The organism is Mycobacterium sp. 852014-50255_SCH5639931, assembly GCF_001665605.1.
GTDB classification, from domain to species: Bacteria; Actinomycetota; Actinomycetes; order Mycobacteriales; family Mycobacteriaceae; genus Mycobacterium; species Mycobacterium paraffinicum.
The window spans coordinates 111,141-165,916 of the sequence record NZ_LZSV01000034.1 but is presented as its reverse complement, the minus strand read 5'-3'; the positions used below and the strand labels follow the sequence as shown (position 1 = coordinate 165,916).

Here is a 54,776-nt window from a genome sequence, read left to right as displayed (position 1 = left end):
CACCGAGCAGTCCGTCAATGCCATGGGTTCTCGACCACCCGCACTAATCGATCGCGGATCGCACGCCCTGAAAGGGAAGTCAGCCGCTGTGCAGGTCTTCGGCCTCGGGCAAGAGGCCAGCGCCCGTGTTGATTCCACTGGCTAGAGGAGGTGGACCAAACCCCGGGACCACTTCGCTGCCGCGGTTAGATTGCCTTTGGTTAACCGTGGGCATCCCTGAGCAACGGTTGCCGACGGAAGGCAGGCATGACGAGCCCGACAGCAATTCGCGGCGGTTCATCGACGGACGCCGCGCCCAGCGGCGCGCTGGTCGACCCGCAGCGACGCAATTTCATCTTCGTGGCGATCCTGCTCGGCATGCTGATGGCCGCGCTGGACCAGACGATCGTGGCGACCGCGTTGCCAACCATCGTCGCCAATCTTGGTGGCGCAGGCCATCAATCGTGGGTGGTCACCAGCTACCTGCTCGCCTCGACCATCATCACCGCCCTCGTCGGCAAGTTCGGTGACCTCTTCGGCCGCAAGCGGGTGTTCCAGGCGGCCGTCGTGTTCTTCGTCGCCGGATCGGTGCTGTGTGGGCTTTCGAGCTCGATGGGCATGCTGGTCGCGTCGCGTGCGCTGCAGGGCATCGGCGGCGGCGGGCTCATGGTGACCGCCATGGCGCTGATCGGCGAGGTGATCCCACTGCGGGATCGCGGCCGCTACCAGGGTGCGATGGGTGCAGTATTCGGCGTCACCACCGTGATCGGTCCCTTGCTCGGCGGCTACTTCACCGACCACTTCACCTGGCGCTGGGCGTTCTGGATCAACGTGCCGATCTCGGTCGTGGTCTTCTTCGTGGCGGCTGCCGCCATCCCGGCGCTGTCCGACCGCACCAAACCGGTCATCGACTACGCCGGCATCCTGCTCGTCGGCCTGGGCGCCTCGGGGCTGACACTGGCCACCAGCTGGGGCGGGACCACCTACCCGTGGGGATCGCCCATGATCATCGGCCTGTTCGTCGGCTCGGTGATCGCGTTGTGCGTCTTCGCCTGGGTGGAAAGCCGCGCCGCCGCGCCGATCCTGCCGACCCGGCTGTTCGGAAGTCCGGTGTTCACGGTGTGCTGCGTCCTGTCCTTCGTGGTCGGCTTCGCGATGCTGGGCGCCCTGACGTTCCTGCCGACGTACATGCAGTTCGTCGACGGCGTCTCGGCCACCACGTCGGGCCTGCGCACGTTGCCGATGGTGATCGGGATGCTGACCACCTCGATGGGCAGTGGTGTCATCGTCGGCCGCACGGGCAGATACAAAGTCTTTCCCGTCGCCGGCACCGCCGTCATGGCGGTGGCGTTCTTTCTGATGTCGCGGATGGACCCGTCGACATCGGTTTTGGTTCAATCGCTGTTCCTTGTCATCCTCGGCGCCGGGATCGGCATGTGCATGCAGACCCTTGTCCTGATCGTGCAGAACACCGTGGGCTTCGACGACCTCGGCGTCGCGACCTCCGGCGTCACTTTCTTCCGCACGATCGGCAGCTCGTTCGGCGCAGCGATCTTCGGTTCACTGTTCACGAACTTCCTGCACAGCCGGATCGGCCCGGCGATGGTGGCCAGCCGCGCGCCAGCCGCGGCCGCCGCGTCGCCGGAGGCGTTGCACCGGTTGCCCCGCCAGGCGGCCGCTCCGATCGTCGCCGCATACGCCGAGTCGCTCACCCACGTGTTCCTCTGGGCGGTTCCGGTCGCGCTGGTGGGGTTCGTCCTGGCGTTGTTCCTGCGGGAGGTTCCGTTGCGGGAAATGCATGACAGCACAATCGATCTTGGCGATGCATTCGGCATGCCGAATACCGAGACACCGGATCAGATGCTGGAGGGCGCGGTCGAACGCATGCTGCGCGGCGTGCCCGGCATGCGATTGCGCAGCATCGCCATGCGACCCGACTGCCGACTCGAAGTGGCCGGATTGTGGGGTGTCCTGCGCATCAACCGCTACGGGGAGATGTATGGCACGGCCCGGCTCACCGACATCGCCGACTACCTACGGATACCGTTCGAGGTCTTGGAGCCCACGTTTTCGCGCCTGATCGCCACCGGATACGCCCGGGGCGACGGCGACCAGATGTGGCTGACCCCCGCGGGGGCCCAGCAGGTGGAATACGTGCACGCGCTGCTGGTGGGCTGGCTGGTCGACAAGCTCGCCCGGTCACCGGGATTCGACGGACGACCGGATCGTCGCGTGGTCGAAGCGGCGCTGAATCGAGTCGCGGGCCGCGTTCTCGCGCAACGGGACTGGAACGACGACAGTCCCACCACGAAGATCCCGGTGCCCGCACCCTGAAACGGGCGCTCCGGGCGTACCATCACGCCATGAGCCGAATCGGAACATTCGCCGACGACGACCTGGCCGGCTGGTTTGTGAAATCCCCGGACATCGGCGGCGCGCTCGGCGGTTTCAGCAACGCGGTCTACACCAAGAACCGGCTGCCGCTGCGCACCCGCGAACTGGCCCGCGCAGTGATCGCCCACCGCAACGAATGCGTCGTCTGCGTCAACACCCGCGACGAGGACGGGCCCGCCGCCGGAGTCGATGAAGAGTTGTATGACCACGCCCGGGAGTGGCGCACCTGGCCCGGCTATAGCGAGCAGGAGCGGCTGGCCGCCGAGTTCGCGGACCGATTCGCCAGCGATCACACCGCCCTGCGCGACGACGAGGACTTCTGGAGCCGTTGCTCCGAGCACTTCTCCGACGAGCTGCTGGCCGACTTGGCCCTGTCGTGCGCGCTATGGGTCGGCATGGGTCGAGTGTTGCGGACCCTCGATATCGGCCAAGCCTGCAAGCTGACCATTCCCAGCCGGGCATAGCCGCTCCCGCGGGCACAAACCGGGGCACCACGGTGTTGCTCCACGGGTGAAGATTCGCTTCGGCGTCGGCCTGGGTGCGGATACCGCCCCGGATCGGTTGGCCCCCATCGTGGATCGGCTCGAGTCCAGCGGGGTGGATTCGCTGTGGTTCTCGGAGCTGGTCTACTCCCCGGCGGTCGATCCGGTGGTCGGCATGGCCTACGCCCTCGCCCGGACGACCCGGTTGAAGGTCGGCACCTCGGTGGCTGTGCTTCCCGGGCGGCATCCGGTACTGGTCGCCAAACAACTGGCGTCGTTGGCGGCCGTCGCGCCGAAGCGGGTCCTTCCCGTCTTCGGTCTGCGGTCGGCGATTCCGGCCGAACGCGAGGTGTTCGTGGTCCCCGACGGAGAGCGGGCCGCGGTGTTCGATGAGTCGCTGCGGGTGCTGCGCTCGACGCTGGCCGAGGATTCGGCCAGCTACACCGGCCGATATTTCACGGTCAACGAGGCTTCCGTCATGCCGAGGCCGAACCCGCCGCTGGATATCTGGTTGGCCGGTTCGGCGCCGGGGGCCTTTCGGCGGGTCGGCGCGCTCGGCGACGGCTGGCTGGGCAGTTTCCTGACCCCCGAAGAGGCCCGGGCCGGCCGTGAGGCGATCGAATGCGCCGCGGCGCAAGCGGGCCGGCAGATAGACCCCGACCATTTCGGGATCTCATTGGCCGTGGCAGAGGGCGACCTGCCCCCAGAGCTGGCCGCGGCGGCCCGGAAGCGTCGTCCCGACGTTGACCCCGCCGAGCTGATCGCCACCGGATGGGATCGCCTGCACCGCCAACTCGACGCCTACATCGATGCGGGTTTGACGAAATTCGTCATCCGGCCGGCGGGCGGCACTTCCATCGACGGCTTCCTCGATCGGTTCGTCACCGAGCTGGTCGCCCGCCAGAACTGAATTCGTCAGCCAGGGCGGCTCAAGGCTGCACAATGACTGCCATGACCGGCACACCGCTTGCGGCCGCGGGGATCGCCCAACTGGAGGCCGAGGGCGTCGACACCGTCATCGGCACCGTCGTGAATCCCGCCGGGCTCACCCTGGCCAAGACGGTTCCGATCCGGCGGACCAACGCGTTCGCGGATCCAGGTCTCGGCGCCAGCCCCTCGTGGCACGCCTTCGCGATCGACCAGAGCGGCATCGCCTTCACGCCCGATGTCGGCGTCATCGGGGACCAGCGCCTGCGCATCGACGTGTCGGCCCTGCGCATCGTCGGCGACGGGCTGGCGTGGGCGCCCGCCGCGTTTTTCGAGCAAGACGGCACGCCCGTTCCCGCCTGCGCCCGCGGCACGCTGGGCCGGGTCGAAGCCGCGCTCACCGAAGCCGGGATCGAGGCGGTGATCGGGCACGAGGTGGAATTCCTCTTGGTCGCGCCCGACGGCGGCCGCCTCCCGTCGACGTTGTGGGCGCAGTACGGCGTCGCCGGCATCCTCGAGCACGAAGCGTTCGTCCGGGACGTCACCCGGTCGGCGGGGGCGGCGGGCATCGCGATCGAGCAGTTTCACCCCGAGTACGGCGCCAACCAGTTCGAACTCTCCCTGGCGCCACAATCCCCGGTGGCCGCCGCGGACCAACTGGTGCTGTTGCGGCTCGTCATCGGGCGGGTGGCCCGCCGCCACGGGGTTCGCATCAGCCTCTCACCCGCGCCCTTCGCGGGCGGCGTGGGATCCGGTGCCCACCAACATTTCTCGCTGACAGCGCCGGATGGCCCGCTGTTCTCCGACGGCGCCGGCGCCCACGGCATGACGCCAGCGGGGGAGAGCGCGGTGGCGGGGCTGGTCGGCGGACTGCCGGCGGCGCAGGGCGTGTTGTGCGGGTCGATCGTGTCCGGCTTGCGGATGCACCCCGGAAACTGGGCCGGCGCGTACGCGTGCTGGGGGACCGAGAACCGCGAGGCGGCGGTGCGGTTCATCACGGGCGGGCCCGGCAACCCGCGCGGCGGGAACGTCGAAGTCAAGATCGTCGACCCCTCCGCCAACCCGTACCTGGCGTCGGCGGCGATCCTGGGGCTGGCGCTCGATGGAATCAAGCGTCAGGCGGCGTTGCCACCGGAGATCACGATCGACCCGGCGACCCTGTCCGATTCCGACCGCGAGCGCGACGATGTCGTCAGCCTCGCCAGGGGGCAGGCCGAAGTGATTGCGGCACTGGATAATTCAGTGCTGCTGCGAGACATTCTCGGCGATCCGGCGGTCGACATGGTGGTCGCCGTACGCCGCCTGGAACACGAGCGGTACGGCGACCTCGACACCGAGGAACTGGCGGACAAATTCCGGATGGCCTGGACCCTGTGACGGGGCACGCGATGACGCCCGACGCCCTGGCGCTGCACATCGGTGAAGTGAGGCTGATCGATCAACACGTCCACGGTTGCTGGTTGACGGCGGGGGATCGGCAACGGTTCGAGAACGCGCTCAACGAGGCCAACACCGAACCCATCGTGGGTCCAGGGTTCGACTCACAACTCGGCTTCGCCGTGCGCGCGCACTGCGGTCCAATCCTAGGGCTGGCTAAACACGTTGACCCACAATCGTATTGGGAGCACCGTGGCCAGTTCAGCGAGGCCGAGTTGGCCCGCATGTTCCTGCCGGCCGCGGGTGTGAGCGACTGGCTGGTGGACACCGGGATTGACGCCGGCACCGCCGGCCCGGCCGGCATGGCCGAACTGTCCGGCGGCCGCGCGTACGAGGTAATTCGCCTCGAGCAGATCGCCGAACAGGCCGCGCAGGCGCCGGGCGACTATGCGGCGGCCTTCGAGGACATTTTGCGGCGGCGCGCGGCGACGGCGGTCGGCACGAAGTCGATCCTGGCCTACCGGGGCGGGTTCGACGGCGACCTGACCGAGCCGTCACCGTCGCAGGTCGCCGAGGCGGCCGCCCGGTGGCGCTACCGCGGCGGCACCCGGTTACAGGATCGGGTGCTGCTGCGTTTCGGGTTGCATCAGGCGCTGCGGCTGGGCAAACCCCTGCAATTCCATGTCGGCCTCGGCGACCGCGACTGCGATCTGCAGAAAACCAACCCGCTGCTGTTGCTCGACTTCCTGCGGCAGTCCGGGGACACCCCGATCGTCCTGCTGCACTGCTACCCGTACGAGCGCGAGGCGGGATATCTGGCACAGGCCTTCAACAACGTCTACCTCGACGGTGGGCTGAGCGTGAACCAGCTGGGCGCGCGGTCGGTGGCCTTCATCGCCCGGCTGCTGGAGCTGGCCCCCTTCCGCAAGATCCTCTACTCCTCGGACGGGTTCGGCCCCGCGGAACTGCACTTCCTCGGCGCGGCCCTGTGGCGCACCGGCATTCATCGCGTATTGCGGGACTTCGTGGTCAACGACGACTGGAGCGAGAACGACGCCATCCGGGTGGTCGACCTGATCGCTCACCACAACGCCGCAGGTCTCTACCGCGTTTGACCCCCGGTGAAGCCGGGGTATACGGCCGATCATGGCGACCGCGAAGGGCGTCTTGGAGTGGGCCCGCGACAAGGTCGTGTCGTGGGTACCCAAGGCCGACCTCGACCAGCGCGACCCGGACTACATCCGCGACCAGCTCCCGGGCACCTGGCTGCTCGCATCGTTCTATTTCCGGGCGGACGTGCGGGGCCTGGATCGCATTCCGGCCGAGGGGCCGGTGTTGCTGGTCGGCAATCACAGCGGCGGCAACGTGCCGCCCGACACGTTCGTCTTCACACTGGCCTTCTGCTCGTACTTCGGCGTCGAGCGGCCCTTCTACCAGTTGGCCCATAACCTCGTGGTGTCCGCACCGCCACTGGGCTGGCTGCGCAAATTCGGCACCGTTGCCGCCAACCCCGAAAACGCGCGTCTCGCACTGGATTCCGGCGCCGCGCTGCTGGTCTATCCCGGCGGCGACTACGAGGTGTTCCGGCCTTCGTGGGAACGCCACAAGGTCGACTTCGGCGGGCGCATGGGCTACGTCAAGCTCGCTCGCGAGGCCGGAGTGCCGATTGTGCCCGTCGCCAGCGTCGGCGGGCAGGAAAGCGCGTTGTTCCTCAACCGCGGGCAGTGGTTGGCCAAGCTGCTGATGGCGGACAAGTTGCTCCGGCTCAAAAGCATCCCGATATCGCTGGCGCTGCCCTGGGGTCTCAACGTCAGCGACCTGGCGGGCCATATCCCGTTGCCCACCAAGATCGTGATCGAGGTCCAACACCCGATCGAGGTCGATGGCGACGACCAGGCGGTGCACGACAAGGTGATGGCCAGCCTGCAGGGCGGCGTTGACCGGCTGGCCGCCGAGCGGCGATTCCCGGTGATCGGCTGATGCGCGTCGAACGCCGCTGCGTCATCAACGCCGACCGTTCCGCGGTCTGGAAGATCGTCAGCGACCCGGACTGCTACCCGTCGTTCATGACGAACCTGGAGCGCTGGGAGGCTTCGAACGACAAACCGGCCGGCGTCGGTGCGCGCTACACCGTCCACTGGAAGATCGGCTCCGTCCCGGTCGGGGGACTCATCGAAGTGGTCGAGTTCGACGACGACCGCGACCTGGCCTTCGTGGGCCTCACCGGCATCACCCTGCGCGGGCGGATCCGGCTGCGCGACGCGCGCGACGGCCGTACGAAGGTGACGTTCCGCCTGTCGTATCAGGCACCGGGCGGGCTGCTCGGGTACATCGCGGACCGGATCGCCGTGCGCCAGGTGGGACGCACGCTCGCCGGGACCCTGAAGCGCCTCAGGACGCTGGCCGAGTCGTAGCCAATATTTCCAATTTCCGGTGTGATCAACCGCCGCGCGGCTTACGCTCCAATCGACGAATCGGGCAACGTCACCAAACTTCGAACAAGAAAGGGGTTTGGGAGCATGTTGCTCCGAGCACCTCTCGTCGCCGCGGTCATCGCCGCCGCCGCCGGTGGTTTCGCCGCACCGGCCTACTCGTCGCCCGGGTGCTACACAGCCAGTTCCGGCGACTGCGTGCCGTATCCGCAGCAGGGCGGCTCGCAGCCGCAGGGCGCCACCGCGCAATGTGCGGATGGAAGCTGGTCTTTCAGCGAACACCCGCACGCCAGCGGCACCTGCCACGGCCACGGCGGCGTCCAACAGTACTTATAGCGGTTGGCGACGTCGGCGCTGAGCAAGGCGCTGTGATGGTCGACATACGAGGGGTGACCATCCAAGCGACGTAAGCGCCGATGCCGCCGAATCCGTTGCAGCCCAGAATGTTTCCCGACGCCTGAGCACAGTGCTCGGACCAAGGTTGTCGCGTCGAAGACCAAGGTGACTCATGCGGCACGACAGCTGCGCTCGCCAAGAATAGGTGTCGATGGCACCGCGGACCCAAACGTTACGCGCGGCCGGGTTAGTGTCTCGGGCACCGTAGCCTGATCAGAGGTTTCCGCGTTTTGCTCGCTACTGAGCGCCGCCGTATGGGCCTCGCCGCGGGCTAGAGCCACTATCGCGACAAGCACCACTGTCGCCGCCGACGCCAGGACGATCATGCCCACGCCATCGGCGTTGAGGGTCTCGCCGAGCACCACGATGCCCAGAACCGATGCCACCGCTGGCTTGGCCACGGTCACCGTCGGCATTGAGGCGGTCAGCGCACCAGCGCGAAACGATGACTGCTGAAAGATCATCCCTCCCAACGCCGCCAGTATCCAGACATAGAATTTCGGCGCGCACAGCAGCGCCCCGAAACCATGTCCGGCCGCCGCGACGACGGCTTTCGTTAGCACCGCGAACAGGGCCAGCGACGAACCGGCAACCACCGCCAGCAGTACAGCCGCACGCGGACCGGGCCAGATACGCGCACCCAGGACACAGAACACCAGTAGCGGACCCAACACCAGGGCCACCACAGCCCAGGTCGTCAGCGACCCCTGCGACTGCCCGGCCTTCGGGTCGCCAACCGTGACGACCACCGCCAATGCGACGGCGAGCACCGTCGCCCACATCCACTGCCGGCGGGTAACCCGCTGATGGGTCAGCCGCGCATAGACCGGCAGGGCGAATAGCAGCGCCGTCACCTGCAGCGCCGTCACCAACATCACCGACCCGACCCCCAGCGCGGCGGCTTGCAGGCTGTAGTTGGCAACGGCCCCCCCGCCGCCAAGCCACCACCGGGCGTCGCGCAACGACATGCGGAACAACTCCCAGTGGCCGACTGGTTCGTCGGTGACCTCATGCGCCGACTGTTGACGGCTCACCGCGCCGATCGCGGATGCCAGCGCGGCGCCCAGGGCGAGCACAACCGCGATATCCGACTTCAACATGGAACCTCCTCAAGATGCCGAGCTCACTTCGGGCTAGACCCCGAAGTAGACGCCGTACCTGCTCGTCGCGAGCGCTTTCAACAGCGACAGGACCAGCCCGGTCCCAGCCAAGGTGCCCAGAGTCACGGTCACGATGACGGCGACGCGGAAGCTCCTGGAGAGCGCCGACCGGAGAGGGTTCTGCTGGTCGACGGCGGTCGACGGGTGGATGTTACGGGCGGTCATGGCATTCTCCTCGTTGACTTCGTTTCGGTCATGTGCGTTGTCGTTGCCTGATTCATGACGAATTCATGAAGGAAATGGTGATGGACAAAGCACTGCTTCCGGAATGACCGGGAAGCCAGATTGGGGTGCCTCTAGGGATAGAGTTTCCTATCCATTTAGCAAGCATCGCGAGATCGAGTGCAACCGGCGTCGGTTGAGGCGCCCGCCCTGAAGTCGCCAGACGACCGCACCCGAAATCTCCGATTTCGGCGCCGCAGTTACCGTCTCGAGTACCGTCATCGCGCAGCATCGCGAGCGTGACCGCTCGGCGTTGGAGGGCCTCATTGGCCAGACGGACCCGGCGACCACCCAGCAAGCGGATCGGAGGAGATCTCGCCCTCCTCCGCCGTGACCGACATACTCGAACGCGGTTGCCCAACCTGCCACGACGACAACGTGGTTGGGTGCGCTGACGCGTTTCTCAGTCTGGATACCTAGCCCTGAACATTCCGCTTGGTCAGTTCTGGGGGAGTGCTTGTGCGCTCACACCAGGAGGGAAATGAGTTAACCCCGACAGGTAGGTACTGATAGTGCGAGGGGATCGGTTCTTCCAGCGGAGGTCCAACTGCCAGCAGGGGATTGACGCAGCGGGATCCAGCAAAGATTCCGTCACATGGCATATAACGCTGCGGGCAACGATTACGCGTCTAAATCCGGGACGAGGACGAGTCTGCTAGACCAAGCTAGTCGCGTCGAAGACCCAGCTGGTGTCGGCCGTCGCGAGGTTTTCGAAGTGGTTCGGGGGAGCGAAGCTGACCAGGCTGTTCATGTCCCAATAGTCCTTCCAGACGGTGACCTTGCCGCCCTCGACCTTGTGGACCGTCACGAATCTCAGCACGCCTCGCTCACCCGTGGTGAACGTCCATGTCTCGGAGTGCTCGTACATCACGTCGGCACCGTTGGACAGCAGCACGCCGTCGTGGTTCTCGTAGCCCGCCAGCGGCTCGAGACCCATCTTCAGCCGCTTGACGATGTCTTGCGGTCCGCGCGCCGACAGCGCCGGAACCGGCATGTCGACGTAGAGGCAGTCATCGGACAAGAACGTCTTGACCGCCTCCCAGTCCCGCCGCGAGAGCGCCTGCCATAGCCCGAGGACGACATCCTCGACCGAGATCATAGAAACGTCTGTCATAGCGCAAATAAACTCGGTTGCCGAACCGGTGTCAACAGCGCGGGGGTCCTCCCGGCACGCCGCGCTAGCCGTCGACGCGAGCCATCGCCCGTGCCGGCCCCAGCGCGACCGGCAGCGACGACCAGCCCCGCAGCACCCGCGTGTCGCGCCTGCTTCCCATGCCCGCCGCACGCACCTCGGGGAAGCGTTCGAAGAACGTACGCAACCCGACTTCGCCCTCGGCACGCGCCAGCGCGGCGCCCAGGCAGAAGTGCCGGCCCCCGGAGAACGCGAGATGCCTTCCCGCGTTAGGCCGTTCGATGTCGAAGCGGTGCGGCTCGTCGAAGACGGACGGGTCGCGGTTGGCGGCGGCCAGATAGACGAGCACCAAGTCGCCACGCTGGAGCCGCTTCCCGGCCAGCTCAACGTCGCCTTGCGCCATCCGCGCGGTCAGCTGTACCGGCGACTCCAGCCGCAGTATCTCCTCAACGGCGTTGGGCCACAGCTCCGGTCGTTCGCGTAGGGCGTCCAGGCGGTCGGGAGCGTCCAGGAGCATACGGATCCCGTTGCCCAGCAGGTTGACCGTGGTCTCGAACCCGGCCGCCAATACCAGCCCGGCGATCGCTTGTAGCTCGTTCTCGTCCAGATATGTTTCGGCGGAACCGCTTTCGGCTATCTGAATCAGCTGGCTCATCAGGTTGTCACTCGGGGTGCGCCGCAACTGACTGAGATGCTCGCCTAGCCAGGAGCTGAAGCCGGCGAGCCCTCGCTGCACGCTGCGGTATTGCCGCCAGGTCAATCCGATGTCCAGGCTCGGTGCGGCGAGCTCACCGAACTCCAGGACGCGCGGCCGGTCACGCTCTGGGACGCCGAGGATGTCGCTGATGATCGCGACCGGCAGTTGCGAGCAATACCGGCCCACGATGTCGACGACCTGCGAGGCACCGGACTCGGCGGCCAGCTGATCCAACAGGTCAGCGGCGGTCCGCTCCACGCGAGCGCGCAGTGCGGCGACCGCGCGGGGAGTGAAGACCGCGGACACCGTCTTGCGGTAGCGGGTGTGGTCTGGCGGCTCGACGGCGAGCAGCGACGGTGCGCGAAGCGGATGCAGCAGATCGTCGCGGCTGCGGCGTTCCAGCCAGCGCAGCGGCCCGGGCAGATTCGCCCCGAACACCAGCACGCGGAAGTCGTCGGAGCGCAGCAGCTCGTGCGCGAGCGCATGGTCGGCCGTCAGATAACTGACGCGACCCTTGAGCAGCGGCCCCGCGGCCCGAAGTTCGTCGTAGAACGGCACCGGATCGGCGGCCACCCCGGGGTCGGCGATCAGCCTGGCGTGCAGGTCACCGCGCCGGACCCCGAGCGTCGCGACGCCCCGGATGAAGCCGTGCATCGCCAACCAGTGCAATCGTTCCTTCACCGGCCCTCCATCGATCGATGTCACCGAGCCTATGCCCGGACCTCGGACACCGTCAGCACTCGGCGATGATCTTGAACTCCGTCGTCACGACTTTGTCGGGGTTGCTGCTGTTGATGCCGTAGGCGCTGCCGGTGATCGTGTAGGCGTCGTTGGTGACGTCGGCGCGCGCGTCGCCCACACCGCCTTCCCAGAAGCTGCCGGTGAATCCGTCGACGTTGCGGATCTTCACCCACTGGGGCATCACCCGGTAGCCACTGGTCAGCACCACGGCCTCGACGCCGCCGTCGCGGTCCTTGATGTCGATGGTGCGGTACTGCTGGTTCTGGCTGCACGCCGGAGGGCGGGTGGTGTGAGTGGCGCCGTCGATGGTCAGGCGGGCCGCTTTGCGGGGCGTGGTCTGGGCCTGCCCGCACCCCGCGACGCCGACACCGGCGATCAACACGAAAACCACCGCGATTAACCGGTTTCGCACCGGTTCACCTCCTTCACTGCCGCTTCGGCATCAGCGCGGGTAGGGATTTGACGATGCTGCGTCGCACGAGTTCCGGACTCAGGCCCTTGAAGAAGTCGATCAAGCGAATGCTCTTCGGCACGTACCAATGCAACCGCTTCGGGTTGTGGTAAGCCTGCCACGCGGCTTCCGCCACACTGCTCGCCGGCATCAGCCGGAACAACCCCTTCTTGGGCGCGGTGGCCCGAAGCTCGTCCGCAGTCCTCGGCGCGCCGCCGTCGTTGGAGTGATTCGTCGTCGTGGTCAGGATGGCCGTGTCGATCAGACCGGGCAGCACGTCGGCGACGCGGACCCCGTGCCGGTGCCATTCGACGCTGAGCGCCTCGGTCAAGCCTTTGACAGCGTGCTTGGTCGATGAATAGACGGCGAGCCGCGGCATGCCGTAGGTGCCCGAGGACGATGACGTCGAAAACATCAGGCTGCCAGGCGTTTTCTTGAGATACGGCAACGACGCGTAGGCGCCGGTCAGCACCGCTTTGTAGTTGATGTCAACGACTCGCATGGCGGCCTCGTAGGGCACGTCCTCGAACCATCCGCTTTCGCCGATGCCGGCGTTGTTCCACATCATGTCGAGCCCGCCGTCGCTGTTGCCGGCGCAGAAATCGGCGAGGGCACCCTCCAGGGCCGCCTTGTCGGTCACATCGACTTGGCGGGTCCACAACCGGTCGCCGCCGAGTTCTTCCTGCAGCGTCGCCAAGCCGTCACCGTTGCGGTCCACGGCGCCGACCCGCCACCCCTTGGCGTGGAACAGCTTTGCCCCCTCCCGGCCCATGCCGCTGCCCGCGCCGGTGATGAAGATCGATTTCACGGCGCGTCAGCCGGCCTCGACCACATCTTTGATGCGGTTCAGGGTTTTGGTCATGTCGCGCACGTTGCGTCGCTTACGCAGGAAACCCCCGAGCACCCAGTAGAGGCCGAGCCATGGGGCCGGGTTGAGCCGGAAAGACTCGGTCACGTCGGTGCCGCCCCCGCTGGGCGCCAACCGGTAGTGCCAGTTGTTGACCGCCCGATCGCCGAGCAGCACCGCGAACCCGAATTCGCGGCCGGGCTCACACGCGGTCACCTCACACGTCGTCCAATACACCGGCCCGATCTCGTTACGCCGCACATGACCACGGAATTTCGCGCCGAGGGCCGGGCCACTCGCGTCGCCCAGCCATTCGGCCTCGAACACTTCGGGGGAGAACCGGCCGATGTTGCGAACGTTTGCGATGAGATCCCAGATCTTGTCCGCAGACGCCGCCATATGAACAGTCGCCGAACCTTCCATGGCCTGATCCAAACACAGCTTGCCGTTCGGTCATAGACCGCGAGCACAGTTGACCGTCAGCGCGGCACCGCCGCCTGGATCAGCCCGTTGATGATCTCCTTGATGCCCTGCGCGGGGTGCGAGTACCAACCGATCGGCAGGCCCGAATTGGCGCCGCACTTCGGCCACGCCTCCACCCCCTGGTCGGCGAAAACCCGGTTGGCTACGGCGATTTGCTGCTCTCGGGACGCGGCCGCCGGGTTGCCGACGCCGCCGTACCGCTCCCAGGTACCCGGCTTGAATTGGAGTCCACCGTAATTGCCGTTTCCGGTGTTGGCGTGCCAGTTGCCACCGGACTCGCACTGGGCGATCGCGTCCCAGTTGGGCGTGGGTGCGGAGGTGGCTATACCGGTGGAAGAAGCTATCGACGCTGCAACGAACCCGCCGACCGCCAGGGACTTGACGAGGGGCTTGCAGAGAAGTTTCATGTCATGGATTTCGGGCGCTGTGGCCAAAGCGTTACCCATTCGAAAATGCCGCGAGATATGCCTTCTATCTGCGGAAACGGCAATATCGCGGAGCAAAAAGAAAGTGTTAGAAACCGATGAGGAAAAATTAAATTATTGCTGGCAATATGACTGAGTTGCTAACGCCAGCGCCCGTTGATACAGGGTGTCGAGGCCGCGGGCGCGGATGGCGCCGCTTGCGGCGAGCCCGAGTTGCGCGGGGCAGGCCGTCGAATGCAGCAGGTCCCAGTTGGCCACGACCTGGTTCAGCATCGTTTGATTGAGGTCGTCGATCGCCGATCGCGACGCCGACAGGTCCGTCGACTCGGCCGGGGCGGCATCAGGATTGAGTTTCCAATCCGCGAACCGGCCGTATTCGATGCCCTCCGTGGCGCGGATCTGGTCGCCGAATAGCCGGGTGACATAGTCGGGGTCGATCCGCCGGGCGGAGGCCTGGGCGGCCATTTTCGCGAGTTCTTGCTGGACGCGGCCGTGGTCTTCGACGGCCCCGTGCGTGGTCCACTTGAAGGCGGCCACCGGCTCGGCGATTTGTAACCGCTGCGCGGCGGCGTCGACCAATTCGGCGAGGGGGCTCGCATCGTCGGCTCTCGCCGGCGATGCGGCCAGGATCGCCAGCCCGACGACCATGCCGGCGCAGCGGGTAACCAGGGTCATGCACCGGCTCTGCATGACCATGATTCTGCGGCAGCGCCGGATACGAGCGCATTTCGGAGTTAGCCTGAGGTGCTGATGTCGTCGACCATGGACAGTCGCCGCCCGCGCCGCGTTGGCGGGAAGCGCGGGAAATCGTTGCGCTCGAGGCAGATTCGTGCGCTGATTGCCGTCGCGCTGGCGATTCCCCTGTTGCTCGGTGCGGCGCTCATCATGGTGGATCGGCTGCATTCGACGCCCGCCGACGCCCTCGACCATCCCGCCAGTCCGGTGAGCGACGATCAATCGAAGGCTCAGGTCGTCCAATCGGCCCAGCACATCGTCACCGCAACGGGTCTGCAGGCGTCCTCGGCGGGCTACTCGCTGATGTCCTGCAAAAACCGCGACGACCCCCCGTATCAGGGCTCGATCTACCTGACGTTCTCGTTGCCCGCCGCGGCACCGGCCGACACCTACATCACCCGAATCGCCGCGACGCTGGCCGGCGATGGCTGGGCCGAGGGCCTACCACCTAACAATCACGCGTTCGCGAAGACACTCACCAAGGGTGGCGTCACAGTGATCGTTTACCGCCACGACGACGAACCGCACCTCGGCGTCCTACGCGTCTACGGCCAGTGCCGCAACATGAACGATCACCGCAGGGACGCGACGGCTTGGACGGATGTCACCGACCAATTCGCCGCGCCGCGTTGATCCGCTGACACCCAAAGGGGCCATGACGCACTACTGCGCCCGACGGCGTCGTCGTCGGGCGCAGCAGCGACCTCGGGGCAGGTGAGGCTATCCGCCGCCGCCGGCAGTGGCACCCAGGGTGCCCTGCAGGTCCGGCTTCATGGCGTTGAGCTGGGCTCCCCAGTACTCCCAGCTGTGTGTTCCGTTGGCGTTGAAGTTGAACACGGCGTTGTGGCCGCCGGCCGCGTTGTACTGGTCCTGGAACTTCAGGTTGCTGCTGCGGACGAAGTTCTCCAGGAACTCGGCGGGCATGTTCGCCCCGCCCAACTCCGACGGGGTGCCGTTACCGCAGTAGATCCAGAGCCGGGTGTTGTTGCCCACCAGCTTGGGGATCTGCAGTGAAGGGTCGTTACGCTGCCACGCGGGGTCGCTCGACGGGCCCCACATGTCGTTCGCCTTGTAGCCGCCGGCGTCGCCCATCGCGAGGCCGATCAGGGAGGGCCCCATTCCCTGCGAGGGGTCCATCAAGGCGGACAACGAGCCGGCGTAGATGAACTGGTTCGGGTGGTAGGCGGCCAGGATCAGTGCTGAGGAGCCGGCCATGGAGATGCCGACCGCCGCGCTGCCCGTGGACTTGACGCTCTTATTGGAGGCCAGGTACTGCGGCAGCTCACTGGTCAGGAAGGTTTCCCACTTGTAGGTCGAGCAGCCGGCCTTGCCGCAGGCCGGGCTGTACCAGTCGCTGTAGAAGCTGGACTGGCCACCGACGGGCATGACGATCGACAGGCCTGACTGGTAGTACCACTCGAACGCCGGCGTGTTGATGTCCCAGCCGTTGTAGTCGTCCTGGGCGCGCAACCCGTCGAGCAGGTACACCGCGGGGGAGCCGTTGCCGCCGCTTTGGAACTGGATCTTGATGTTGCGGCCCATGCCCGCCGACGGCACCTGCAGGTATTCAACCGGCAGGCCCGGGCGCGAGAACGCTCCCGCGGTCGGTGCGCCGCCGGCAAGACCGATCAGCCCCGGGAGGGTGACAGCCGCGGCTGCACCGACTAAAAGCCGGCGCCCCCAGGCCCGGACCATCTCGCTCAGATCTGTCATACCTGCCCCTTGTCGTATGTGACCGTCGTCTCAGGCAGGAATTTACAGTGCGAATAGCCCGAATGTCGATCTGGACGCGGGGGTGTCTCAGTTTGGTATCGCAATTCCCCCGCCAATTGCGCTCGCGGGATAAGAGCGCCGCAACCTTCGCGCCGGTTGGCCGGCACCCGGCTTTGACGGATAGGCCGCCTAAAACGCCTGGCAGCGGGGCCTAGGGCGGGCTGGGCCAAAATGCGCAAAGCCACCATTTTCGATCCCGCCATGACGTCCGGCGGCGCCGCGACGCCGAACCACCGCCGAAAAGTCGATTCGGTACCCGTAAGACGTTTATGGCCGGGAGAGGAAGGCGTGGTTTCCCGCGGCCGACGGCCCTTCTCCCACCTGCGCGTCCCGCGGACGCATCGATCGGTTCCCGACGGGCCGATTCTCCGGCGAGGTCGAACCGGGGCAGCCGGACTTGCGCCGACCGCGTAGGCTCTCACGGAGCAAGCCGATGGAGACCACGTTATCTCGGTCCGTTCCGGCCCTCACGACCCACCTGACCAGGGGTTTCTGGTGTGCGTGGGCGCGCTGAGGGCGTCGGAGGTCCGGGATCGATTGGGGCATGAGTTTGGATACGGTACTTGGGCTATCAGTGACGCCGACCGCCGTTGGGTGGGTCCTCGCTGAAGGACACGGCGCAGAGGGCACCATCCTGGATCATCAGGAGCTGGCGCTGGACGCCGGTCGCGGCCCGCGCGCTGTGAGTACCGCGGAGCAAGTAGCGGACGAGATCGCACGGGTGGAAGCGCAGGCGGCCGCCAGCGACCATCGGCTGCGGGTCATCGGGGTGACGTGGAACGACGACGCGGCGGCCCACGCCGCGTTGCTGCTGGAAGCTCTGACCGACAGTGGCTTCGACAACGTCGTGCCGGTCCGGCAACTCGATGCCGTCGAGACCGTCGCGCAGGCCATCGCGCCGGTCATCGGCTACGAGCAGACCGCGGTCTGTCTCCTTGAACACGACTCGACGACCGTCGTCATGGTCGATACCCGCGAAGGGGAAACGCAGACTGCGACCAAGCAGGTGCGCGGCGGTTTCGACAGCCTGACTCGCTGGCTGACCGGCATGTTCGACCGCAATGGCTGGCAGCCGGCCGGGGTAGTGGTCATCGGCGCGCACAGCAACATCGACGGCTTATCCCGGCAGCTCGAAAAGACGCTGCCGGTGCCGGTATTCGTGCAAGGGATGGCGCAGGTGACCATCGCGCGGGGCGCGGCGCTGACCGCCGCCCGAAGCACCGAGTTCACCGACGACCAGCTGGTGGTGCACCCCACTGAATCCGCCGCCGCGCCGCCGGCGCCGCGAAAGCTGTCGTACGCCGGGGCGGTGACAACGCTGGGCGCCGGTGTGGTCACCTTTGTCTCCTCGATATCGCTTGCGGTGGGCATTCAGCTGGCCCCGGCCAGCAATCCCGTCCCTCGGCACACGGAGCCCGCACCGACGCCGCAGGTCGCCGAGGCCGTCGCACCGCCCCCGGTCGTCGCGCCGCTGACCCCGCAGGCGAAAGTCCAGGCCAGCGAACCGATCACGGAGGCCGCCGCGCCCGACGAGCAGCAGCCGGAACCCAATAACCGGCAGCCCTACCTGACGCGGATGCTCGAACACATTCCGGGCGACACCGGCGACGCGACGGGTGCCCCGGCCCCGCAGGCGCCCGCCCAGCCGCAACCCTGACTCGGCCGGGACAGGCGCTCAGGCGGTTTTCGCGTGAATCGCGGTGAAGGACACCGAAACGTCGTCGGCGACCTGGACCGAACCCATCAGCAATGAGTACGGCTTGATGCCGTAGTCGGTCTGCCGGACCGTTGATTCGGTGGACATACGCCACGCGTCCCCGAGATCCGCTGTGCGCAGGTCGATTACGTGGTCCCGTGACTTTCCCCGAACTTCGAGTTGGCCGGTGAGCCGGTACCCCTCACCGGTCTTGTCGATGGCCCGTGCGAGGAAGCGGATCTCGGGAAACCGGCCGGCCTCCAACGACTTCAAGGCGTTGGACCGCACCAAAACCTTCTCGGGACCTGACAACCCCTTCACCCCGCCCTCGCCGCGCAACACCTCGAGGGAATCCGTTTCGACCACAAGCTCCACGGTGGCGGGTTCCGAGCCGGCCCAGCCCACGGTGGCATGCCAGCGGGTCATGGCGATGGTGAGACGATGGCCCATTCGCGCCGCCCGCCCCCGAACGCCGGTGGCAAGAAGTAGCTCGCCGTCGGCTGCGTCCAAGCTCCACTCGTCGGTCATAGGCCGACTGTAATCACATCGTCAGCACTGTGCGGTAGTGCGCACGCCCTTGCTCCAACGCCGCGTATCCGTCGGCGGCTTGTGACAGCGGTAGTTCCTCGACCCACGCCCGCACGCCGGACAGCACGGCGAAATGCATCGTCTCTTCAACGTCTTTCGCCGTGCCGGAAGGATGACCGACGATGCTGACCCCCGGTGTGATCAGTTGGATGGGGCTGATCGGCAAGGGTTCGGGCGTGACGCCGATGGTGACGAGCTCGCCTTGTGGCGATATTCCGCCGACGGTCGCGGCCATCGCCGACGAGTTGCCCACGGTCGCCAGCACGGCTGCCGCTCCGCCCAGGGCCTTCAGCGCTTCTGCGGGATCGGCGGCGGTGGAGTCAATGTAGTGGTGGGCACCCAACTTCCGGGCGTCCTCCTCTTTGCCGCTGCCACGAGCGATGGCGATGGTCTCGAAACCCATCGCCCGGGCGAACTGCACCCCGAGGTGGCCGAGGCCGCCGACACCGAGGATGGCGACCCGGTCGCCGGGCACTGCCTTCGTATGACGCAACGCGTTGTAGGTGGTAACGCCGGCGCAGCCCATCGGGGCGGCTTCTGCGTCGGAAAGCCCTGCGGGTATGCGGGCGAGCGCACTCCCCGGGACAGTCACCGATTCCGCATAGCCGCCCGGATACTGGTAACTGGGGACCTTCCCGTTCTCGCAATGAATGAAGTGGCCTTTTCGGCACTCATCGCAGTGGTAGCAGCAACCGCCGAACCACCCGACCGCGACTCGATCGCCGACGGCGAAACCCTCCACACCTGCACCGAGCTCGGCGATCGTTCCGGCGATTTCGTGCCCGGGGGTCAACGGCCACGTCATGCCCGGGAAGCCACCAGAGACAAAGTGTGCGTCCGTACCGCAGACTCCACACGCGGTGACCGTTAGCCGCGCCTCATCACGGCCTGGTGGCTTGGTTTCGACATCGACCAGTTCCAACGGTGCCCCGGCCGACTTTACGTGAACAGCTCGATGGGTTGCCATGCGGTTGATGCTAGTGCGCGGCAGGGGATTTCGCGCCGTTGGTGTGGTAGTCGACTTGCCAGTGCTTGATCCCGTTGAGCCAGCCCGACCGTAGCCGTTCGGGCTTTCCGATCGATTCCAGGTTCGGGATGCCGTCGGCGATCGCGTTGAACATCAGGTCGATGGTCATCCGCGCCAGGTTCGCCCCGATGCAGTAGTGCGCGCCGGTGCCGCCAAACCCGACGTGCGGGTTGGGGTCGCGCAGGATGTTGAAGGTGAACGGGTCGTCAAAGACTTCCTCGTCGAAATTGGCCGAGCGGTAGACCATCACCACCCGCTGACCCTTTTTGATTTGCACGCCGGACAATTCGTAGTCCTCCAGTGCGGTGCGCTGGAAGGACGTCACCGGGGTGGCCCAGCGGACGATTTCGTCGGCCGCGGTGGCGGGACGCTCACGCTTGAACAGCTCCCACTGATCGGGAAAGTCGGTGAAGGCCATCATGCCCTGCGTGATGGAGTTGCGGGTGGTCTCGTTGCCGGCCACGGCAAGCAGGATGACGAAGAACCCGAACTCGTCATCGGAAAGCTTGTGGCCGTCGATGTCGGCCTGGACCAGCTTGGTGACGAGGTCTTCCCCCGGATTTTTCGCCCGGTCCGCCGCCATCTGCATGCCATACATGATGAGTTCGACGGAAGCGGTGATGGCGTCGTTGTTGGCGAACTCGGGATCCTGGTCACCGACCATCTCATTGGACCAGTGGAAGAGCTTCTTGCGTTCTTCCTGTGGCACACCCATCAACCCGGCGATGGCCTGCAACGGCAGCTCGCACGAGACCTGCTCGACGAAGTCACCGCGGCCCTGGGCGGCCGCTTCCTCGACGATGCGCCGGGCGCGCTCGGCGAGGTCGCCGCGCAGGCGCTCGATGGATCGGGGGGTGAATGCCCGCGAGATGATCTTGCGCAGCCGGGTGTGTTGCGGCGCATCCATGTTCAGCAGGACGAACTTGCCGCGTTCGACCTGCTCGCCGACCGTGCCGTCCTTGTAGCGCGGCAGCGCGGTCTTCTGCAGGCTGGAGAAGACATCGCTGCGCAGCGACACCTCTTTGACGTCCTTGTGCTTGGACACCACCCAGAAGCCGCCGTCGTCGAATCCGCCCACCCCGATCGGCTGCTCGTTCCACCAGATCGGTGCGGTCCGTCGCAGTTCGGCCAGTTCCTCCACCGGCAGGCGCTCGGCGTGGATGTCCGGATCGGTGAAGTCGAATCCGGGGGGGAGATTGGGGACCGGCTCGGCGGTTGGCTCGACGGTTGGCATGGCCCGCTCCTCGATGACGAAGTGGTCTAGTCGTCTTTGTGCAAATAAACCATTGCCGCACCACGGTTGGGAAGCGTTGACGCAAGATCGCGGGGTGCGAATTGGAACGTGTTCCTCGTTTCTCATCCCGACCGCGAATACGGTCTTGTGACCGACGGCCCGATGGATATGCTTTGGTGCAGGTCACCGGCGACGACAGGCGGGGTGGAACATGATTCGGGAACTGCTCAGCGCCGCTTCTATAGCGGGCATTGCGATTGGCGTGGCGCCGTGCGCGGCAGCCGGATACGACGGCGACGTGCCGGGGATGAACTATCAGGCGTCGTTGGGCGCGCCGTGCGACAACTATGAGAGCTTTATCTTCGGCCGGGGCCCCAGCGGCCAGGCCGAGGCGTGCCACTTCCCTCCGCCCAACCAGTTCCCGGCGGCCACCACCGGATATTGGGTCATCTCTTATCCGCTGTACGGGGTGCAGCAGGCGGGCGCGAAGTGTCCTGGGCCACAAGCCGCGGCGCAATCGGATCGCGGGCTGCCCATGCTGTGCCTGGGGGAGCGGGGTTGGCAAGAGGGCTGGTTCACCGGGGCGGGATTCTTCCCTCCGGCCGAGTGAGCGGCTGAGCCATGGACGACGGCCGGCCCGGCGAGACCCTCGTCCCGCGCTGGCTGCGTTTCGTTCTCGCTTCGGATCGTGCCGGCTCGGCGTGGTACATCGGGACGGGCTTCTTTTTCGCACCGGTCCTGGCGGTGCTGTCGCCGTGGCCCGTCGTCACCACCGTGCTGTGGGCGATCATCGGGCTGGCCGGACTGTGGCTGGGCCTGCTGGGCATCGCGATGGCCGTCGGGCTGGCCCGAATATTGCGGTCCGGGGCCGAGATCCCCGAATCCTACTGGCGCACCTTGGTCAACTACTAAGCACTACGCCCGGACTAGAGTCATACCAACTGTCCTGCCACGAGAGGAGACTCGAGATGGGCTTCACCCCGAAAGATGCGGTCGACGCGGCCAGGGACATCGCGACCAACGCGGTCGAGAAGGCCTCCGACATCGTCGAAAACGCCAGCGACATCATCCGGGGTGACATCTCCGGCGGTGCCAGCGGCATTGTTCAGAACTCGATCGACATCGGCACGTATGCGGTGGACCGGACGAGGGAGATGTTCAGCGGCCGCGACGAGCTCGACGACGAGGTCTAGCTCCGCCGTCAGACGGAGGCGGCCTCGTTGAGTTCGTCCAGCCTGTTCGTCGCTTCCAGGTACTCCTGGACCCAGCGCTCGATGACCGTGGCCGTCTTCTCCACCTTGGTGAACTGGCCGACAACCTGACCGACCGGGTTGAACGCAACGTCCACGCTCTCGTTCGGGTACCGGTTCGTGGCCCGCACCGCCATGCCGGAGACCATGTACTGCAGCGGCATGCCCAGTGGCTTCGGGTTGTCCGGCTGCTCCCAGGCCTCGGTCCAGTCGTTGCGCAACATGCGGGCCGGCTTGCCGGTGAACGACCGGCTGCGAACGGTGTCCCGGCTGCCCGCCCTCACGTACGCCTCTTGCTGAACCGGCGTGTTCGAGGACTCCTCGACCATCAGCCACTGCGAGCCCGTCCACGCGCCCTGCGCGCCCAGCGCCAGGGCCGCCGCGATCTGCTGGCCACTGCCGATGCCACCGGCCGCCAGCACCGGCACCGGGGCGACCTCCTTGACGACCTGCGGCCACAACACGATCGAGCCCACCTCGCCGCAGTGCCCACCGGCCTCGCCGCCCTGGGCGATGATGATGTCGACGCCCGCGTCCGCGTGCTTGCGAGCCTGCGACGGCGACCCGCACAGCGCGGCCACCTTGAGTCCCGCGTCGTGGATGTGCTTGATCATGTCGGCCGGGGGAGTGCCGAGCGCGTTGGCGATCATCTTGACCTTCGGGTGCTTGAGCGCCACCTCGACCTGGGGCGTCGCGGTCGCCTCGGTCCACCCGAGCAGCTGCAGGCTGTCGCCGTCGCTGTCCTCGACCGGCACGCCGTGGTCGGCCAGGATCTTCTTGCCGAAGTCGAGGTGTTCCTGGGGCACCATCTTGCGCAGCGTGTCGGCCAGCTCCTCGGCGGACAGGTGCGAGTCCATGCCCTCGTACTTGTTCGGGATGACGATGTCGACGCCGTACGGGTGGTCGCCGATGTTCTCGTCGATCCAGTTGAGCTCAATCTCGAGCTGCTCGGGGGTGAAGCCGACCGCGCCGAGCACGCCGAAACCGCCGGCCTTGCTGACGGCGACCACGACATCACGACAGTGGGTGAACGCGAAGATCGGAAACTCGATACCAAGCTCATCGCAGATGGCGGTGTGCATGCCTACTCCTGGGACGCGGCCGAATTGAAACGTGTTCTAGTTTAGTACGGACGGCATTGACGTGGCCAGCGGGTCCTGACCTGCGTTTTGTCACTACGACCCGTCGGCCGCTCAAAGTGCCGCGCTGCGCGCGAGCCACAGCACCAGGAACGCGAACATGCAGCCTGCGCACACGAGGTGATCCCGACAGACGGACCGCGCCAGGCGGGTCTGCTCGGGCGGACCGTCTGTTCGGCGCCCCAGCCGCACCGCATCGGGAACCGTTTGCGTCAACGCCAGCATGGTCGGACTCCCCGCGAGGACTGCCGACAGCACCAGAAGCCACCAGGGGTCGTGCCCGCGCGCGGACTGGTAGGTCAACGCGCCCAGCAGGATCACCATGACGGCGGCGATCAGCCGGCTCATCGGACGCGAGGTGGTGGTCGCGCGATGGTAGTAAGCCGCGATGGAGGCAAGGACGGCCTCCGGCAGATCGGTTGGCGCAGAACGAAATCGGAGGACCTGCACATCGAAGATGAGATCCATCCACAAGACGGCGAACAGGAATCCGCCGCAGGCCGTGAGTAACGAGGCCATGACGCTCCTCCATCTCCGGCTTACCGGGAGCATTCGTCGACTTGGACCCATTGTTTCGCAGCAGCGCAAGGGCGGCCTCAGGCAATGGCGCACCGGGCAACCGCTGCGCGCGACGACGCGCCGTAGCGGTCAGGCTATTGATCCCCTTCCTCGCCAGCGGGTAGCGTAGTGCTGCCAATTACGAAACGGTAAGTAGCGTAATTGGGAATCCCGTTCACCGAGAGGATCGGCTCGATGCGCAGCGCCTATGCCGGCGATCCCTTCACCACGTCCACGGCGGAGATCGAGGCTGCCCTCGCCGATGTCAGCATCCCGACGCTGTTGCTTTCGCTCGTGCACATCACCGGCGACCCGCGCTTCATCCGCGACTTCAAGCAGATGGGCGTCTTCCTCAACGAGATTCAGGGCTTCATGTCCGAGGAGGACAAGGCGCGGGCCCGCGCGGCCGCCCTGCCGGTGATCACCGAGTATCGGGACCGCGGTTGTCCCGAGCCGAAGCCACTGAGCCTCGACCTCATTCGCGAAATGATGGACTGGGCGGCCTGCGAGCATGTGACCGACGACTACCTGCCCCTGGTGCTGGAAGAGATGGACCTCGACGGGGCTGATCCACGCCGCCCGACGACCCTGCCGGCCGACAGCGCGGCCGATATTCCGGTCCTCGTCGTCGGCTGCGGCGAATCGGGCATCCTGGCCGGAGTCCGGCTCAAGCAGGCCAACATTCCCTTCACCATCGTGGAGAAGAACGCCGGGCCGGGCGGAACCTGGTGGGAGAACAGCTATCCCGGTGCCCGCGTCGACGTGGCCAACCATTTCTATTGCTACAGTTTCGAACCCAACAACGACTGGACGCATTTCTTCGCCGAACAGCACGAGCTGCAGGACTACTTCACCCAGGTCATGACGAAGCACGACCTGGCCGAGCACGTGCTGTGGAATACGGAGGTTGTGGCCGCCGAATGGGTCGACGACGACGCCACCTGGAGTATCCGGCTGCGTGGCGCCGAAGGCCGGACGAGCACGGTGCGCGCCCGTGCCCTGATCACGGCGGTCGGTCAGTTGAACCGGCCCAACGTTCCGGACTTCGACGGCGCCGACAGCTTCGCGGGCCCGTCGTTCCACTCTGCGGCCTGGGACCACTCCGTCGACATCAGGGGCAAGCGCGTCGCGCTCGTCGGCGCCGGCGCCAGCGGTTTCCAAATCGCACCCGCCATCGCCCCCGATGTTGAGCACCTCACCGTGTTTCAGCGGACCGCGCAGTGGATGTTCCCCAACCCGATGTATCACGACGAGGTAGGCGACGGGATGCGCTGGGCCATGCGCCACCTGCCGTTCTACGGGCGGTGGTACCGCTTCCTCGTCCTCTGGCCGGGATCCGACAAGGGACTGGACGCCGCGGAAGGCGACCCGGACTACGCCGACCAGGAGCATGCCGTCAGCGACATCAACGCCGCCGCGCAGATGATGTTCTCCCAGTGGATCACCAGCCAGATCGGAGAAGGGCACGACCTGCTCGCCAAGGTGATGCCCGACTATCCCGCCTGCGGCAAACGGACCCTGCAGGACAACGGCAGCTGGCTGCAAACACTGCAGCGGGACAACGTCGAATTGGTGCGCACGCCCATTCGGCGGATCACCCCGCGCGGCATCGTCACCGAAGACGGTGTGGCGCATGACGTCGACGTCATCGTGTACGCCACCGGTTTCCGGCACACCGACGTGCTGTGGCCGCTGCAGATCACCGGCCGCGACGGGGTGGACCTGCGCGAGATGTGGGGGAGCCGGCCGTACGCCTACCTCGGCATCACCGTTCCAAAGTTCCCCAACCTGTTCATCATCTACGGGCCCGGAACCCACCTCGCCCACGGCGGCAGCCTGATCTTTCAGTCCGAGTTGCAGATGCGCTACATAGACCAGTGCCTGGCGCGGCTGGCCGACCCAGAGGTGCATTCGCTGGAGCCGAAGCCCGATGCCGCCACCGATTGGCATGACCGGACGCAGACCCAGATCAAGAAGATGGTGTGGGCGCACCCCGCGGTCACACACTCCTACTTCAAGAACGCCGACGGGGAGATCCACACCGTCAGTCCGTGGCGCCTCAACGAGTACTGGGCCGCGGTGCGTGAGCCCGACTGGTCCCAATTTGTTGTGCGGCAAAGGAAGTGAGCACGCCACTATGCGTACGGTAGTCGTCGACGGGCCCCACAGCATCCGGGTCGACACCCGGCCCGATCCCACCCTTCCCGGACCCGACGGGGCTATCGTCGAGGTCGCCGCCGCCGGCATCTGCGGATCCGATCTGCACTTCTACGAGGCCGATTTCCCGATGCCCGACCCAATTGCGCTGGGCCACGAGGCGATCGGCACCGTCGTCGAGGCGGGGCCGGAGGTACGCACCGTCAAGGTGGGCGACCTCGTCATGGTGTCCTCGGTGACCGGGTGCGGCGCCTGCGCCGGCTGCGCCACCCGCGATCCCGTCATGTGCCACAGGGGCTTTCAGATCTTCGGCGGAGGTTTGCTCGGGGGAGCGCAGGCCGACCTGCTGGCCGTGCCCGCGGCCGACTTCCAGCTGCTCAAGGTGCCGGAAGGCATCAGCACCGAACAGGCGCTGCTCCTCACCGACAACCTCGCCACGGGCTGGGCGGCGGCGCAACGCGCCGATATTCCGTTCGGTGGCACCGTGGCGGTCATCGGCCTGGGCGCCGTGGGGCTGTGCTCGCTGCGCAGCGCACTGTTCCAAGGAGCCGCAACGGTTTTCGCGGTCGATCAGGTGCAGGGACGGTTGGACCGCGCCGCCCAGTGGGGCGCAACGCCCCTCAAGGCGCCGGCGGTCGGGGCCATCCTCGCCGCCACCGGGGGCCGCGGCGCCGACGCGGTGATCGATGCCGTCGCCACTGACGCGTCGCTGACGGATGCACTCAATGCGGTGCGGCCAGGCGGCACGGTGTCGGTTGTCGGTGTGCACGACATGAATCCGTTCCCGCTCAACGCCCTGGGTTGCCTGATCCGCAGCATCACGCTGCGGATGACGACGGCGCCGGTGCAGCGCACCTGGCCGGAATTGATCCCGCTGCTGCAGTCCGGGCGCCTCGACGTCGACGGCATCTTCACCACCACGCTGCCGTTGGACGAAGCGTCCAAGGGCTACGCGACCGCGGCGTCGCGGTCGGGCGACGACGTGAAAATCCTGTTGACGCCCTAGGCCTTCTACCGCGTTGCCGTGATGTATTGGGACCGCATGAAACTGTCGATTTTGACGTCGACGTCGGCCGGGGTCATCCCGTAACCGGCCTGCAGGTCGAGCGTGTTGCGGACGGGGTCGACCGCCCACCCGTGCGCCGCCAGCCGTTCCGCGGGGTCGGTCTGCGGCTCGTAGGTCAGCGCGGAGAAATCGACGTCGCCGGACATGTTGACGCCGGGGTGCGCCGTCTCCAAGGCCTCAAGCTGGTCGTGGTCCAAACGGGATCCCAACGCGCCGATGGCAATCCGGCTGCCAGGCGCACTGAGTCCGCTGATCCGGGTGAAGAGCGTGTTCTGGGCCTCGTCAGTCAGGTACGGCAGAACTCCCTCCACCGACCAGGCGCTGGGGCGTTCCACGTCGAAGCCTGCGGCCTCCAGAACCCTCGACCAGTCGGTGCGCAGATCGGCGGGAACCTCTACCCTGGGGGCCTTGGGTTTGGCGCCGTGCTGGGCGAGCACGTGCGCCTTGAACTCCAACACCTTCGGTAAGTCGACCTCGAAAACCCTTGTGCCCTCTGTCCATTCGAGTCGATATGCGCGGGAGTCAAGGCCGGCGGCCACGATCACCGCCTGACGTATGCCGGCGGCGCCGGCGGCGACGAAGAAGTCGTCGAAGAAGCGGGTCTGTACGCCGTAGAGACGGGGGAAGGCCATCTCGTCTTCGGCGGTCCCCGGGTTGGCGAGCATCCCCGCCAAATACGGGTCCCTCGAGGCGTCGATGAAGACCTTGGCATAGTCGTCGCGGACCAACGGCTGCGGGCTCACGGCATGCAGCGCACGCCATCCAGCCACCAGCAAGGCGGTGTAGCCGACGCTGCTGACGATGTCCCAATGGTCATCGTCGGAACGGAGCGAGCCAAACTCGGGCGTCGCACTCATGGTCGCCCCTCCCGTTAACGATCGGTCACGAAAAATCGGCCTGCCCCAACGTACCTGCAATCGCGGGTCAGAGCTCCAGTAGCACGGTGACCGGGCCGTCATTGACCAATTCGACCTGCATGTTCGCGCCGAACACCCCGCTGTGGACCTCGGCGCCCAGCCGTTGCAACGCGTCGGCGAACGCCGCCACCAAGGGCTCGGCGACCGCACCCGGGGCGGCCGCATTCCAGGACGGTCGTCGGCCCTTGGCGGTGTCGGCATACAGGGTGAACTGGCTGACGACCAAGATCGGCGCGTTGACGTCGGCGGCTGACCGTTCGTCGGTGAGAATGCGTAGATACCAGAGCTTTTCGGCGAGCCGTCGCGCCTTGTCGGGATCGTCGCTGTGGGTGACACCGACGAAGGCCAGCAGGCCCTGACCGGCGGGCCGGATGGCGCCCACCACTTCACCGCCGACCGACACCGTCGCAGACGCGACCCGTTGCACCAAAACCCGCATGGGCCTTGATGCTGCCAGGCCAACACCCGAAAGGTTGGGTAGGCTCGTTGAGTGTCTGTGCTTGTCGCGTTCTCCGTCACGCCCATGGGTGTGGGCGAGGGTGTCGGCGAGATCGTCGCCGAAGCCGTTCGGGTGGTGCGCGATTCCGGCCTGCCGAATAAGACGGATTCGATGTTCACCGTGATCGAGGGTGAAAGCTGGGAAGAAGTCATGGCGGTCGTACAGCGAGCCGTCGAGGCGGTGGCCGCTCGCGCGCCCCGGGTCAGCACGGTGATCAAGGCGGACTGGCGGGCCGGTGTCAGCGACGCGATGACGCAGAAGGTTGCCTCCGTCGAGCGTTACCTCGAAGAGGATTAGCCGGCAACGGCGTCCCGGAACGCGCGCCCGGCCGCGTCGCCGTGCACGGCGAACACCACCTTCTCCAACGACTTCGCCTCGTGTCGCCGGACGGCGTCGACCATCAGCCTCGCCGCCTCATCCAGCGGGAAGCCGCCGACGCCGGTACCGAAGGCCACCAGGCCGAGGGTGCGACAGCCGAGCTCATCGGCCTTCCGCAGCGTGGAAGCGGTGGCCCGCGCGATGATCTCCGCCGAGGTGGGGCCGCCGAGCTCCATGGTCGCGGCGTGGATCACGTAGCGCGCCGGCATGTCGCCGGCCGTCGTCTCGACGGCATCCCCGAGCCCGATGGGCGCCTTCTCGGTCGATTCCCGCTGCAGGTTCGGGCCGCCGGCGCGGGCAATGGCCGCGGCGACACCACCACCGCGCCGCAGTTGCGTGTTGGCCGCGTTGGCGATCGCGTCGAGTTCGAGCTTGGTGACGTCGGCCTGCAAGACCTCGAGCTCGGTCATCGGCTCATTGTCTCTCAGCCCGGCCAGTAGGCTCATGGCGGTGAGTGCACGCGCAGGAATCGTCGTCACCGGAACCGAAGTCCTCACCGGGCGCGTCCAGGACGCGAACGGACCCTGGATCGCCGACCGCCTCTTGGAGCTGGGCGTCGAGCTGGCGCACATCACGATCTGTGGCGACCGCCCGGAAGACATCGAGGCGCAGTTGCGCTTCATGGCGGACCAGGGCATGGACCTGATCGTCACCAGCGGTGGCCTTGGTCCCACGGCCGACGACATGACCGTGGAGGTGGTGGCCCGGTTCTGCGACCGCGAGCTGGTGTTGGACGACGAGACCGAGAACAAGATCGCGAACATCCTCAAGAAGCTGATGGCGCGCTTCGAGGGCGTGGACTTCGAGGCGGTGCGCGCCGCCAATCGCAAGCAGGCGATGATTCCCGCCGGATCGCAGGTGCTCGACCCGGTCGGCACCGCGCCCGGCGTGGTCGTGCCCGGCAAGCCGACGGTCATCGTGCTTCCGGGGCCGCCGCGCGAGCTGCAGCCGATGTGGCACCGGGCCATCGAGACGCCCACGGCCCAGCAGGCGATCGCCGGCCGAACGCTCTATCGGCAGGAGACCGTGCGAATGTTCGGATTGCCCGAGTCGGGTCTGGCCGAGACGCTGCGCGAAGCTCAGGCGTCGGTGCCGGGCTTTGAGTCGCTCGAGATCACCACCTGCTTGCGGCGGGGCGAGGTCGAGATGGTCACGCGTTACGAGCCGGACGCGGCCGCCAGTTACGCGAAGCTGATCCAACTGGTGCGTGACCGCCACGCACAGCAGCTGTTCTCCGAAGATGGTTCGACCGTGGACGATCTGGTCGGCCAAGCGCTGGCCGGTCGTCGGATCGCGACGGCTGAATCCTGCACCGCGGGCCTGGTGGCGGCGCGACTGACCGACCGGCCCGGATCGTCGGAGTATGTGGCCGGCGGGGTGGTGGCCTATTCGAACGATGCGAAAGCGGAACTGCTGGGCGTCGATCCGGCGCTGATCGAGGCCCACGGCGCGGTGTCCGAGCCGGTGGCCGAAGCGATGGCGGCCGGGGCGCTACGCCGTTTCGGCGCCGACACCGCCGTCGCGATCACCGGAATCGCCGGCCCTGGCGGCGGCTCTCCCGAAAAACCGGTCGGGACGGTCTGTTTCACGGTGGAGCTTTCAAACGGTCGCCGGGACACCCGCAGGTTGCGGCTGCCCGGCAACCGCTCGGACATCCGGGAGCGCTCGACAACGGTGGCGATGCACCTGCTGCTGCGCCTGCTGAATCAGTCGGACTGACTCACGTCACTTCGGTTGGCAGGAAGGCGCTTTCGGCGGTGCCGAAACGAATTCCGGTGGCGTCCTTGCCGATCAGCGTCAGGAATGCCACCGCTATCAGCACCGGCACGATCGTCACCGCTAGGGCAAAGGGATAGCCGTGCGACTCGGCCAGCCGTTCCTGGATGGGGAGGTTGAACGCGGCCAGCAGGTTCCCGAGCTGGTAGGTGATGCCGGGGTAGAGGCCGCGGATGGCGTCCGGCGACATCTCGGTCAGATGGGCGGGAATCACACCCCACGCGCCCTGTACGAACAGCTGCATGAGGAACGAGCCGAGGCACAGCATCGCGGCGGCGCGCGAGTAGGCGAACAGCGGAACGATCGGCAGTCCCAACAGCGCGCAGAAGATGATGGTGTAGCGGCGGCTGAATCGCTGCGACAGCGTGCCGAAGAACAGGCCGCCGATGATGGCGCCGAGGTTGTAGACGATGACGATCCACTTGACCGTCACGCTGGACAGTGCGGCGCCGTGGTTGGCGGTCGATGTCAGGAAGGTCGGGTAGACGTCCTGAGTGCCGTGGCTCATCCAGTTGAAGGCCGTCATCAGCAGCACCAAATAGAAGAACCGGCGGATGATCGCCCCGTCGCGCAGCACGTCGCGGATCCTGGTGCTGGTCAGCTTCATCTGGTCCTGTGCGGCCTCCCAGACCTCGGACTCCTCCACCCGGTACCGGATGATCAGGCTGACCAGCGCCGGGATGATGCTCAGCGCGAAGAGCCACCGCCAGGACAGCCCCAGCCAGTTCATCACCACCAGCGAGGCGACGCTCGCCAACAGGTAGCCGAACGCGTAACCCTCCTGCAGCAGCCCCGAGAAAAACCCGCGTCGCTCGACCGGCACCTTCTCCATGGCGAGCGCGGCCCCAAGACCCCACTCGCCGCCCATGCCGATGCCGTACAGCAGGCGCAGGATGACCAGCACGGTGAAGTTGGGCGCGAACGCGCACAGGAAGCCGACCACGGAGTAGAACATCACGTCGACCATCAGCGGCAGCCGCCGACCGACGCGGTCGGCCCACAGCCCGAACAGCAGCGCGCCGACGGGACGCATGATCAGGGTAGCCGTGGTGACGAACGCGACCTCCGCCTTGCTGTGGTGGAAAGTCTTTGCGATGTCGGCGTAGACGAGGACGACGATGAAGTAGTCGAAGGCGTCCATCGTCCAGCCCAACATCGCCGCGATGAATGAGTTTCGCTGATCGGCGGTCAACCGTTGAGTTGTCACGTCAGCATCGTGCAGTACCGGGCGCGATGGCGCGAGAGTAAGTTGCGAATACATGCGCATCATCGACGCCGACGGACACGTTGCCGAGAACCCCTCGTTGGCAATCGAAGCGATCAAACGTTGGCCGCAGCATGTCAAGCCCAGCACCGACGGTCGGCTGCGGCTGACGTTCGAAGGCCGCAACTATCCGGAGGATCAGGGCCCGGGCGCCGGGTGTCCGCCCGAGCATGGCATCAGCAAAGCGCCGGACATCAACTGCCGGTCGACCGAAGGCGTGCTGGGGGACGCCGATCGCGACCACATCGACACCATGGTGTTGTACCCCAGCCTGGGGCTGTGCGCCCCGACGCTCGAGGATCCCGAGTTCGGGGCGGGATTCTCCCGGCTCTATAACCAGTGGATCGCGGATTATTGCGCCCCGTCGGGTGGACGGCTGCGCGGCGTCGCGGTAACCCCCATCGAGCACGGCCAGGCGGCGATCGACGTCATGACCGAAGCGAAAGAGCTTGGGCTGGTGGCGACTCTGGTTCCGCCGGCGCTCAAGACGCGTAACCTCGACCACCCCGACCTGGACCCCTTTTACGCCGCCGCGGTCGACCTCGACATGCCGCTGGGCATTCACGGCGCCCCGGGCATCCATCTGCCGAAGATCGGTGTCGACCGCTTCACCAATTACATTCAGGTGCACTGCATTAGTTTCCCGTTCGATCAGATGACGGCCATGACGGCACTGGTCTCCGGCGGGGTCTTCGAGCGCCACCCGCGGTTGCGGGTCGCCTTCCTCGAAGCGGGCGCGGGCTGGGTCCCGTTCTTCATGGATCGCCTGCGCGAGCACTACGAGAAGCGCGGCGACTGGGTCGAACGCGGCTGGCGGCGCGACCCGCACGAGTACCTGTCCGCCGGCAACATCTGGGTGACGTGCGAGCCGGAGGAACCGATCCTGCCCGGGGTGATCGACGTGCTCGGCGCCGACTTCATCATGTTCGCCAGCGACTACCCCCACTGGGACGGTGAATGGCCGGAAAGCACCAAGCACCTGCGGACCCGCCCGGATATCAGCGAAGAGGCCCGCGAAAAGATCGGCGGGCTCAACGCCCAGCGCTTCTACAACTTAAATTAAGCGGCCGCGCAATCCTCGTGGCGGTCGGCCCGATAGCCTCAGGACAAAGCCGGGGATTTTTGGAAGGCGACGATCTCAGATGAGTGACAAATGGTTCTCCGATAGCAGCGCGCCGGGTCAGTTGACCCTCGCCGATCTGTGCGACCAGATCGAGCAGAAGATGCACCTCAACGCCGACAATCAGAAAGCTCCGCAGGAGTTCCCCGATTGGCAGTCGTGTGTGGCGGATCGGGACGCGACGATCCACAAATTGAGCGCGGCCGTCGTCAACCTGTGCCAGATGGTGAAGTACCTGTCGTCGCAGCGCGGCGACGCTTAGCGAGGAATATCAGCATTCAACTCAACAGGCTGCCCTTCGCGCACGCCTGGTGAGAGGATCTTGGGCATGGGCCCTTTCCTGCTTCGCGCCGCACTGACCGGTTTCGCGCTATGGCTGGTCACAAAATTCGTCCATGGGATCACGTTCGTCGGCGGTGACACGAAGCTGGAACGGGTCGGCATCATCTTCGTCGTCGCCGTCATCTTCGGTCTGGTCAACGCGTTCATCAAGCCGATCGTCCAGTTCTTGTCGATCCCGCTGTACATCCTGACCCTGGGGCTGTTCCATGTCGTCGTCAACGCGCTGATGTTGTGGATCACCGCCCGGATCACCGAGCACACCACACATTGGGGTTTGCAGATCGATCATTTCTGGTGGACGGCGATCTGGGCCGCGATCGTGTTGTCCATCGTGAGCTGGGTGCTGTCGCTGATCATTCGGGACGTCAGCCGGCGCTAGCGGCCCTGCCACCGCGGCGGACGCTTCTCGGCAAAGGCCCGCGGCCCCTCCTTGGCGTCCTGGGTCTCGAAAATGCGGTCGCTGTGCCGGGTTTCGTTGTCGTACGCCGACGCGAGGTCGAGTGCCAGGCCCTCGACGGCCGACTGCTTGGTCGCGAACACCGCGAGCGGCGCGTTCGCCGCGATGCGCTCGGCGTAGTCGTACGCGGTATCCATCAGCCGTTCCGGCGGGACGACGCGGTTGATCAGCCCCATCGCCAGCGCGCGCTGCGCGTCCACCATGTCGGCGGTCAGCAGCAACTCCATCGCCAGCGGATAGGGCATCTGACGCGGCAACCGCACGGTGCTGCCGCCACCGGCGAAAAGGCCCCGCTTGGGTTCCATCACCGCGAATCGCGCGGCGGGCACGGCGACCCGGATGTCGGTGGAGCTCAACATTTCAAAGCCGCCCGCGACGCAAGTGCCGTTGACCGCGGCGATGATCGGCTTGTAGACGGGGAAGCGGTGCAGGACGGCGTGGATGGCGTCGTCCTTGTTCCACCCTTCGGGCTGCGGCAGGTCGCCGGTGAGTTCAGGGATGAACTTCTTGAGGTCGGCGCCGGTGCAAAAGTCTTGCGCCACACCGGTGATCACCGCCACCCAGGCGCTGGCGTCGTCGCGGAACGCCGCCCACGCGTGGGCCAGGTCGCGGAAGTGTTCCATGTCCAGCGAGTTGCGGGTTTCGGGACGGTTGATCGTGATGGTGACGATGTGGGCGTCCAACCTGTAGTCGATGCTCACAGCGCCTCCCGCTGACCGGCGAGGCGGACCACGTCGCGCGCGCAACCCCACGACAAGGTCACGCCGTTGCCGCCGTGGCCGTAGTTGTGGATGCACCGGGCACGTCCCAGCGCCTCGGCCTGCACCCGCACCGAGGGGCGGTCGGGACGCAGCCCGGTGATGATCTCCATCACCTCGGCTTCGGCGAGCCGTGGCTCGATCTGTCGGCAGCGGTGCAGGATTCGTTCGGTCACGTCGGGGTCCGGGGTGGTGTCCCTGCGGCCGGGGATGCTGATGCCGCCGCACACGACGCGCTGTGGGTGGGGGAAGTAGCAGGTCCATTCCGGCCCGCCGTTGATTTCCAGAAACAGTTGCCGCAGACCGGGATTGGTGAGTACGACGTGTTGGCCGAACAGCGGGCGCAGCGTGTCGTCGCCGGTCAGGGATCCGGCGGCCAGACCGGCGCAGTTGACTACGATCGGCGCGGCATCGGCGACCTCGGCCAGTGACCGCACCGGTTGCTCCTCGATTGCGCAGCCGGCCGCGGCGAGCCGCCGGGTGAGGTAGTCGAGATAGTGCGGCATGTCGATCATCGGCAACGTGGCGCGAAAGCCGTTGCCAAAGCCGCCCGGAAGGTCGGCGGAGTCGGCGGGGCGCAGGTCGGGGATCAACGCCGCGGCGGACGACATCGCCTCGGCCGCAGTCAGTTCACCGACCGCCATCGCGGGCGACAGTTGAACGCCCGAGTCGGCGTCGTCCGCGAGTTCGCGGAAGACCCGCAGGGAGTGCTCGGTCCAATCCAGCGTGTCGCTTGCGCGCTCCGCCGGCCGTGGCGGCAGCCATACCGCGCCCGCCACCTTCGAGGTCGTGTGCTGTGGCGTGGCGGCTGTCCAGACTCGCACCGACCAGCCGGCCTCGGCCAGGCACACGGCCGACGTCAGACCGCTGACACCGGCACCGACGACGACAGCTTGTTGCGCACTGGCCACGGCCCGTGAGGACCGTCAGTTGTGGGGCGCGGGCGAGGGCGGCTGTTGCCCGCCCTGGCCGCCGCCGAGCAGGCCGTTGAGGAGGCCGAGCGTGCTCTGCACTCCCGCCGGCGGTGTAGTCGGCGGCAGGGCGGCGTCCGGGGTCAGCTGCCACGGCTGACAACCCGACGTCTTGAACGCCTTGTCGGTCGGGTCGATCTGCACCACCTGAGGCTTCTTGCTCATCGAATTGTCGATGATGTTGCCGTCCGGATTGCTCATCCGCTTCCAGTAGCAGGTGCCGTTGTCGAGGGGCCCCCCGGAGCTGTAGATGCCCGGCACGATGTCGGACCCGACGTTGTAGATGCCGTCCTTGTCGATGCTCGTCTTCGGTTCCGGTGCCGGCGAGGCGGCCGGTGAGGCCCCAGCAGACGGCGAGGGAGAGGCGGCCGGTGAGGGCGCCGACGAGGCCGCGGGAGAGGGTGCCGGTGAGGCCGACGACGGTGGCGGTCCGGGTGCGGGTCCCGTCGGGTCCGGGTCGGCACCCGCGACGCCCACCGACACTGCCCAGCCCGCAATCATCAACCCCGCGACGGCCAACCGTCCGGCCGTAAATACGCCAGCCTCAAACCCCATAGCACGTCAGCGTACCGGGCTGAACAGCCAAATTCACGCAAAGCGGCATCCGCCGGCCGGCACCCCCGGATACGTAACCCATGGTCACGGCGCCCAACGAACCCTCAGGGGAGCCGCCGCACGCGGCCGGCGTAGCCGAGCGCGTGCTCGTACGTATCGAGGTTGTCTCGAGAAATCTTCGCGTGCACCGGGCGTTCGAGGAAGAACCGCAGCAGCGGGTTGTAGGCGTGATAGGTCTCGTGGAAGGTCAGCACCGTGGTGCCGTCGGGCTGCTCCTCAAGCCGGTGATAACCCTCGGCCCGCGACCACAGCGGCGCGCCGACGGCCACGTAGCGTGACAGCTTGTTGGTTTCGGCCTCGGTGACGGTCTCCCACGACCGCGCCCGGCCTCCAGACAGCAGGTACTTGGGCACCGGGTAGACGCAGGTGCGGACCAGGCCCTCGCCGGCCTCGTTGCCCTCGTTGAGGATCTCCATGCTGCCGGTGGGCCATTTGAGGACTCGGGGCCGCGGCGCGTTGGGCGGTGCGGGCGGATGCAGCACCCGCCACACCTTCGCCGGCGGTGCATCGACGTGGAATCGCACGGTGTAGGACTGCATCAGCCGTCTCCCCAGCTATCCCAGAACGTCACGGTTTCCGCGGGCGGGCGCGTGGCCGGCCGGAAGTCGGTGCCGATCGTGTAGGCCACCGGGAACAGCGCGGCCTGCGTCACCGTGTCCGGGATACCGAGCAATTGGGCCACTTCCCGTTCCTTGGCCAGATGCATCGTCGTCCACACCGATCCCAGCCCCCGCGACCGCAGGGCGAGCAGGAAACTCCAGCCGGCCGGGATGATCGACGCCCAGGCCGACGCGGCGGTCAGCAGAGTCGAATTGTCGATGCGGTTCGCCAGGCACGGGATCACGTGCACGGGGACCTTACCCAGCGTGTCGGTCAGGGCCAGCGCGCCGGCGTACACGCGCTGGGTCTGCGGATCGGACGCCTGCTTGGTCGCGTAAGCAAGGTATTCGGCGCCGATGCTGCGATAGATCTCGCCGATAGCGGCGCGCTTGTCGGCGTCGGTGATCACCAGCCAGCGCCAGTCCTGCGCGTTGCTCGCCGTGGGCGCCTGCATCGCCAGCCGAATGCACTCGAGGATCACCTCGCGGCCGACCGGCCGGTCCAAGTCGAGGCGCTTTCGCACCGACCGCGTCGTCGTCAGTAATTCGTCGACGGTCGCCAGGTCCATTCGGTTCCTTACTAGAGATCGATTGCGCAGGACTGGTCGACGCCCAGCACGGTCAACGAGCGTCCCAGGCCCAGAAATACCGCGACGCAGAGGGTGAGATCGAGGATCTCGGGGTCGGAGAACGACTCGCGCAGCCGCCCGAAGAAGGCGTCGTCCAGCGAGGCATGGTCGGTGGCGAAGCGCTCGGCGTACTCGATGGCAAGCCGTTGGCGGGGCGTGTAACCCGGGTAGCTGGCGTACGCCGCGACGTTGTCGTAAAGCTCCGGCGCCACGCCGGCGTCCAGCACCGACTGGGCCCGAAAGCCCGAGCAGGCGACGCAGTCGTTGATCTGGGCGATGCGCATCCTGGCCAGCTCGCGCTCATCGGCCGGCAGAACGCTCTGCTGGTATGCGCCGCGGATCATCCGCTCGACCATGTCGCCGAGTTGCGGCCGCAGCGTCCAGATCATGGCGGCTTCGCCGCCGGGGCCATCCGGCACGTTGAGACGGGCCATCGGCGACTCCTGCCCGGTGAGTTAATTACTGAGTCGAGCAAACCAGTTCGCAACTCGGCTGTCCAGGGCGCGATCGCAGACCTGTAGACCCGGGAACGCGTTCGGGGTTACCGTCTCGACGTGCTGTTCATGCACGAGGTGCACAAGGTGCGCGGCCGCTGCGAAGACGATTTCGAGGCCGCGTTCCGGCAGGGCTGGATGCCCATGCTCGCCGCCGGTGACGACGCCCGGTTGCTCTGGTATGCCGACCACGCCCAGGGCAGCGGACCGTCCTACACCGTCGTGACCGTCACCGCCGTTCGGGACGGGCCGGCGTGGGAGCGCCTTGCGCTCCGGGTGCAACAGGGTGATCTGCAGGCGTGGATGCGCGAGCTGGACGACCTGCGCTACGACGTCGAGGCCAAACTGCTGGCGCCACTGCAGTGGTCGCCACTGCAGGAAATCACGTCGCAGGAGGTGCCGGTCGACGGCCGGGAGCACGAACTCACCCTCTACATGGAAGACACCATGTGGCCCTATCCGGACAAGTTCGAGGAATACATCGCTCGCAGCGGCGACGTGTATGCCCAGAACCTCCAGCGGCCATCGTCAATGCTGGTGATCCAGGCGGCTTTTCAGCCCGCGCTGGGCAGCCACCTGCACCGGGAGGTCGTCCTGATGCAGCGCATTCAGCGGCCCGACCAGCTGCTCGGGCTGCTCCAGACCCGGATTCCAGCCGAATACCGCGCCCCGGGCACCTGGATGCACGACGCCCTCGACCTGCGCGACCAATGGACCAGCCGGCTGCTGCGCACCTCCGCATGGTCACCCTTCTACTGAGCCGCACACGATGACTATCGCAACGATGCTCGAGGCCGCCGCCAATGGCGATCCCGCCCGCGTTGCGCTCATCGTCGATGGGCATTCGATCGGCTACGGCGAGCTGGCGACCACCGTGGACTGGTGCGCCGCCGGCCTGGCCGAACGCGGTGTAGCCGCCGGCCAACGCGTCGCCGTCGTCGACGGCGGAAGTGTGCTCTCGATCGCGACGGTGTTGGGGGCGGCCCGCATCGGTGCCGCGGCAGCGCTGATGAACCCTGCGCTGACCCCGTCCGAACTCCACAGGCTTTTGACGAGCGCGGGCTGTGCCGAGGTGGCCGTGGCGGGGGAGCCGTACGCCGAGCGGCTCCGCGAGGCCGGTGCGCCGGCGGTGGTCACGGGGAGCGATCTGCTGGAGGGCCCCGGCGGGTTGGCGCCGCCGGCCGGCGACGACGCTGGCCGCGACGCCTTGGTCTTGTTCACCAGCGGGACGACGGGACTCCCGAAGGCCGTCGGCATCAGCGGCCGGCAGCTGACAAAGCGGATCAAGGGGATGGCGGCACCGTTCCGGGCCGACGCCAGACCCTCGGTGGGGATGATGTGCGTCCCGTTCTTCCATGTCGGGGGCGCGCTGGGCACGCTCGGCAGTTTGTACTCGGGCAACACGTCGGTGGTACAGCAGCGATTTGACGCGGGCGAGTGGTTGCGCCTGGTGTCCGAGCATCGGGTGAGCACCACGTTCCTGGTTCCCGCGATGCTGCAGCGCATCCTCGACCATCCCGACTTCGCCGCCGCCGACTTGTCGTCTCTGGTCGCCGTCGCCTACGGCGCCGCTGCCGCACCCATCAGTTTGGTGCGCCGGGCGATGGACGCCCTCCCACATGTGGCGTTCGCCAACGTATTCGGGCAGACGGAGACCCTCGGCGCCTACACGACGCTGCTGCCCGCCGATCACCGCGATCCGGCCCACGCGGGATCGGTCGGCCGGCCGCTGCCCGGTGTCGACGTGCGAGTGGTGGACCCCGAGACGGGAGAGGACGTCGAGCCGGGAACGGTCGGCGAGTTGTGGGTGAACACCGCCCAGAACGTCACCGAAGGTTGGCTGCGCACCGGTGACCTCGCCCGCCAAGACCCCGACGGCTACCTCTTCCCGAGCGGACGGCTCAGCGACACCATCAACCGTGGCGGCGAGAAGTTCGGGCCGATCGAGGTGGAGGAAGCGCTTCGTTCGCACCCGTCGGTGCGCGACGTCGCGGTCGCCGGAATCCCCGACGAGGAGCTCGGCCAGCGAGTGGGGGCGGCCGTGATGGCGTGCGCGCCAGTGACTCTCGAACAGCTGCGAACACACTGTCGCGAGTTGATCGCCTACTTCAAGCTGCCCGAGCGGCTGGCGATCGTCGAGCACATCCCCTACAGCTCGACCGGCAAGGTGAACCGCCGCGAGCTCGCCGCGCTGATCGCCGAAGACGCTTGACGGCAAGGAGTTCCGATGCTGTTCCTACACGAGACCCACAAAGTGGTCGGCGCGCGGCAGGACGAATTCGAGGCCGCTTACCGCGAGGGCTGGATGCCGATGCTCGCCGCCGGTGACGACGCCCGGCTGCTCTGGTACACCAATCACGCCCACGGTTCGGGGCTGTCCTACAACGTGGTCACCATCACCGGCATCGTCGACGGTGCGGCCTGGGAAAGGCTGGCTCGCCGAGCCCAACGCGGCGACCTCCAGCCGTGGATGCGTGAAATGGACAACCTGCGCCACGAGGTGACGGGCAAGCTGCTGTTGCCGGTCGCCTGGTCACCGCTGCAGACCGTCGACCTGGCGACGGTGCCCACCGACGGTGCGACCCACCCCCTGAGCCTGTTCATGGAAGACACCGGCTGGCCCGACGCCGCGCTCGATGACTACATCCGGATGTGGGACGAGATCTATTACCGGCTGCTGTCCAAAGCCCCAAAAGAGATGCGGATCCTCGATATTCAAGCGTGCTTTCAGGTCGCCCACGGTAGTCACCGCCGACGAGAAGCGATGCTGTGGCAGAAGATTGAAAACTTCAACAACTATGCAGCGCTCGTCCACCTGCTGACAACCGAGACTGCCCCAGAGCACCGGAAGCCCGGCAGCTATATGGTCGAGGCGCTGAAATACCGCGACCAGTGGGAAAGCCGCCTGCTGCGCACATCCGACTGGTCACCCCTGTACTGAATCCTTATTGAGGATTCGCGCCGCGTCGCGGACCATGTCGTGCACGATGTCAGCGGCCGGCCGGACATCGTTAATGAGTCCCACGCCCTCACCGACGAGTACGGCGGCTGTGTCGAAATCCTCAGCAACGAAAGCCTTTTCGTAGTCGGCCACGGCTTCGGGCAGCTCCACCGCCAGCTGGTCCTCGTTGCCATGCCACCTGTCGAGAAAGGCGTTGCCCAGCGCTCGGGCGTTGTATCCGGCCGGCCAATCCAGCCGCCGCACAAGGTCGTAGGCGCGCGTGCGAACGGTGTCGTCGCCGGTGGCCGAGAGCGCCCGCTCGTGCGCGCGGGGGGACACCAACGCCTCCGGGGACGCCCAGAACCTGGTGCCCACGAGCGCGCCGTCCGCGCCGAGCGCCAGCGCGGCGGCCAGGCCGCGCCCGTCGGTCACCCCGCCCGCGGCCAGCACGAGCGTGTCCGGTGCGCGGGCGGCGGCGAGGTCGACGACGTCGGGCACCAGCGTGAAGGTGGACCGGACGGTCATGCCGTGGCCGCCGGCCTCCCCGCCCTGCGCCACCACCACGTCGGCGCCGGCGTCCAGGGCCTGGCGCGCGTGGTCGAGCGTCTGCGCCTGCGCGATGAGGGGAACACCGGCGGCGCGGATGCGGTCGGCGAACGGCTGCAGGTCACCGAAGGACAGCATGATCGCGGCGGGCCGCCGGGCCAGGGCCTCGTCGAGCAGCTCGGGTTGGCGGGCCAGGCTCCAGGTGATGAACCCGCAGCCCACGTCAGCCCCGTCGGCTCGGTCGAATTCGCGCCGCAGCCATTCCGCGTCGCCGTAGCCGCCGCCGATGAGGCCCAGGCCACCGGCCGACGTCACCGCCGCCGCCAGCCGGCCACCGGAGATCATCGCCATCGGGGCTAGCACGATGGGGTGTTGGATGCCGAAGAACTCCGTGAGCCGGGTGTCGAGACTCATGTCAGCTCGCCGGTGAGAAACTGTGCCCGGCCATGGCCGAAAGACCAATCCTCGTCGCCATTTTCGGTGATCGAGACGATCAGGTCGGCCGGGTCGAGGCCGCACCGCTCGGCCAGGTTGGTCGCCAGCAGCTCGTAGAATTTCTCCTTCATCGCCCGCGTGCGCCGCCGGCTCACCACGTTGACGATCACCTGGTGCGACGAGCGGCTGATGCCGAGACCGGTATCCCAAGCGACGATTTCGTGGGCGGGATGGTTGCGCACCACCTGATAGCGGTCGCGCGGCGGCACCCCGAACGCTTCGACGACGGACTCGTGAACCGCGTCGAGCAAGGCCCCGACCTCCGACGGCGTGCGGCCCTCGATGAGGTCGATGTAAAGCAGTGGCATTTCGTCTCCTCTGTCTATGTCCTTGGCTATGACGTTAGGTCCGTCGAGATGGCCTGTGAAATGCCTGCTGTAATCGATCTATGCTTGTCAGGCATGGGCGCATTGGCGAGCGGTCGGATTGAGTTGCGCCACCTCCGGGCGTTCGAGGCGGTGGCGCGACTGCAGTCGTTCACGCGGGCCGCCGACGAACTTCGCATCACCCAACCGGCGCTCAGCCGCACCATTCGCCAACTGGAAGATGCGCTCGGCGTGACGCTGGTGGACCGCACCTCGCGGCACGTCGAGACCACCCAGGCCGGACGGACTTTCCTCGACCACGTCGAACGGGTCCTCGCCGAGCTCGAGCGGGCGTTCGGCGCCGTACGCCGGCAGGCGAGCATCGGCCTCGGATTCAGCTGGCTGCTGCCCGACCCGTGGGCGCAGGACACCGTCGCCCGCTTCGAGCGGGCCACCGGGACCACGGTCAGGCTGGTCCGCACCGACGATGCGCTGAGCGCCGTCCAGCAGGGCAGGGTCGACGTCGCCGTCGTCCGCGGTCAGGTGACGGCTACCCAGGTGCGGGTGGTGCACCTGTTCGACGAGTCCCGTGTGGCCGTGTGTTCGGTCCACTCGCAGCTGGCGACCAGATCGGAGCTGGACTGGGCCGAGGTCCCGCAGTGGCCGCTGGTCGTCAACACCGCCAGCGGGACCACCGGGCCATGGTCGTGGCCGGCGGGCGAGGGACCGAAAACGGTCGTTGAGACAACCAATTTCGACGAGTGGCTCGAATCCGTCGCGGCCGATCGCGGGATCGGTGTGATCCCCGACGTCGCGGTACGGCGCAACATCCACCCCGGCGTCCGGTTCGTCGCGCTGCGCGGAGCCCCCACGAGCCCGGTCTCGATAGCGTTCCTGCCGCGCGCCCGCAACGCCGTGCTGCGCCGCTTCGTCGAGGCGGCCGTCCAGAGCGCGCAGAACGTCTGAATGTGAGCTCAGCGCGGGAAGCCCAACGGATCAGGCGAGCGGCGCAAAACCCGAGCGCAGCAGCTCCAGGCTGGACACGACGAGTTCGCCGAGGTCGCCCCTGCAGCCGTTGCGGCCCCAATTCTCCACTGCCACAACAAGCGCAGCGGCCAGGGCGGAACCGGTCACCTCGGCGAGCAGATCGACGTTCGCCACGCCCGGGTTTCGATCCCTGACGAAATCGGTCAGCACCCGGGCGAACGACGACTGCACGACGCGCAGATGGCTCGCGATGCGCTCCGCGCTGATCAACTCCGCGCGGGCCGTCGCGGCCTGGCGGACCACTTCGAGGTCGTGCGGGAAGGCCGCGACGCTCGCCAGCACCGCATCGAACAGCGACTCGGACGCGGGACGGTCGGCGAGCGCCTCGGCCAGCCATGCCAGCTGCGTCTCGTAATCCTGGAAGAGCACCGCCTCCTTGGTGGGGAAGTGGCGAAAGAAAGTCCGTTCGGTTACGCCGGCCTCCCGGGCCAGTTCGGTCACGGTTACGTTGGTAAACCCTTTGCGTGCAAAGCTTTTCAATGCCGCTTGGCGCAGCGCCTCGTGCGTCGATCGTCGGCGTAGCTCATGACGGTTCGTCGGCGCGTTCATCCCCCCGGAATGGTATCCCAGCCGGCCGAAATTTGTCAGAACTGACATCTTCCTATCATGTCAGTACTGACATATCCTTGTCACGCGCCAATGAGGGAGGACGCCATGTCGGACTACGACGCGATCGTCGTGGGAGCGGGCCACAACGGACTTACCGCGGCCGCGGTACTGCAGCGTGCGGGCCTGCGGACGCTGTGCCTGGAAGGCAACACCTATGCGGGAGGCATGGCGGCGACCGTCGAACTGATCGACGGCTTCCGGTACGAGATTGCCGGCTCCGTCCAATTCCCGACGGCGAGCCAGATCACCAAGGATCTCGGGCTGGACACCCTGCCCACGGTGGAGCCGGAGGTGATGTCGACCAACATCGGCGATCACGGCGAGGAGCCGATGATCTTCTACCGCGACCCGATGCAACTGATGACGCACCTGGGCTCCAAGCACGGCATCGAGGCCGTCACCGGCATGGCCGAACTGATCGGCTGGAGCCAGGGACCCGCAAAGGCACTGGGCCGCTTCGACGTTCGCACGCCACCCAAAACCCTCGACGAGATGTACGCGTGCGCGGCAAACGACGCGGAACGACGCGCGATTCACGAGATGTTGTTCGGGTCGGCGATGGACGTCATCGACCGCTACCTGCCCGACAAAGACAAGCACGCGGTCATGCGGGGGATGCTCGCGTTCCTGGCCGTCAACTCCACCTACCGCGGCCCCTACACGCCGGGCAGTGCCACCTGCCTGGCATTCGCTCTGGCGGTGCCGGACGACAGCACGGCGATGATGACCAAACTCAAGGGCGGCATCGGTGCGCTCACCGAACACCTGCGTGAGCTCTTCGTCTCCCACGGCGGTGAAATCCGCTTCCGCAGCAAGGTGGAGGAAATCCTCGTCGACCACGGCGCCGTGACCGGGGTGCGGTTGCGCGACGGCTCGACGATCACCGCGCCGATCGTGGTCTCCAACCTCGCGCCGGACGTCACGCTCACCGAGCTGATCGCCCCCGAACACGTGCCGGGGGAGCTGATCTCACGTCTTTCCGGCCGAGACCACCGCGCGTCGTTCGTGCAGATCCACTTCGCCCTCGACGGGCTGCCCGAATTCGCCCCGCCCTATGAGTTTTTGAACGAGGAAGGCATGCAGCAGTCGGTCGGGATTTTCGGGGCGCCGGAGGAACAACAGCTGAACTGGGAGAACTGCCGTCGGGGTGTGGTGCCGGACAACCCGTCGATGGGGATGCAGATTCCGTCCGTGCACGATCCGGGCATGGCGCCGCCCGGTAAGCACGCCGCGAGCGCCTACGCGTACGCCTTCCCGGTCGAAGTCGACCGCCAGGACCATGGACAACTCAAAAATGTTATGGCACAGCGTGTTATCGACAAGATCACCCGGTTGGCCCCGAATTTCAAGGACATCGTGATCCGCCACATCACGTTTGCGCCCTACCACATGAACACGATGTTCGGGGCGCCCGCGGGCGACTTCTGCCACGGGCTGCTGCATCCGGACTTGATGGGCCCGAACAGGCCCGGCCCCAAGGGATTCCTCGACTTTCCGATTCCCATCGAAGGGCTCTACCTCGGCGGTGCGGGATGCCACGGCGGGCCCGGCATCACGTTCACACCCGGCTATAACGCCGGCTATCAGGCCCTCGACGATATGGCCTGAGGGCGGCCTCAGCCTCCGAAGGTCCCCGTCAGCCGCGCCTGCGCGGTCGCGGCGCCGCCAATCGCCTGCGCCGCCTGGACACCGGCGAGCCCGTCGGGCAGCTGATAGTCGTTGGGAAGCTGGTAGAGGGTGAACCGGTAATGGTGCGTGCCGGTTCCCGCCGGCGGGCAGGGGCCTTTGTACGCGGGCTCGCCGGCGGTATTCGGCAGGGTGGTCGCGCCGGCCGGCGTCTGACCGTCGGCGGTGCTGCCGGAACCGGGGCCGATTCCGACCACCACCCAGTGCACATAGAGGCCGTTGACGGCGTCCGGGTCGTCGACCACGAGTGCGGCCCCCAACGGGGCCGACCACGTCAGCGGCGGGGCCATGTTCGCCCCCTTGCACGTGTACTGCACGGGGATCGGCGCACCGTCGCGGAACGCCGGACTGCTGATGGTCAACGGTCCGTCGGCGGGGGCGGCCGGGACGGTGCGCCCAAGGGTCGTGACCTTCGGCGTCGACGGCGCTGTCATACGCGTGTCACCGTGGCCGCCGCAGCCGGCCACCGCGCCGAGGACCGCCAACGCACCGGCGAGAGATGCGACCCGTCGAAAGTTGCTCACGGGTTTCGGTTTCATATGAACAGTGTCGCTCGCGCGGCGCCCATCCGGAAGCGCCCGATTCGGCGGCCTGGGTGCCGCTACTTGCCGCCCTTGCGCTCCAGTACCCGTTTACGCAATCCCTTGGTGGCCGTGTCCATCAGGCTCTTGGACCCACGCTTGATCAAAAACCCGGGCACCGGCATCAACAGGTCCACGGTGAGATCGAAGTTCACCCGGGTGGAGTCTCCGTCGGGCGTCAGCGTGTAGCGACCGTCTTGCGCGCGTTGCTGTTTGGCGCTGACCAGAGTCCAGCTGACGCCGTCGTCGTGAACGGTGTACGCCAACTCCTGCTCGTCGCTGACACCGACAAGTTTGACCACTTGCTTCGATCTGGTGGGGTGGCCCTGATCGTCCCGCTCGAGAACCTCCACCTTCTGATGAACCGAGGACCACTCGGGCAGCGATTCGATGTCGAACAGCACATCCATTATCTGATCCGGTGTCGCCTCGATGACGACCTCGCGGGATTCGGTGACAGCCATGGGAGATAGATAACCACTGCAGCGCCGCTAAAAACTCACGGCACCAGGACTACCTTGCCGACATTCTCCCGGGCCGCCAGGATGCGGTGCGCCTCCGGTGCGTCGGCGAACGGCACCGCCGCATGGACGACGGGAGCGATCGTTCCGTCCGCGAGCGCCTGGGCCAGCGGAGTGATCCACGGCTCGAGCGTGCCGCGGTCATCCCACAGCCGCAGCATGTTGAGGCCGATCACCGCCTTGGACTCCGAGAGTTGGTCGATCAGGTTGAACCCGCGCAGCATCGCCAACGCGTGCGGGGCGGCCGCCCGCAGCGAGCGCTTCTCACCATGCTGCAGGTTCGACACCCCGTACCCGACCAGCCGTCCACCCGGCCGCAACAGCGCGTAGGACCGCCGCAGCGACGTGCCACCCAGCGCGTCGAGCACCACGTCGTACGGATCCAGGCCACGCCACCAACCGTCACGGCGGTAGTCGATCGCCCGGTCCACCCCCAGTTCGGCCAGCTTCTCGTGTTTCGCCGGCGACGCGGTGCCATGCACCTCGGCCCCGGCGGCCTTCGCGAACTGGATGGCCGCGATACCGACCCCGCCGGCCGCGGCGTGCACCAACACCCTTTCCCCGGTGCGCAGCGACCCGTACCCGTGCAGCGCGGCCCACGCGGTGGCGTAATTGACCGGAACGGCGGCGCCCTCTTCGAAGCTCATTGCGGCCGGCAGCGGCACTGAGTCGCTCGCGGCCACGTTGACGATCTCGGCATAGCCGCCGAAGCGGGTACCCGCCAGCACCCGCTCGCCGACGCGGCCGCGATCGACACCGTCGCCGACGGCCTCGACGGTCCCGGCGACTTCGTAGCCGACGACCGCCGGGAGCTTCGGCGCATCCGGATACATGCCGACGCGGGCGAGGTGATCGGCGAAGTTCACGCCCGCCGCGCGCACCGCCACCCGCAGCTGCCCCGGACCCGGCGGCGGGGGATCGGGCCGCTGCTGGACCCGCAGGACCGACGGACCGCCACGCTTGGTGATGACGACTGCGCGCATCTAGAGATTCCTCCCCGGCCGCTCAGGCCCGGTTGACGCTACCTTGCTCGTGTGCATCTCGCTTGGGAACGGTTGACCGCCAGCGTGCATCGCTGCCGGCTGCCGTTCTGCGATGTCACGGTCGGACTCGTGTGGGGCCGCACCGGGGTACTGCTGGTCGACACCGGCACGACGCTCGCCGAGGCGGCCGCAATCGACGCAGGCGTGCGACGGCTCGCCGGCCGCCCGGTCAGCGCTATCGTCCTGACCCACAAGCACTTTGACCACGTTCTGGGTTCTTCGGCGTTTGCGGACGCGAACATCTACTGCGCGCCCGAGGTGGTCGAATGCCTGTCCTCGGGGACCGACCGGATGCGCGACGACGCGTTGCACCACGGCGCCGACCCCGCGGAGATAGACCAAGCGATCGCCGCCTTGCGACCCCCGCGGCGCGGAGTCTTCGACGCCACCATCGACCTCGGCGACCGCACCGTGACGATCGCCCACCTGGGACGTGGCCACACCACCTCGGATCTGGTGGTGGTCGCCCCCGGGAGGGCCGACGACCCGGTCGTCGTGTTCACCGGCGACCTTGTCGAGGAGTCCGCCGATCCCGCGATCGACGCCGACTCGGACGTGGCCGCCTGGCCGGCCACCCTCGAGCGGCTGCTCGCGGTCGGCGGGGCGGACGCGGTCTACGTGCCGGGCCACGGGAGGGTCGTCAACGCGGAGTTCGTCCGTCGCCAGCGGGAGTGGTTGGCCGGGCGCGCGCCCGGCGGTCCCGGCTGAGCCGGATCTTGCGCGCGAAAAGTGTTGCGCCGCAAGCGGTGCACACCGAGACCGCCCGCCTGGTGGCCCGCGGCCGTGCCGCGCCGTCGCCGGGTTGCGGATACAGGCGTCCGGCAACAGTTTTGGCATGGGTCTTTCGGCCCCTGATTGAAAGGTCATCTCCGGGGATAGACTCCGTCCAGGGGAATCGTGCCGAAGAGGAGCGTAGGGCCATGGCCATCATTGACTCGGACACCGAAGTCCGGACATCGTTCGAAGACGACATCGCCGCCACGCAGCGGTACATGGACGACCCACGCTTCGCCGGCATCACGCGCCTCTACACGGCCCGCCAGGTGGTCGAGCAGCGCGGCACCATCCCGACCGACTACCCGGTGGCACGGAACGCGGCCGCCGCCTTCTACGACCGGCTGCGCGAGCTGTTCGCCGCGAAGAAGAGCATTACGACATTCGGCCCCTACTCGCCCGGCCAGGCGGTGGCCATGAAGCGGATGGGCATCGAGGGCATCTACCTCGGCGGCTGGGCAACCTCGGCCAAGGGATCCACCACCGAAGACCCCGGTCCCGACCTCGCCAGCTATCCCCTCAGCCAGGTGCCCGACGACGCGGCGGTGCTGGTGCGCGCCCTGCTCACCGCCGACCGCAACCAGCAATACCAGCGCCTGAACATGACCGAACGACAGCGCGCCACCACACCCGCGTACGACTACCGGCCGTTCATCATCGCCGACGCAGACACCGGCCACGGCGGTGACCCGCACGTGCGCAACCTGATCCGCCGCTTCGTCGAGGTCGGCGTGGCCGGTTACCACATCGAAGACCAGCGCCCGGGCACCAAGAAATGCGGCCACCAGGGCGGCAAGGTGCTGGTGCCGTCGGACGAACAGATCAAGCGGCTCAACGCGGCCCGGTTCCAACTCGACGTCATGAAGGTGCCCGGCATCATCGTCGCCCGCACCGACGCCGAGGCGGCCAACCTCATCGACAGCCGCGCCGACGAGCGCGACCAGCCGTTCCTGCTCGGCGCGACCAACCTCAACATCCCTTCGTACAAGGCATGTTTCCTGGCGCTGGTCCGGCGCTTCTACGAGCTCGGGGTCAAGGAACTCAACGGCCACCTGCTCTACGCCCTCGCCGACTCCGAGTACGCCGCCGCCAGCGCCTGGCTCGAGCGCCAGGGCATCCAGGGCTTGATCTCCGAGGCCGTGAACGCCCTGCGGGAGGACGGACACGGCTCGATCGATGACCTCTTCGACCAGGTCGAGTCGCGATTCGTGGCGGCGTGGGAGGACGACGCCGGGCTGATGACCTACAGCGAGGCCGTCGCGGAGGTGCTCTCGTTCGGCGAGACCGAAGACGAGTCGCCGAGCATGACCCCCGACGAGTGGCGCGAGTTCGCCGCGCGCGCATCGCTTTACGCCGCGCGGGAGAAGGCGAAGGAACTGGGCGTCGATCCGCCATGGGAGCCGGAGTTGTCGAAGACGCCGGAGGGCTACTACCAGATCCGCGGCGGCATTCCGTACGCCATCGCCAAGTCGCTCGCGGCCGCGCCGTTCGCCGACATCCTCTGGATGGAGACGAAGACCGCCGATCTCGCCGACGCCCGTCAGTTCGCCGACGCCATCCACGCCGAATTCCCGGAGCAGATGCTGGCCTACAACCTCTCGCCGTCCTTCAACTGGGACACCACCGGGATGACCGACGAGGAGATGAAGCGCTTCCCCGAGGAGCTCGGCAAGATGGGCTTCGTCTTCAACTTCATCACCTACGGCGGCCACCAGATCGACGGTGTCGCCGCCGAGGAGTTCGCCACGTCGCTGCAGCAGGACGGCATGCTGGCGCTGGCTCGGCTGCAGCGGAAGATGCGCCTGGTCGAGTCGCCTTACCGGACCCCGCAGACCCTGGTCGGCGGACCACGCAGCGACGCGGCGCTGCAGGCATCGTCCGGGCGTACGGCGACCACCAAGGCGATGGGCAAGGGCTCGACCCAGCATCAGCACCTCGCGCAGACCGAGGTGCCCAAGAAGCTGCTGGAGGAGTGGCTGGCGCTGTGGAGCGAGAACTACCAGCTCGGCGAAAAGCTGCGGGTGACCCTGCGGCCCCGCCGCGCCGGTTCGGACGTTCTCGAGCTCGGCATCTACGGCAACGGGAACGAGCAGCTGGCCAATGTCGTCGTCGATCCCATCAAGGACCGGCACGGCCGCAGCATCCTGCAGGTGCGTGACCAGAACACCTTCGCCGAGAAGCTGCGCCAGAAGCGCCTGATGACGCTGATTCACCTCTGGCTGGTGCACCGGTTCAAGGCCGACGCGGTTTACTACGTGACGCCGACCGAGGACAACCTCTATCAGACCGAGAAGATGAAGTCCCACGGGATCTTCAGCGAGGTCTACCAGGAGGTCGGCGAGATCATCGTCGCCGAGGTGAACAAGCCGCGCATCGCCGAGCTGCTGACTCCCGACCGGGTGGCGCTGCGCAAGTTGATCACGAAGGAAGCCTAGGGAGCGGACGCCGTTCGCTCAGGTGGGCGCAGGTCTGACTGCGGCTGCTGATGCGGCTCACGGCGGCGTGTCACGACGCGAATGCGGTATCCAATTTACGAATAAGAAAATTTCTTATTACTGATGCAGCAAATTCCCGCATAGCAACAGTTGTCCGAGGATACGATTTGGCTCGCCGATGGCCCATTAGCCCGAGATGGGCCATCGGCTCCCACGCACTCGCTTCCGTTGCGATTTTCGCCTGGCGCCAGCCGCGCCCGCCGCTTGTACCGATGGCCCATCCCGGTGGATGGGCCATCGCCGTTTCCGGGCAGAAGTCCCGCATCGAATCCCGTTTGCACGGGCGCGTGCCGGGGTAAGGAGAAATGGACCAGTTGCCGTGGCGCAAGTGGGGATTGGGGACTTCGATGAGATCTGCAGCCAGGACTTCGGTCGCGCTCTTCGGCGGTGCGGCCATGCTCGTGTTCGCGGTCGGGTGCGGCGGCGGCAATAAAGGGCCGAGCAGCAGCAGCACCACCCCGACGACCACGCCGTCGTCCAGCGTGGCTCCGTCCACACCTGGCGGCGGCGGCACCGCTCCGGGCGGCCCCACAGGCGGTGGCGGCCCCGGCGGTGGTGGCGGCGGCGTCCCCGGCGGGCCGACCGGTGGCGGTGGCCCGGGCGGCGGAGGCGGCGGCGTCCCCGGCGGCCCCACGGGTGGCGGCGGCCCCGGCGGCGGAGGCGGCAGCATCCCCGGCGTCGGGGGTGGCGGCGGCGGCCCGGGCGGCGGCGGCGGATGCGTCGGCAACGTCTGCGGCGGCTACTGACATCCACGCGCTGAGCCCGCCGTAACGCACCGCGACAGAGACTTGCTCCCGTAGTCGGCGGGGCCGGGATCACCTGGCCCCGCCGGCTGAAAACCGATGATCGCCGGGGGTTCTTCCGTGACGGCCTAGGCCGAACACCGCATTCGAGTTATGGTTCAGGCCAATCGGATGCAAGGGAGCCTCGATGGCGAAGCTCAGGTTTGGATACTTCATCGCCCCGTTCCATCGGGCGGGCACCAATCCCACGCTTGCGTTGCAGCGCGACCTGCAGTTCATCGAGCACCTCGACGCACTCGGCTTCGACGAAGTGTGGATGGGCGAACACCACTCGGCCGGCAGCGAGATCATCAGCTCGCCCGAGGTCTTCATCGCCGCCGCGGCCGAGCGCGCCAAACGCATCCGCTTTGGCACCGGGGTCATTTCGCTCTCGTACCACAACCCGCTGTGGGTCGCCGACCGGCTGATGCTGCTGGATCACCTCACCCATGGCCGCATCATCGGCGGTGTGGGGCCGGGCTCCCTGCCCAGCGACTCGTCCATGATCGGGCTCACGCCCACCGACACCCGCGAACTGCTCGAAACGAATCTCGACATCGTCGTGCGGCTGCTGGCGGGGGAGACCGTCAGCGCCAAGACGGCAACGCACCAGCTGTTCGACGCCAAGCTGCAGCTCGCCCCCTATTCCGACGGCGGGATTCCGCTGTCGGTTGCCGCGGTCGCGTCACCGACGGGCGCGCGGCTGGCCGGCAAGCATGGCATCGGCCTGCTGTCCATCGGCGCGACGCTGACCGTCGAGGGTTTCAACGCGCTTTCGTATCACTGGGGCATCGTCGAGGAGCGCGCGGCGGCCTTCGGCACGCAGGTCGACCGCAAGAACTGGAGCCTGGTCGGCCTTTTCCACCTTGCCGAAACGGAAAAGCAGGCCCGGGAAGAGGTCAAGTTCGGCATCGAGCCGTGGTTCCGCTACTTCCAGAAGGTGGCCGCCTTCCCGCAGATGACGATGCCCGGCGAACAGCTGGACGAGATGATCGACGTCATCAACGAAAACGGGGCGGGCGTGATCGGCACGCCCGATCGGGCGCGCGAGCAGGTTCAGCGGCTGTGGGATCAATCCGGCGGGTTCGGCTGCATGCTGCAGATGGGCCACGAGTGGGCCAACCCGGCCGCCACCAAACGGTCCGCCGAATTGTTTGCCGCCGAAGTCATGCCGCATTTCCAGGGCCAGGCGCAGCCGACGCTGGACGCCGCCGCGCGCGCCGGGCAGGCCCGGGATAGCTTGGCGCAGTCGCAGTTGGACGCGGTCGCGCACATGACGAAGAAATATCAGGACGAGGTCGACGCGAAGTAGCGGCGCGGCCGCCTCCCGCGGCCGTCATGCGCCCGGTGCTACCGCCCGGCGTTCGATTCCCGCTCGGCAGCCTTCACCAGCCGGCCGGCGAAGAACCTGACCGCTCCGCCCATGGCTGCCCGTATCACCGGACCCGTCCCGCGCACCCCCTCGGTGAACGAGCCGGTCCAGCGGATGTCGGTTCCGCCCGCGGGGTTAGGCGTGAAGACCACCTCGCCCGAGTAATCCTTGGCCGGAGTCGGGGGGCCGACGAGCTTGTAGGCATGCCGGCGGTCCTGCTCGTACTCGACGGTCTCCTCCTGCACCAGCACGGGCCACATCCCCACCTTGCGGACGGCCCCGATTCCGCCGGGCGCGGGATCGCCCTGCCGGGCCCAGCTCGAGTGAACGACGATGGGCTTGGCCCACTTCGACCAGTTGGCGCCGTCAGTCACGAGCCGGAACAGCGTCGCGGCGGGCGCGGTGCTCGTGCGGTTGATCTCGAATGAAAACGTCCTGCCTGACATGGCCAACTCCCGGTGCAATAATCGACGACCCTGCATGCCGCTCGCGCGTAGGCTACCGCCCACGCCGTGGGCACCGCGACGAGGGCGCACAACTGTCGCCGACGCGCCGGCGCCGACTGGCGAATTCGATTCCCACCGAAGGTCCTTCGCGCGTGGCATGCCGACAATCACGTTCGCGGCACGGCGGTTGCCGCATCCCCTTGCCTACAGTAGGGGCCATGGAGTTCGGTTCCCGGCAGCACGCCAAGGCCATCCCCGGCCTGCTCGATATCGAGGACTGCCTGGATGCCGCGGGCAACATCCTGGTGCCGCCGGACGTCACGCTGATCTCGCTCGTCGACCGCAACATCGCCAACGTCGGTGACGCCGTGGCGTACCGATTCCTGGATTACAACCGTTCGGCCGACGGGCATGTCGACGAGGTGACGTGGAACCAGTTCGGTGTCCGGCTGGAGGCCATCGGCGCGCGCGTCCAACAAGTCGCCGGCCATGGCGATCGGGTCGCGGTCCTGGCGCCGCAGAGCCTCGACTACGTGATGGGGTTCTATGCGGCGATCAAAGCCGGAACCATTGCGGTGCCGCTGTTCGCGCCCGAGTTGCCCGGCCACGCCGAACGCCTGGACACTGCCCTGCGCGATTCGCAGCCGACGGCCGTGTTGACCACAGCGCCGGCCAGGAACGCGGTCGAGGATTTTCTGAGCACCCTCCCGCAACGGCACCGGCCACGGGTCATCGTGATCGACGAGATCCCCGACTCGGCGCGGGATTCATTCGCCCCCACCGAGTTACGCCACGACGACATCTCCCACCTGCAGTACACGTCGGGCTCTACGCGGCCCCCGGTCGGCGTCGAGATCACGCACCGGGCGGTCGGCACCAACCTCGTGCAGATGATCCTTTCCATTGACCTGCTGGACCGCAACACGCACGGCGTGAGCTGGTTGCC

The 54,776-nt window shown here is 67.0% G+C and carries 63 protein-coding genes (2 of these 63 cut by a window edge); 31 read left to right on the top strand and 32 right to left on the bottom strand.

All coding sequences use genetic code 11. The features are described 5' to 3' along the window. The 9 genes from A5758_RS20430 to A5758_RS20390 form a co-directional block, all read left to right on the top strand. Positions 1-145, top strand: partial view of an adenylate/guanylate cyclase domain-containing protein gene (locus A5758_RS20430; protein ID WP_067211123.1) — the final stretch only. The gene continues 1,388 nt to the left of window position 1, outside the view; 145 of the gene's 1,533 nt are visible here — the last part of the coding sequence; its start codon lies off the left edge, out of view; the stop codon is at positions 143-145. Between the two features lie 101 nt (positions 146-246). Then, a complete protein-coding gene (locus A5758_RS20425) occupies positions 247-2,313 on the top strand; it encodes an MDR family MFS transporter (protein ID WP_067743696.1) in 2,067 nt (688 codons plus the stop codon). Positions 2,314-2,342: 29 nt separating this feature from the next. Continuing rightward, positions 2,343-2,837, top strand: a complete 495-nt coding sequence (locus tag A5758_RS20420; protein ID WP_067211117.1) for a carboxymuconolactone decarboxylase family protein — start codon at positions 2,343-2,345, stop codon at positions 2,835-2,837. A gap of 46 nt (positions 2,838-2,883) precedes the next feature. Further along, positions 2,884-3,765, top strand: coding sequence for a TIGR03854 family LLM class F420-dependent oxidoreductase (locus A5758_RS20415; RefSeq protein ID WP_067743693.1), 882 nt, complete (start codon positions 2,884-2,886; stop codon positions 3,763-3,765). A 41-nt stretch (positions 3,766-3,806) separates the two neighbouring features. Then, entirely contained in the window at positions 3,807-5,159 is a 1,353-nt protein-coding gene (locus tag A5758_RS20410) for a glutamine synthetase family protein (protein WP_067743690.1), read from the top strand. Positions 5,160-5,170: 11 nt separating this feature from the next. After that, positions 5,171-6,274 (top strand): amidohydrolase family protein, encoded by a 1,104-nt coding sequence (locus A5758_RS20405; RefSeq protein WP_067743925.1) that lies wholly within the window; start codon positions 5,171-5,173, stop codon positions 6,272-6,274. 31 nt (positions 6,275-6,305) lie between these two features. Then, positions 6,306-7,139: a lysophospholipid acyltransferase family protein gene (locus A5758_RS20400; RefSeq protein ID WP_067211107.1), complete on the top strand. Its 834-nt coding sequence runs from the start codon at positions 6,306-6,308 to the stop codon at positions 7,137-7,139. Further along, the gene (locus A5758_RS20395) at positions 7,139-7,573 is read left to right on the top strand and encodes an SRPBCC family protein (protein ID WP_067743688.1); all 435 of its coding nucleotides are present in this window, start codon (positions 7,139-7,141) and stop codon (positions 7,571-7,573) included. Before A5758_RS20400 ends, A5758_RS20395 begins: the two co-directional genes overlap by 1 nt. 105 nt (positions 7,574-7,678) lie before the next feature. After that, on the top strand, positions 7,679-7,927 hold the full coding sequence (locus tag A5758_RS20390; protein ID WP_067743685.1) for a DUF3761 domain-containing protein: 249 nt from the start codon (positions 7,679-7,681) through the stop codon (positions 7,925-7,927). 170 nt (positions 7,928-8,097) lie between these two features. On the opposite strand, the gene A5758_RS20385 is transcribed toward A5758_RS20390, so the two are convergent. The 9 genes from A5758_RS20385 to A5758_RS20345 form a co-directional block, all read right to left on the bottom strand. Continuing rightward, entirely contained in the window at positions 8,098-9,087 is a 990-nt protein-coding gene (locus A5758_RS20385) for a DMT family transporter (protein WP_197503989.1), read from the bottom strand. 33 nt (positions 9,088-9,120) lie between these two features. Beyond that, a complete protein-coding gene (locus A5758_RS20380; RefSeq protein WP_067211094.1) occupies positions 9,121-9,312 on the bottom strand; it encodes a hypothetical protein in 192 nt (63 codons plus the stop codon). A gap of 712 nt (positions 9,313-10,024) precedes the next feature. Further along, the gene (locus A5758_RS20375; protein ID WP_067743682.1) at positions 10,025-10,468 is read right to left on the bottom strand and encodes a limonene-1,2-epoxide hydrolase family protein; all 444 of its coding nucleotides are present in this window, start codon (positions 10,466-10,468) and stop codon (positions 10,025-10,027) included. 79 nt (positions 10,469-10,547) lie between these two features. After that, a complete protein-coding gene (locus A5758_RS20370; RefSeq protein ID WP_067743679.1) occupies positions 10,548-11,879 on the bottom strand; it encodes a cytochrome P450 in 1,332 nt (443 codons plus the stop codon). A 52-nt stretch (positions 11,880-11,931) separates the two neighbouring features. Then, complete coding sequence (locus A5758_RS20365; RefSeq protein WP_067211084.1) at positions 11,932-12,351, bottom strand: lipoprotein LpqH; 420 nt, start codon at positions 12,349-12,351, stop codon at positions 11,932-11,934. A 13-nt stretch (positions 12,352-12,364) separates the two neighbouring features. Next, on the bottom strand, positions 12,365-13,198 hold the full coding sequence (locus A5758_RS20360; protein ID WP_067211080.1) for an SDR family oxidoreductase: 834 nt from the start codon (positions 13,196-13,198) through the stop codon (positions 12,365-12,367). A 6-nt stretch (positions 13,199-13,204) separates the two neighbouring features. Beyond that, positions 13,205-13,678 carry an SRPBCC family protein gene (locus A5758_RS20355; RefSeq protein WP_197503991.1) on the bottom strand — a complete coding sequence of 158 codons (474 nt, stop codon included), beginning with the start codon at positions 13,676-13,678 and terminating at the stop codon, positions 13,205-13,207. A gap of 38 nt (positions 13,679-13,716) precedes the next feature. Further along, positions 13,717-14,166 (bottom strand): resuscitation-promoting factor RpfC, encoded by a 450-nt coding sequence (gene rpfC / locus A5758_RS20350; protein ID WP_231987365.1) that lies wholly within the window; start codon positions 14,164-14,166, stop codon positions 13,717-13,719. Positions 14,167-14,259: 93 nt separating this feature from the next. After that, positions 14,260-14,841 carry a chorismate mutase gene (locus A5758_RS20345; protein WP_082939783.1) on the bottom strand — a complete coding sequence of 194 codons (582 nt, stop codon included), beginning with the start codon at positions 14,839-14,841 and terminating at the stop codon, positions 14,260-14,262. A gap of 54 nt (positions 14,842-14,895) precedes the next feature. Here A5758_RS20345 and A5758_RS20340 point away from each other — a divergent pair, with 54 nt between their 5' ends. Next, a complete protein-coding gene (locus A5758_RS20340; protein WP_197503988.1) occupies positions 14,896-15,513 on the top strand; it encodes a hypothetical protein in 618 nt (205 codons plus the stop codon). Positions 15,514-15,600: 87 nt separating this feature from the next. Here the strand turns inward: A5758_RS20340 and ag85B are convergent, their stop codons facing one another. After that, entirely contained in the window at positions 15,601-16,593 is a 993-nt protein-coding gene (gene ag85B, locus A5758_RS20335; RefSeq protein ID WP_067211059.1) for a diacylglycerol acyltransferase/mycolyltransferase Ag85B, read from the bottom strand. Between the two features lie 610 nt (positions 16,594-17,203). Between ag85B and A5758_RS20330 the strand changes: the two genes are divergently transcribed. After that, positions 17,204-18,310, top strand: a complete 1,107-nt coding sequence (locus tag A5758_RS20330; protein ID WP_067743919.1) for a hypothetical protein — start codon at positions 17,204-17,206, stop codon at positions 18,308-18,310. Between the two features lie 18 nt (positions 18,311-18,328). Here the strand turns inward: A5758_RS20330 and A5758_RS20325 are convergent, their stop codons facing one another. From A5758_RS20325 to A5758_RS20315, 3 genes are read right to left on the bottom strand one after another with little or no spacing between them, the layout of a single operon-like run. Then, positions 18,329-18,877: a YceI family protein gene (locus tag A5758_RS20325; protein WP_067743670.1), complete on the bottom strand. Its 549-nt coding sequence runs from the start codon at positions 18,875-18,877 to the stop codon at positions 18,329-18,331. 13 nt (positions 18,878-18,890) lie between these two features. Next, positions 18,891-19,904, bottom strand: coding sequence for an alcohol dehydrogenase catalytic domain-containing protein (locus A5758_RS20320; RefSeq protein ID WP_067743667.1), 1,014 nt, complete (start codon positions 19,902-19,904; stop codon positions 18,891-18,893). A 10-nt stretch (positions 19,905-19,914) separates the two neighbouring features. Beyond that, on the bottom strand, positions 19,915-21,198 hold the full coding sequence (locus A5758_RS20315) for a cytochrome P450 (protein WP_067211049.1): 1,284 nt from the start codon (positions 21,196-21,198) through the stop codon (positions 19,915-19,917). Between the two features lie 211 nt (positions 21,199-21,409). Here A5758_RS20315 and A5758_RS20310 point away from each other — a divergent pair, with 211 nt between their 5' ends. From A5758_RS20310 to A5758_RS20300, 3 genes are read left to right on the top strand one after another with little or no spacing between them, the layout of a single operon-like run. Continuing rightward, complete coding sequence (locus A5758_RS20310; protein WP_067211045.1) at positions 21,410-21,808, top strand: hypothetical protein; 399 nt, start codon at positions 21,410-21,412, stop codon at positions 21,806-21,808. Between the two features lie 11 nt (positions 21,809-21,819). Next, the gene (locus tag A5758_RS20305) at positions 21,820-22,110 is read left to right on the top strand and encodes a hypothetical protein (RefSeq protein ID WP_067211042.1); all 291 of its coding nucleotides are present in this window, start codon (positions 21,820-21,822) and stop codon (positions 22,108-22,110) included. A 56-nt stretch (positions 22,111-22,166) separates the two neighbouring features. Further along, the gene (locus A5758_RS20300; protein WP_067211038.1) at positions 22,167-22,391 is read left to right on the top strand and encodes a hypothetical protein; all 225 of its coding nucleotides are present in this window, start codon (positions 22,167-22,169) and stop codon (positions 22,389-22,391) included. Positions 22,392-22,399: 8 nt separating this feature from the next. Here A5758_RS20300 and A5758_RS20295 read toward each other — a convergent pair whose 3' ends face one another. Together A5758_RS20295 and A5758_RS20290 are read right to left on the bottom strand one after the other, a co-directional pair. Beyond that, complete coding sequence (locus A5758_RS20295; RefSeq protein ID WP_067211036.1) at positions 22,400-23,530, bottom strand: nitronate monooxygenase; 1,131 nt, start codon at positions 23,528-23,530, stop codon at positions 22,400-22,402. A 111-nt stretch (positions 23,531-23,641) separates the two neighbouring features. Then, a complete protein-coding gene (locus tag A5758_RS20290) occupies positions 23,642-24,106 on the bottom strand; it encodes a hypothetical protein (RefSeq protein WP_067211032.1) in 465 nt (154 codons plus the stop codon). Positions 24,107-24,340: 234 nt separating this feature from the next. On the opposite strand from A5758_RS20290, the gene A5758_RS20285 reads away from it, so the two are divergent. Both A5758_RS20285 and A5758_RS20280 read left to right on the top strand, forming a co-directional pair. Next, on the top strand, positions 24,341-26,272 hold the full coding sequence (locus A5758_RS20285; protein WP_067743664.1) for an NAD(P)/FAD-dependent oxidoreductase: 1,932 nt from the start codon (positions 24,341-24,343) through the stop codon (positions 26,270-26,272). Between the two features lie 10 nt (positions 26,273-26,282). Beyond that, the gene (locus A5758_RS20280) at positions 26,283-27,308 is read left to right on the top strand and encodes an alcohol dehydrogenase catalytic domain-containing protein (protein ID WP_067743661.1); all 1,026 of its coding nucleotides are present in this window, start codon (positions 26,283-26,285) and stop codon (positions 27,306-27,308) included. A 5-nt stretch (positions 27,309-27,313) separates the two neighbouring features. Here A5758_RS20280 and A5758_RS20275 read toward each other — a convergent pair whose 3' ends face one another. Together A5758_RS20275 and dtd are read right to left on the bottom strand one after the other, a co-directional pair. Beyond that, positions 27,314-28,225 carry a class I SAM-dependent methyltransferase gene (locus A5758_RS20275; protein WP_067743652.1) on the bottom strand — a complete coding sequence of 304 codons (912 nt, stop codon included), beginning with the start codon at positions 28,223-28,225 and terminating at the stop codon, positions 27,314-27,316. A gap of 67 nt (positions 28,226-28,292) precedes the next feature. After that, positions 28,293-28,724: a D-aminoacyl-tRNA deacylase gene (gene dtd / locus A5758_RS20270; RefSeq protein ID WP_067211019.1), complete on the bottom strand. Its 432-nt coding sequence runs from the start codon at positions 28,722-28,724 to the stop codon at positions 28,293-28,295. 51 nt (positions 28,725-28,775) lie between these two features. Between dtd and A5758_RS20265 the strand changes: the two genes are divergently transcribed. Then, the gene (locus tag A5758_RS20265) at positions 28,776-29,081 is read left to right on the top strand and encodes an MTH1187 family thiamine-binding protein (protein WP_066954365.1); all 306 of its coding nucleotides are present in this window, start codon (positions 28,776-28,778) and stop codon (positions 29,079-29,081) included. On the opposite strand, the gene A5758_RS20260 is transcribed toward A5758_RS20265, so the two are convergent. After that, on the bottom strand, positions 29,078-29,572 hold the full coding sequence (locus A5758_RS20260; RefSeq protein ID WP_082939786.1) for a macro domain-containing protein: 495 nt from the start codon (positions 29,570-29,572) through the stop codon (positions 29,078-29,080). The two genes, A5758_RS20265 and A5758_RS20260, sit on opposite strands and share 4 nt — an antisense overlap. Before the next feature lie 34 nt (positions 29,573-29,606). On the opposite strand from A5758_RS20260, the gene A5758_RS20255 reads away from it, so the two are divergent. Further along, positions 29,607-30,881 (top strand): competence/damage-inducible protein A, encoded by a 1,275-nt coding sequence (locus A5758_RS20255; RefSeq protein WP_067743642.1) that lies wholly within the window; start codon positions 29,607-29,609, stop codon positions 30,879-30,881. Position 30,882: 1 nt separating this feature from the next. Here A5758_RS20255 and A5758_RS20250 read toward each other — a convergent pair whose 3' ends face one another. Continuing rightward, entirely contained in the window at positions 30,883-32,145 is a 1,263-nt protein-coding gene (locus A5758_RS20250) for a sialate:H+ symport family MFS transporter (RefSeq protein ID WP_197503987.1), read from the bottom strand. Between the two features lie 52 nt (positions 32,146-32,197). On the opposite strand from A5758_RS20250, the gene A5758_RS20245 reads away from it, so the two are divergent. From A5758_RS20245 to A5758_RS20235, 3 genes are all read left to right on the top strand, one after another. Beyond that, positions 32,198-33,265 (top strand): amidohydrolase family protein, encoded by a 1,068-nt coding sequence (locus A5758_RS20245; protein WP_067743636.1) that lies wholly within the window; start codon positions 32,198-32,200, stop codon positions 33,263-33,265. Between the two features lie 79 nt (positions 33,266-33,344). Beyond that, positions 33,345-33,584 (top strand): hypothetical protein, encoded by a 240-nt coding sequence (locus A5758_RS20240; protein ID WP_067211003.1) that lies wholly within the window; start codon positions 33,345-33,347, stop codon positions 33,582-33,584. 66 nt (positions 33,585-33,650) lie between these two features. After that, complete coding sequence (locus A5758_RS20235) at positions 33,651-34,043, top strand: phage holin family protein (RefSeq protein ID WP_067211000.1); 393 nt, start codon at positions 33,651-33,653, stop codon at positions 34,041-34,043. On the opposite strand, the gene A5758_RS20230 is transcribed toward A5758_RS20235, so the two are convergent. The 6 genes from A5758_RS20230 to A5758_RS20205 all read right to left on the bottom strand — a co-directional run bounded on the left by A5758_RS20230 (position 34,040) and on the right by A5758_RS20205 (position 38,127). After that, positions 34,040-34,822: an enoyl-CoA hydratase/isomerase family protein gene (locus A5758_RS20230; protein WP_067210996.1), complete on the bottom strand. Its 783-nt coding sequence runs from the start codon at positions 34,820-34,822 to the stop codon at positions 34,040-34,042. The two genes, A5758_RS20235 and A5758_RS20230, sit on opposite strands and share 4 nt — an antisense overlap. Next, positions 34,819-35,790, bottom strand: a complete 972-nt coding sequence (locus A5758_RS20225) for an FAD-dependent oxidoreductase (protein WP_067743633.1) — start codon at positions 35,788-35,790, stop codon at positions 34,819-34,821. The genes A5758_RS20230 and A5758_RS20225 overlap by 4 nt, the downstream gene beginning before the upstream one ends. Positions 35,791-35,805: 15 nt before the next feature. After that, positions 35,806-36,405 carry a hypothetical protein gene (locus tag A5758_RS20220; protein ID WP_197503986.1) on the bottom strand — a complete coding sequence of 200 codons (600 nt, stop codon included), beginning with the start codon at positions 36,403-36,405 and terminating at the stop codon, positions 35,806-35,808. A gap of 104 nt (positions 36,406-36,509) precedes the next feature. After that, positions 36,510-37,004, bottom strand: a complete 495-nt coding sequence (locus A5758_RS20215; protein WP_066954387.1) for an SRPBCC family protein — start codon at positions 37,002-37,004, stop codon at positions 36,510-36,512. Then, positions 37,004-37,633 (bottom strand): nitroreductase family protein, encoded by a 630-nt coding sequence (locus A5758_RS20210; RefSeq protein ID WP_067743630.1) that lies wholly within the window; start codon positions 37,631-37,633, stop codon positions 37,004-37,006. Before A5758_RS20210 ends, A5758_RS20215 begins: the two co-directional genes overlap by 1 nt. Before the next feature lie 11 nt (positions 37,634-37,644). Next, positions 37,645-38,127, bottom strand: a complete 483-nt coding sequence (locus A5758_RS20205) for a carboxymuconolactone decarboxylase family protein (RefSeq protein WP_067743627.1) — start codon at positions 38,125-38,127, stop codon at positions 37,645-37,647. A gap of 129 nt (positions 38,128-38,256) precedes the next feature. On the opposite strand from A5758_RS20205, the gene A5758_RS20200 reads away from it, so the two are divergent. The 3 genes from A5758_RS20200 to A5758_RS20190 are packed head-to-tail and all read left to right on the top strand — an operon-like array spanning position 38,257 to position 41,128. Next, positions 38,257-38,946, top strand: a complete 690-nt coding sequence (locus tag A5758_RS20200) for a hypothetical protein (protein ID WP_231987373.1) — start codon at positions 38,257-38,259, stop codon at positions 38,944-38,946. A gap of 10 nt (positions 38,947-38,956) precedes the next feature. Next, positions 38,957-40,399 carry a class I adenylate-forming enzyme family protein gene (locus tag A5758_RS20195; protein WP_067743620.1) on the top strand — a complete coding sequence of 481 codons (1,443 nt, stop codon included), beginning with the start codon at positions 38,957-38,959 and terminating at the stop codon, positions 40,397-40,399. Between the two features lie 15 nt (positions 40,400-40,414). Beyond that, entirely contained in the window at positions 40,415-41,128 is a 714-nt protein-coding gene (locus A5758_RS20190; RefSeq protein WP_067210976.1) for a hypothetical protein, read from the top strand. Here A5758_RS20190 and A5758_RS20185 read toward each other — a convergent pair. Then, positions 41,114-42,088, bottom strand: a complete 975-nt coding sequence (locus A5758_RS20185; protein WP_067743617.1) for a nitronate monooxygenase family protein — start codon at positions 42,086-42,088, stop codon at positions 41,114-41,116. The genes A5758_RS20190 and A5758_RS20185 overlap by 15 nt on opposite strands. Next, entirely contained in the window at positions 42,085-42,477 is a 393-nt protein-coding gene (locus A5758_RS20180; RefSeq protein ID WP_067743615.1) for a tautomerase family protein, read from the bottom strand. Before A5758_RS20180 ends, A5758_RS20185 begins: the two co-directional genes overlap by 4 nt. Positions 42,478-42,570: 93 nt before the next feature. On the opposite strand from A5758_RS20180, the gene A5758_RS20175 reads away from it, so the two are divergent. Continuing rightward, positions 42,571-43,440 (top strand): LysR family transcriptional regulator, encoded by an 870-nt coding sequence (locus tag A5758_RS20175; protein ID WP_067743606.1) that lies wholly within the window; start codon positions 42,571-42,573, stop codon positions 43,438-43,440. 30 nt (positions 43,441-43,470) lie between these two features. Here the strand turns inward: A5758_RS20175 and A5758_RS20170 are convergent, their stop codons facing one another. After that, positions 43,471-44,070, bottom strand: a complete 600-nt coding sequence (locus A5758_RS20170; RefSeq protein ID WP_067743603.1) for a TetR/AcrR family transcriptional regulator — start codon at positions 44,068-44,070, stop codon at positions 43,471-43,473. Positions 44,071-44,175: 105 nt separating this feature from the next. Here A5758_RS20170 and A5758_RS20165 point away from each other — a divergent pair, with 105 nt between their 5' ends. Further along, positions 44,176-45,738 (top strand): NAD(P)/FAD-dependent oxidoreductase, encoded by a 1,563-nt coding sequence (locus tag A5758_RS20165; RefSeq protein ID WP_067743916.1) that lies wholly within the window; start codon positions 44,176-44,178, stop codon positions 45,736-45,738. 8 nt (positions 45,739-45,746) lie between these two features. On the opposite strand, the gene A5758_RS20160 is transcribed toward A5758_RS20165, so the two are convergent. The 3 genes from A5758_RS20160 to A5758_RS20150 all read right to left on the bottom strand — a co-directional run bounded on the left by A5758_RS20160 (position 45,747) and on the right by A5758_RS20150 (position 47,901). Then, positions 45,747-46,355: a YbhB/YbcL family Raf kinase inhibitor-like protein gene (locus A5758_RS20160; protein ID WP_067743600.1), complete on the bottom strand. Its 609-nt coding sequence runs from the start codon at positions 46,353-46,355 to the stop codon at positions 45,747-45,749. Positions 46,356-46,417: 62 nt separating this feature from the next. Beyond that, the gene (locus A5758_RS20155; protein ID WP_067743598.1) at positions 46,418-46,861 is read right to left on the bottom strand and encodes an SRPBCC family protein; all 444 of its coding nucleotides are present in this window, start codon (positions 46,859-46,861) and stop codon (positions 46,418-46,420) included. A 35-nt stretch (positions 46,862-46,896) separates the two neighbouring features. After that, a complete protein-coding gene (locus A5758_RS20150) occupies positions 46,897-47,901 on the bottom strand; it encodes a zinc-binding dehydrogenase (protein ID WP_067210951.1) in 1,005 nt (334 codons plus the stop codon). Positions 47,902-47,952: 51 nt separating this feature from the next. On the opposite strand from A5758_RS20150, the gene A5758_RS20145 reads away from it, so the two are divergent. From A5758_RS20145 to A5758_RS20130, 4 genes are all read left to right on the top strand, one after another. Beyond that, positions 47,953-48,669, top strand: coding sequence for an MBL fold metallo-hydrolase (locus tag A5758_RS20145; protein ID WP_067743597.1), 717 nt, complete (start codon positions 47,953-47,955; stop codon positions 48,667-48,669). Between the two features lie 212 nt (positions 48,670-48,881). Further along, the gene (gene aceA / locus A5758_RS20140; RefSeq protein WP_067743595.1) at positions 48,882-51,170 is read left to right on the top strand and encodes an isocitrate lyase ICL2; all 2,289 of its coding nucleotides are present in this window, start codon (positions 48,882-48,884) and stop codon (positions 51,168-51,170) included. Positions 51,171-51,577: 407 nt separating this feature from the next. Continuing rightward, complete coding sequence (locus A5758_RS25905) at positions 51,578-51,976, top strand: hypothetical protein (protein WP_067743913.1); 399 nt, start codon at positions 51,578-51,580, stop codon at positions 51,974-51,976. 184 nt (positions 51,977-52,160) lie between these two features. Further along, positions 52,161-53,324: an LLM class flavin-dependent oxidoreductase gene (locus A5758_RS20130; protein ID WP_067206562.1), complete on the top strand. Its 1,164-nt coding sequence runs from the start codon at positions 52,161-52,163 to the stop codon at positions 53,322-53,324. 38 nt (positions 53,325-53,362) lie between these two features. Here the strand turns inward: A5758_RS20130 and A5758_RS20125 are convergent, their stop codons facing one another. Then, a complete protein-coding gene (locus A5758_RS20125; RefSeq protein ID WP_067743590.1) occupies positions 53,363-53,830 on the bottom strand; it encodes an SRPBCC family protein in 468 nt (155 codons plus the stop codon). Positions 53,831-54,048: 218 nt separating this feature from the next. Here A5758_RS20125 and A5758_RS20120 point away from each other — a divergent pair, with 218 nt between their 5' ends. Continuing rightward, on the top strand, positions 54,049-54,776 hold the start of the coding sequence (locus A5758_RS20120) for a fatty acyl-AMP ligase (protein ID WP_067743587.1). The gene runs 1,108 nt beyond the window's last position; 728 of the gene's 1,836 nt are visible here — the first part of the coding sequence; the start codon lies at positions 54,049-54,051; its stop codon lies beyond the right edge, outside the window.

Coding starts and splice junctions, on each gene's coding strand:
- A5758_RS20425 (WP_067743696.1), top strand. CDS start 247: ATGACGAGCCCGACAGCAATTCGCGGCGGTTCATCGACGGACGCCGCG.
- A5758_RS20420 (WP_067211117.1), top strand. CDS start 2,343: ATGAGCCGAATCGGAACATTCGCCGACGACGACCTGGCCGGCTGGTTT.
- A5758_RS20410 (WP_067743690.1), top strand. CDS start 3,807: ATGACCGGCACACCGCTTGCGGCCGCGGGGATCGCCCAACTGGAGGCC.
- A5758_RS20405 (WP_067743925.1), top strand. CDS start 5,171: ATGACGCCCGACGCCCTGGCGCTGCACATCGGTGAAGTGAGGCTGATC.
- A5758_RS20400 (WP_067211107.1), top strand. CDS start 6,306: ATGGCGACCGCGAAGGGCGTCTTGGAGTGGGCCCGCGACAAGGTCGTG.
- A5758_RS20395 (WP_067743688.1), top strand. CDS start 7,139: ATGCGCGTCGAACGCCGCTGCGTCATCAACGCCGACCGTTCCGCGGTC.
- A5758_RS20390 (WP_067743685.1), top strand. CDS start 7,679: ATGTTGCTCCGAGCACCTCTCGTCGCCGCGGTCATCGCCGCCGCCGCC.
- A5758_RS20385 (WP_197503989.1), bottom strand. CDS start 9,087: ATGTTGAAGTCGGATATCGCGGTTGTGCTCGCCCTGGGCGCCGCGCTG.
- A5758_RS20380 (WP_067211094.1), bottom strand. CDS start 9,312: ATGACCGCCCGTAACATCCACCCGTCGACCGCCGTCGACCAGCAGAAC.
- A5758_RS20375 (WP_067743682.1), bottom strand. CDS start 10,468: ATGATCTCGGTCGAGGATGTCGTCCTCGGGCTATGGCAGGCGCTCTCG.
- rpfC (WP_231987365.1), bottom strand. CDS start 14,166: ATGGGTAACGCTTTGGCCACAGCGCCCGAAATCCATGACATGAAACTT.
- A5758_RS20345 (WP_082939783.1), bottom strand. CDS start 14,841: ATGGTCATGCAGAGCCGGTGCATGACCCTGGTTACCCGCTGCGCCGGC.
- A5758_RS20340 (WP_197503988.1), top strand. CDS start 14,896: ATGTCGTCGACCATGGACAGTCGCCGCCCGCGCCGCGTTGGCGGGAAG.
- ag85B (WP_067211059.1), bottom strand. CDS start 16,593: ATGACAGATCTGAGCGAGATGGTCCGGGCCTGGGGGCGCCGGCTTTTA.
- A5758_RS20325 (WP_067743670.1), bottom strand. CDS start 18,877: ATGACCGACGAGTGGAGCTTGGACGCAGCCGACGGCGAGCTACTTCTT.
- A5758_RS20320 (WP_067743667.1), bottom strand. CDS start 19,904: ATGGCAACCCATCGAGCTGTTCACGTAAAGTCGGCCGGGGCACCGTTG.
- A5758_RS20315 (WP_067211049.1), bottom strand. CDS start 21,198: ATGCCAACCGTCGAGCCAACCGCCGAGCCGGTCCCCAATCTCCCCCCC.
- A5758_RS20310 (WP_067211045.1), top strand. CDS start 21,410: ATGATTCGGGAACTGCTCAGCGCCGCTTCTATAGCGGGCATTGCGATT.
- A5758_RS20305 (WP_067211042.1), top strand. CDS start 21,820: ATGGACGACGGCCGGCCCGGCGAGACCCTCGTCCCGCGCTGGCTGCGT.
- A5758_RS20300 (WP_067211038.1), top strand. CDS start 22,167: ATGGGCTTCACCCCGAAAGATGCGGTCGACGCGGCCAGGGACATCGCG.
- A5758_RS20295 (WP_067211036.1), bottom strand. CDS start 23,530: ATGCACACCGCCATCTGCGATGAGCTTGGTATCGAGTTTCCGATCTTC.
- A5758_RS20290 (WP_067211032.1), bottom strand. CDS start 24,106: ATGGCCTCGTTACTCACGGCCTGCGGCGGATTCCTGTTCGCCGTCTTG.
- A5758_RS20285 (WP_067743664.1), top strand. CDS start 24,341: ATGCGCAGCGCCTATGCCGGCGATCCCTTCACCACGTCCACGGCGGAG.
- A5758_RS20280 (WP_067743661.1), top strand. CDS start 26,283: ATGCGTACGGTAGTCGTCGACGGGCCCCACAGCATCCGGGTCGACACC.
- A5758_RS20275 (WP_067743652.1), bottom strand. CDS start 28,225: ATGAGTGCGACGCCCGAGTTTGGCTCGCTCCGTTCCGACGATGACCAT.
- dtd (WP_067211019.1), bottom strand. CDS start 28,724: ATGCGGGTTTTGGTGCAACGGGTCGCGTCTGCGACGGTGTCGGTCGGC.
- A5758_RS20260 (WP_082939786.1), bottom strand. CDS start 29,572: ATGACCGAGCTCGAGGTCTTGCAGGCCGACGTCACCAAGCTCGAACTC.
- A5758_RS20255 (WP_067743642.1), top strand. CDS start 29,607: ATGGCGGTGAGTGCACGCGCAGGAATCGTCGTCACCGGAACCGAAGTC.
- A5758_RS20245 (WP_067743636.1), top strand. CDS start 32,198: ATGCGCATCATCGACGCCGACGGACACGTTGCCGAGAACCCCTCGTTG.
- A5758_RS20240 (WP_067211003.1), top strand. CDS start 33,345: ATGAGTGACAAATGGTTCTCCGATAGCAGCGCGCCGGGTCAGTTGACC.
- A5758_RS20235 (WP_067211000.1), top strand. CDS start 33,651: ATGGGCCCTTTCCTGCTTCGCGCCGCACTGACCGGTTTCGCGCTATGG.
- A5758_RS20220 (WP_197503986.1), bottom strand. CDS start 36,405: ATGGGGTTTGAGGCTGGCGTATTTACGGCCGGACGGTTGGCCGTCGCG.
- A5758_RS20215 (WP_066954387.1), bottom strand. CDS start 37,004: ATGCAGTCCTACACCGTGCGATTCCACGTCGATGCACCGCCGGCGAAG.
- A5758_RS20210 (WP_067743630.1), bottom strand. CDS start 37,633: ATGGACCTGGCGACCGTCGACGAATTACTGACGACGACGCGGTCGGTG.
- A5758_RS20205 (WP_067743627.1), bottom strand. CDS start 38,127: ATGGCCCGTCTCAACGTGCCGGATGGCCCCGGCGGCGAAGCCGCCATG.
- A5758_RS20200 (WP_231987373.1), top strand. CDS start 38,257: ATGCACGAGGTGCACAAGGTGCGCGGCCGCTGCGAAGACGATTTCGAG.
- A5758_RS20195 (WP_067743620.1), top strand. CDS start 38,957: ATGACTATCGCAACGATGCTCGAGGCCGCCGCCAATGGCGATCCCGCC.
- A5758_RS20190 (WP_067210976.1), top strand. CDS start 40,415: ATGCTGTTCCTACACGAGACCCACAAAGTGGTCGGCGCGCGGCAGGAC.
- A5758_RS20185 (WP_067743617.1), bottom strand. CDS start 42,088: ATGAGTCTCGACACCCGGCTCACGGAGTTCTTCGGCATCCAACACCCC.
- A5758_RS20180 (WP_067743615.1), bottom strand. CDS start 42,477: ATGCCACTGCTTTACATCGACCTCATCGAGGGCCGCACGCCGTCGGAG.
- A5758_RS20175 (WP_067743606.1), top strand. CDS start 42,571: ATGGGCGCATTGGCGAGCGGTCGGATTGAGTTGCGCCACCTCCGGGCG.
- A5758_RS20170 (WP_067743603.1), bottom strand. CDS start 44,070: ATGAACGCGCCGACGAACCGTCATGAGCTACGCCGACGATCGACGCAC.
- A5758_RS20165 (WP_067743916.1), top strand. CDS start 44,176: ATGTCGGACTACGACGCGATCGTCGTGGGAGCGGGCCACAACGGACTT.
- A5758_RS20160 (WP_067743600.1), bottom strand. CDS start 46,355: ATGAAACCGAAACCCGTGAGCAACTTTCGACGGGTCGCATCTCTCGCC.
- A5758_RS20155 (WP_067743598.1), bottom strand. CDS start 46,861: ATGGCTGTCACCGAATCCCGCGAGGTCGTCATCGAGGCGACACCGGAT.
- A5758_RS20150 (WP_067210951.1), bottom strand. CDS start 47,901: ATGCGCGCAGTCGTCATCACCAAGCGTGGCGGTCCGTCGGTCCTGCGG.
- aceA (WP_067743595.1), top strand. CDS start 48,882: ATGGCCATCATTGACTCGGACACCGAAGTCCGGACATCGTTCGAAGAC.
- A5758_RS25905 (WP_067743913.1), top strand. CDS start 51,578: ATGAGATCTGCAGCCAGGACTTCGGTCGCGCTCTTCGGCGGTGCGGCC.
- A5758_RS20130 (WP_067206562.1), top strand. CDS start 52,161: ATGGCGAAGCTCAGGTTTGGATACTTCATCGCCCCGTTCCATCGGGCG.
- A5758_RS20125 (WP_067743590.1), bottom strand. CDS start 53,830: ATGTCAGGCAGGACGTTTTCATTCGAGATCAACCGCACGAGCACCGCG.